The sequence below is a fragment of the Roseburia sp. AM59-24XD genome (genome assembly GCF_003478445.1).
Classification (GTDB): Bacteria; Bacillota; Clostridia; order Lachnospirales; family Lachnospiraceae; genus Jutongia.
Map to the genome: position 1 here is coordinate 57,672 of NZ_QUET01000003.1, position 57,671 is coordinate 115,342.

Genomic DNA, 57,671 nt, shown 5'->3' on the forward strand with positions numbered 1-57,671 from the left:
AAACAAGGCATTTTTATGCCGGGTGAAATAACTGAGGAGGGAAAATTATGCTGACAGCGGTAACAGGAATTAACTGGGGAGATGAAGGAAAAGGCAGGGTGATCGATCTTCTTGCCGGAGAGGCAGATGTGGTCGTGCGGTATCAGGGAGGCAACAATGCCGGACATACCGTTGTTGCTGATCAGGGCAAATTTATATTGAATCTGATCCCATCGGGAATCCTTCATGATGGTGTGACATGTGTTCTTGGCGATGGAATGGTTGTAGATCTGGAGCATCTGGAGGATGAGATTGCGAAGCTCCGTCAAAAGGGCGTGTCCGTTTCTCCGAAGAATTTGAAAATATCCCAAAGAGCGACGATCTCAATGCCGTGGCACAGAATACAGGATGAGTTGGAGGAGGATCGTCTGGCAAAAAGCGGGTCTGCGTTTGGGTCCACTCGAAGAGGAATTGCCTATGCGTACAGCGATAAGTACCGCAAAAAGACATTGCGGATGGGTGATCTGCTCCGGTTGAACGAAGAGGGCATGCAGGCGCGGCTTAAAATGATGTTGGATGCCAAAAATATGGAGCTTGCCGGATGTTATCATCAAGAGCCGATGTCATTTCCGGCACTGTTACAATGGTGCAATGAGCAGGCGGAGAAATTTGCCGATTATATTTGCGATACGGGAGCGTTTCTGGAGGAAGCACTTCAAAAGGGCAAGAAGGTGATCCTGGAGGCGCAGCTGGGAGCTATGAGAGATATTGATTACGGAATATTCCCATATACCTCCAGTTCTTCCACGATCGCGGCGTATGCTCCGATCGGTGCAGGAATACCGGGCTACACAACTGATCATGTAGTCGGGGTGTTAAAGGCATATTCCACCTGCGTGGGTGCCGGTCCGTTTGTGGCAGAGAAAGCAATGACACAGTCCTGGCAGGAGATGCTTCGCAGGCTGGGCGGCGAGTATGGAGCGGCAACCGGAAGACCGAGAAGAGTCGGTCCAATCGATATACCGGCAAGTCGTTATGGATTGAAATGCCAGAATGCAGATAAGATTGCACTGACAAAGCTGGATGTGCTGAGTGCGTTTGCAGAAATTCCGGTCATCACAGGGTATCGTTGTGGCGACAAGGTGACGGATGAGTTTGATCCGGGTTGTGATCTGGAAAAATATGAGCCGGTAGTACAGACACTGCCGGGATGGCAGCAGAGCATATCAGGATGCCGCAGCTGGGAAGAACTTCCGGATCATGCAAAAGCGTATATTGCATTTCTGGAAAAGTCTTTGAACCATGAAATTTCATTTGTTTCCGTGGGCGCTAAGAGAGACGAATATCTGTTAAAGGGAGAATGGATTTAGAGAACCTTTCGATAAAATAAAAAATATGCGGTGCCATGTCGTGCACGGCACCGCATTGAAAATATATCAAGTGCAGTAGCGGAAGGATTTGTCTGTGATGATACGGGCAAATATCAGACCAAGTGGCAGAGCCAGAATGATGAGCATCGCAGATGCAAACCAGGATGCAGAGGTGGTCAGTGACATGATGCCGAGATTATATACTGCCTTGTAAAGATACAGACCGGGAACCATTATGACAATGGCGGGAACGGTAATGGAAATTCGCGGATAGCCAAGCTTATTTTTGAGCAGAGATGCTAAAATGCCGGCAGTCAGTGCACCGATAAAAGCAGCGGCAGCAGGAGGTATTGCGACGAAATCCACAAGTTCCAGCCGAAGCGTATTTGCTATGGCGCCAATAAAAGCAGCGGCGGCAGCAATAGAACAGGGACTGTTGAACATAATGGAAAAACCGAATACACCACCAAAGCTAGTGATCAGCCGGAGCAGTAAATGTGTTCCGCTGATAGATGTAATGGAGGAAAATCCATCGGCTTCAAATGGAAGAGAAGCGCCATGATCCATGCGGTAACCGTTGCGACAAGGATGATGACGATCGCATAAGCAAGCCGTTCCAGACCGGAACGCATATCCAGCTTGGCAAGGTCGATGCCACTTGTAATAAATGGAAATCCGGGGATGATAAACAGCATGGAACAGATATAACCGGCCTCGTGCTGCAGAGAAACAGAGAAAAAGTGTTCCGCCAGATTTAATGTACCAACATAAACCAGACAGGCTGCGGCAACCGATGAGACAATGCATAAAAATAATGTAAAATGGTGCTTGGTCAATTTGCATCGCAGGAAATTACCGATTCCGGCTCCAAGGAAGGCGAGAATCATTTCGTTCAGATCGCCACCCAGAAGAAAGGTGAAGCAGCCACACGCCAGAGCGGCGGCAAAGCCGAGAGCAACCGGAGAGTAAAGTCCGTGGAGCTGCTCGATCTCGTCAAGCTGTGCATGAAGCTGTTCTCCGGACAAGTTCTCGCAGTTTTCCGGAAACTCCTGGATAAAATGCTCCAGACGATTCAGCTTGGAAGTGTTGACTCCTGTATTGGTCAGACACAGAGACTGCGAAAAACAGTGGTCTCCATCGAAACAGGTGTAGTCGATGGACATAAGACCGATATTGGCGGTGCAGGTAATGTTGAGCTGCTTGGCCAACGAATTCATTGAGCTTCGTACACGCCAGGCTCCGGTTCCGCAGGATAGCAGCATCAGACCGGTTCTTCCGATGATGGAGGCCTTTTCGGTCAGGCTGGCATTGCGTATTTTCACATCTTCCATCTGGCTTGCATAATCATGCCAGTATATTTCCATGTGGTTCTGGGGAAGTGTGTTGGTTGTCATTGGATCACATCCTTTTACATTGTGTTTTTATTAAGTATAAAACGATTCGATGAAAAGTCAAGAAATGGAAACTTCTATTGACATATTTAAAATAAATGGTAAAATAACAGTAACAATTACTGTTATTCATGAAAGGAGAATGAGATGGCTGCAATGCGATACAGTAAACAGCGGGAGGCGATCCGTACCTATCTTCTCTCGACGAAATCTCATCCGACAGCGGAAGCTGTGTATTATAATATCAAAAATGAATATCCGAAGATCAGTCTGGGTACCGTATATCGTAACCTGAATCTTTTGGTAGAGCAGGGACAGGCGCTTCGTCTGGATTGCGGAGACGGCGTGGATCATTTTGACGGAGATACAAGACCGCATTATCATTTTTCCTGTCAGAAATGTGGCTGTGTGATGGATCTGGAGATGGATCCGATCGACCATATTGATCAGATCGCGGGTGCGGGATTTGACGGAGAGATACAGGGACACCAGGTGCTCTTTTACGGCTTGTGTCCGAAGTGCAAGGCGTAGATGCGGATTGGGAGAGTGCTATTGGTAAAGAGTAGCAGCGGGTCGGCGAGTATTATTGGCGGAGCCGGTGGACGCCGGGGATGCGTTGTTGATTGAAAATGATCAAGAAGTTAGAAATTTTTTCAAAAAAGAGTTGACAAAGCGAATTAGATTTGTTATATTCTAAACAGAAACAGTAATCATTACTGTTAAGGAGAAATTGGCAATCAAAAGTAAATATTATAAAAGAAAAGGAGATTACGATTATGGCAAAGTTTGTATGTTCTGTATGTGGTTATGTTTATGAAGGAGAGCAGCCTCCTGAGAAGTGTCCTCAGTGTGGAGTTCCTGCAGATAAGTTCATTAAGCAGGGAGATGACAAGACTTGGGCTGCTGAGCATGTTGTAGGTGTTGCACAGGGTGCACCGGAGGATATCATGGCTGATCTTCGCGCGAATTTTAACGGCGAGTGCTCAGAGGTTGGTATGTATCTGGCAATGGCTCGTGTTGCTCATCGCGAGGGTTATCCTGAGATCGGTCTTTACTGGGAGAAGGCTGCTTACGAAGAGGCAGAGCACGCTGCAAAGTTCGCAGAGCTGCTTGGTGAGGTTGTAACAGACAGCACGAAGAAGAATCTGGAGATGCGTGTAGAGGCTGAGCACGGTGCTACAGCCGGTAAGTTTGACCTTGCTAAGAGAGCAAAGGCACTTGATCTTGATGCAATCCATGATACCGTTCATGAGATGGCTAGAGATGAGGCTAGACATGGTAAAGCATTCGAGGGACTTCTTAAGAGATATTTCGGTTAATTGACAAACGCTTTGTATTCGAGGGACTTTTTAAGAGATACTTCGGATAATTTGAAAGCTTGCATATGATTCTGAGGGGATGATCCGTTTGTGGTCATCCTCTTTTAAATTTTTGCACAAAAATTGAATTGTATTTCAGAAAATATTGTCAAAAATGAAATTGGACAGATTGGCGGGAAGGGACTATAATAATCTATGGTGCATAAAACGAAAAACCGATTCGATTTGGACTTCTACTACACTGGAGACCCTGTGTGGCGGAGGTTTTTTTTGTTTCAATGAGAATATTTCCGTTAACAGGAAAGGGGTTTACAGCAGTCCATTTTGAATTAAGCTTTGCTTTACGCATGTAACAATATCAGCGATAAAAGGAGGAATCATTATGATGACATTAAATGCTGAGAAAAGAGACATGAATGTAAAGGCGAAAAAGTTACGGAGAGAGGGATATGTCCCGGGAAGCTTGTGCGGAAGAGATCTGGAGGAATCTGTACCATTGAAGATATCCGAATTTGAGGCAGAGCGTTTCATGAGAAAGAACATGAAGGGCAGCAGAACGGTATTGCAGATCGGAGAGCAGAAGTACAATGCAATCGTGAAGGATGTTGATTATAATCCTTTGATGAAGAGAATCATGTTTATTGATTTCCAGATGCTGGTTGCCGGCGAGAAGATTTCTACGACAGCACAGGTTGTATTGCTGCATGAGGAGCTGGCAAAGGGCTCCGTTGACGAGGAGATTTCCGAAATCCATTATAAAGCAGATCCGGCGGATATTGTGGAGAAGGTTTATATTGATTTCGAGAAGCTGGGAGATCAGAAGTGTGTCAAGGTAAAGGATATCAAGGAACTGATGAATGACAAGATCGAGCTGATCACTTCAGAGGATGCAACAATCGTAGATATTTCAGAGGAATCTCAGTACGAGGAAGAAACTGAGGACGCCGAGGGAGAAGCGGAGGCAGTTGCTGCATCATAGTGGTGCAGTGTATAGATGTTTATGACACATAAATGCCAACTCAATAAAACAAACGGGACTGCAGAATGCGTTCTTTGCCGGAGGTTTCGGCGGGGATGCGGGGTAGTCCCGTTTTGTTTGCATGCAGATCATCTGTTGTCTGCGGAATAAAAACGTAAAATGCGCCACGGAAAATGTTATGTTGACAGGGGAGCCTGTTTGGTATAGCGTATTATTGTTGATAAAAATTATCGGTAATCGAAGAGGGCAAAAGATATGACATTAAAGGAACTAGAGACAGGTAAGAGTGCTGTGATCCGTACAGTGGGAGGAAAGGGTGCGTTGCGACAGCACTTTCTGGACATGGGAATGATTCCCGGGGCAGAGGTGACGGTAGTGAAATTGGCACCTATGGGGGATCCGATGGAACTGCAGGTGCATGGATATGAGCTGACGCTCCGGCTGGCGGAGGCAGATCAGATTGAGATTGCGCCGATCGATCAGAGAACAAGGAGCCACGCCGGCAGTGAACGGCTGCAGGCAACAGAGCATCCGGGACTTGGTGAGGAAGGAAAATATCATTCTAAGGAGGATGAGAATCCGCTGCCGGAGGGGACACTGCTCACCTATGCTCTTGTCGGCAATCAGAATTGTGGAAAAACGACATTGTTTAACCAGCTTACCGGATCGAACCAACATGTCGGTAATTTTCCGGGTGTTACGGTGGATCGTAAGGATGGAGCGATCAAAGGACATGCAGAGACAGATATTACGGATCTTCCGGGCATTTATTCCATGTCGCCATACAGCAGCGAGGAGATCGTATCAAGGAATTTTGTGCTGGATGAGAAGCCGCGGGCATTGATCAATATTGTTGATGCGACGAATATTGAGAGAAATCTTTATTTGACGATGCAGCTTCTGGAGATGGATATTCCGATGGTTGTTGCATTGAATATGATGGATGAGGTGACAGGCAATCAGGGAGCGATTGATGTGAACGGAATGGAGGCACTGCTCGGAGTGCCGGTAATTCCGATTTCTGCGGCGAAGAATGAGGGCGTGGACGAGCTTGTGCGTCATGCACTTCACATTGCAAAATATCAGGAAAAACCTCTGCGTCAGGATTTTTGCGATAAAAATGACCACGATGGAGCGGTTCATCGCTGTATCCATGCCGTTATCCATCTGATCGAGGATCATGCGGAGCATGCCGGGATTCCGGTGCGTTTTGCGGCGACAAAGGCAATCGAGGGGGATCCGTTAATTCTTGAGAAGCTGGCATTGGATCAAAATGAGACGGAGATGCTGGAGCATATTGTGCAGCAGATGGAAAGGGAGCGTGGTCTGGATCGCAGTGCCGCCATTGCGGATATGCGGTTTGATTTTATAGAGCGTCTTTGCGAGCAGACAGTGGTGAAACCCAAGGAGAGCAGAGAACGGATCCGGAGTGAGCGCATTGACCGTGTGCTGACCGGAAAGTACACGGCAATTCCCTGCTTTGTGGGGATTATGGTGCTTGTGTTTTATCTGACCTTTAATGTGATTGGGGCGTGGCTTCAGAATATTCTGCAGATGGGGATTGACGCAGTGTCCGATATTGTGGACAGAGGCTGGCGGCGATGCAGGTCAATGAAGCGGTGCATAGTCTGATCATTGATGGAATTTTTACCGGTGTGGGAAGTGTTTTAAGTTTCCTGCCGATTATCGTGACACTGTTCTTCTTCCTGTCCATGATGGAAGATAGTGGATATATTGCCCGTGTGGCATTTGTGATGGACAAGCTCCTGCGAAAGATTGGTCTGTCTGGCCGGAGTATTGTACCGATGCTGATCGGTTTTGGCTGTACCGTTCCGGCTGTTATGGCGACAAGAACGCTGACCAGTGAACGTGACCGCAAAATGACGATTCTTTTGACACCATTTATGAGCTGCACGGCAAAGCTTCCGATCTACTCTTTCTTTGTCAGCGTATTTTTCCCGGGACGCGGTGGACTTATCATGGCGGGTCTGTATTTGTTTGGTATTGTTACAGGAATATTGATCGCATTTCTGTATAAAGGAACACTTTTTCAGGGGGAGCCGGTGCCATTTGTGATGGAGCTTCCGAACTACCGTCTGCCGGGAGCAAAAAACGTGGCACAGCTTCTGTGGGAGAAGGCAAAGGATTTCTTGCAGAAGGCATTCTCGGTGATTTTAGTTGCTACAGTTGTTGTATGGTTCCTGCAAAGCTTTAACCTGCGCCTGAATATGGTAACCGATTCGGCGGACAGTATTCTGGCGGCTGTTTCTTCGCTGCTTGTGCCGGTATTTGCACCACTGGGGCTGGGTGACTGGAGGATCTGCACCGCTCTGCTCAGTGGTTTTATGGCAAAGGAAAGCGTTGTATCTACTCTGGGCGTCCTTTTTGGCGACAGCATCGGTTCCGTGTTATCACCGGTTTCTGCGGCGTCGCTTTTGGTGTTCAGCCTGTTGTATACGCCGTGTGTGGCAGCAGTGGCATCCATCAGGCGGGAGCTTGGCGGCAAATGGGCAGTGGGCGTGGTGTTCTGGCAGTGCGCTGTAGCGTGGATCGCTGCGATGCTGGTGCGGCTGGTTTTATTGTAACAAAAACGGTATGAGGTAAAACGGTTTGAATAATAGGTTTTCTTCTTTGCTGACATCCTTTTGGGATAATAAATAAATGTTGCGCACATGCTTTGAATATTTTTTATAAAACTGTTTTATGGATTCGTGTTTTCCTGTACCCGAAGACTTAATTTCGAAAGCATTGATCTTACTTCCTTCCGAAATCAGAAAATCTACTTCATAATAGTGGGTACTGCCGTGTTTTTCCCAGGTATGATAATAAAGCTCTCTCCCGGCTGCAGCAATCATCTGGGCGGCAAGGTTTTCGTACAGGAACCCCAGATTTGCAGGGAGCTTGTCGGACAGCAGCTTGGCATATATATCATTTTCGGTCACCGGACGGTCAATAAACATGAGCGTGACAAATAATCCGGTATCAGAAAGATATAATTTATAGCTGTCAAAGTCTTTTGTGTCCGGCAGACTTGCTCCCGGATCCGTGGAATTATAGCAGGGTAAGATTGTTTTTGAGTCGCCGGGCTCCTTCAAGTAAAATAGCATATTTCCCGGAATACTGCTGCTTCCATTCTAAAAACTTCTGATAGGCTTTTCTTCAAGATTATTATATAGTAAAATGTACTTTTCTTCAAAACTTTTGGATTTTATTTACTATGAGAAAGGATTGGAGTTATGCGTAAATATATGCTACAATAGTCTCATCATGTCAAAGGAGAGGAATGTATGGACGCACATCAGAAAAAGAAGATAGCACCGATTGTTATTACTGTATTGATCGTTCTGTATTATCTGCTTTATTTCTGTCTGGTCATCAGCCTTGTGCCTGCAGTGCTTAAGGTGGTGCTGGCAGTGATCCCGGCGGCGTTAGGCGGAGCGATGATATATGTCTGTATGGAGAGAATCAAAGAAATCGATGGAGGAGAAGAAGATGATCTTAGTAAATACTGATTACATTACCGGAAAGGAACTGGAGATGCTGGGGCTGGTGAAGGGAAGCACAATTCAGTCCAAGAATGTTGGAAGAGATATTACACAGAGCCTGAAGACTCTGGTGGGCGGCGAGTTGAAAGCGTACAATGAGATGATGACGGAGGCACGGGCGCTTGCTACTAAGAGAATGGTGATGGAGGCGCAGAGCATGGATGCAGATGCCGTTGTGAATGTGCGCTATGCGTCCTCGGCAGTGATGCAGGGAGCCGCTGAGGTGATCGCGTATGGAACGGCAGTAAAGTTTAAGTAGACAAGGGGAAATTATGCGCCAGATAAAAATGATCCGATTTTATATGGGAAGAATAAAGCAATAAAAAAGAGTTGCCTTGTTGAAAAGCAACGTATATACATTGCGAAAAGAAAAAGCAACGAAAAAGAGTTGCACAATTTTGGATCATAAGATAAAGTATATGGTATGAGGTGAATTACATGAAATATGCAGCGATAATGTTTGATGTAGTAGAGTCCCGGAAATATTATGATCGATATGATGTACAAAATGTATTAATGGGATGCGTGGATTATCTAAATACTATATATGAACAAGGAATCAAGAAAAAGGTAGTATCTAGTGCAGGGGATGAATTTCAAGGTTTGTTTTTAGATTTACAAGCCGCATTTTTATATATTAAAAAATTACAGCTTTTAATATATCCTATTAAGATAAGGTGTGGTATAGGATATGGCAAAATAAAATATGACGTGGAAGAATGGACGTCGTCTGCTTTTGATGGAGAAGCATATTATTTGGCAAGGGATGCGATCAATGCGGTTAAACGAAAAAAAAGTAATGTCATATGCTTTAATACAAATTCAAAATATGACAGATATTTAAATGAATTTTGTTTATCAACTCAGCAGATCAGGTTGAGACAACCGCAGGTTGCAAATATAATTGAGATTATATCAGATATTATGCTACCCCTTAAGGACAGCTGGGAGGATACTTCGTTTTATAGCTGGTTATTGGACAATAGATACAAATTGTTAGAACAAGAATATTGGAGCGTGGGGTATAGAAGACAGGAGAGTCCGGAAATGCCTGTCATAAATTATGAAATACTTTACGAAGATAGAAATTTATATTATGAAAAGAAAGCTGACAAGCTGTCATTTTATATGGATGAATTTTGGGTTCGTGGTATGTCAACAGAAATTGCTCGAATTATGAATACTTCTCGGCAAAATATCGACAGATATATAATATCAGCGAGAATAAAGGAAAGGAGAACAAGGGATAAAGCGATATTTGATTTACTAGGGGAGGATATATGGAAAACTATTTGATTTTATTGATATTCCATTTGATTGGTGATTTTTACTTGCAAACAACAAAGGTCGCAAGATGTAAAAATGCAGCAAAGGGAGAATTGTGCGGAGAATGTCAGAAGTGTAAAAATAATATATGGTTTAATGGAGAATATTTACTAATGCATTCCGTGCTGTATATTGTTCCGTTTTTGGTGTTGTATTTTGTGGCGGGATGGAAATCTGCGACTGGTGCCATAGCGATATTATTGGCAACACATATATTGATAGATGCAACGGCTTGTTATTTTAACAAGAAAATGAAACAAACAGTTGTCTTTATTATTGATCAGATGCTGCATATGGGAGTTTTGTGCATAATATTACACATTTTTGGGTTCAACTGTGATGCCGGCCGTTATTATGAAGCGTTGAAAATTGTTTTTTTGAGTCTTGCGCTGATAATGCCATGCTCAATAATGATCAATAAATTGATTCAGGATATTTATCCTAATTCAAATGAGACGGGTATGTTTGATGTTGGTTCTATGATAGGAGTTATGGAACGGATATTGACAGTTGTTTTTGCCTGTTTAGGAAATTTTTCTGCTATTGCGATAATAATTACGATAAAAACTTGGGCGAGAACAAACGATTTAAAGGAGGCAGAGTTTAGAAATAAGTATCTGCTGGGAACATTAACAAGCTTGGTTTTGGCATTGCTGATTTTTATTATTTATAACGAGTTGTAGGAAAGCATTGCAGATGGAAGAGGGAAATTATGCGCCAGATAAAAATGATCCGATTTTATATGGGAAGAATATCGAGGAATCTCGCAGTTTTTATACGCTGGGGGATTTTCTCGGCGTTTGCAGGGCTTTTCGTGGGAGCCTTCAGTACGCTTTTTGCGTTTTGTCTGCGTCAGGTGACAACGTTTCGGACACAGAATCCGTGGATAATCCTGTTGCTGCCTTTGGCAGGTGTTGTCATTGTGTTTTTGTATGGAGTATTTCGCTATAAGAATGATAAGGGAACCAATATGGTGCTTTCCTCAATTCATGCGGAGGCAGAGGTGCCGTTTCGGATGGCACCTCTGATCTTTATTTCGACGATCATTACGCATTTGTTCGGCGGAAGTGCCGGTCGTGAGGGGGCAGCACTGCAGCTTGGCGGAAGTATCGGACAGCAGCTTGGCAAGCTGTTCCGGTTTGACGAGAAGGACCAGAGGATTGTTGTTATGTGTGGCATGAGTGCGGCATTCTCGGCGATTTTCGGCACACCGATCGCAGCGTCAATATTTTCGATGGAGGTTGTCAGCGTCGGCGTTATGTATTATGCGGCGTTGGTACCGTGCGTGTTTTCCTCGCTTGTGGCATCGAAGTTTGCGACGCATATGGGAATCGGACCGAATGTGTTCAAGATTCGTCATATGCCAATGTTTCAGGTGGTGCCCAGTCTGAAGATCATCGGGCTGGCGTTGTGCTGTGCGGCACTCAGCGTTGTTTTCTGTATGGCACTTCATTCTCTGGGAGATTTCTATCGGAAGAGACTGAAGAATCCATATATACGGATTGTAGTGTCTTCGTTGGTGATCATTCTGCTGACGATTCTTTTGCAGACAGACGATTACATGGGAGCCGGTGTGCCGGTAATCCAGCGTGCGATCCGCGGTCAGGTGGATCCGCTTGCCTTTGTCTGGAAGATTGTTTTTACGGCGCTTACACTGGAAGCGGGCTTTAAGGGCGGTGAGATTGTGCCGTCGTTTTTTGTTGGTGCGACATTCGGCTGTCTGTTCGGGCAGCTTCTTGGGATTTCGCCATCGCTTTGTGCGGCGGTCGGAATGATGTCGGTATTCTGCGGTGTTACTAATTGTCCGATCACATCGATGCTCATTGCGTTTGAGCTGTTTGGGTATCATGGAGTGCCGTTTTTCCTGCTCGGAATCAGCGTCAGCTATCTCATGTCGGGCTATTACGGGCTTTATCATGACCAGACGATCGTGTACTCCAAGTATAAGACGGAATATATCAATCGAAAGGCGCGGGAATAGCCCCCAACATCATAATAATCTAAAAAATGCCGGGACAGTGTATCGCATTGCCCCGGCATTCGCTATCTGTTTGTTATTCTCTTGATGTGATGGGCTCTGTAAGCTCGTCCAGATGTCCCTCGTAAATAAAACGCAGAAGATTGTTCGTCTGACGCAGTGCCTTTGCCAGCAAAGGCGCCGGAAGTGTAAGATTCTCCGTGAAATCCGCGAATTCGTCCAGATCAACGACTTCCACATGCTTGTCCGGATAAATTAATACATCGATCAGGAGATCGTGGAAGATGTATGTATTCTCATTCGGGCGGTATTCTGTCTCGATAATATCACAGTACCAGTACACAAGCCTGTCAGCAGCATCAAAGACCTTGCTGATCTTGAAGCCTTCCTTCATATAATACACAGAAATACCGTGGTCAATATCTTTGCGCGGTTTCAGAATGTTCCATTTCGTCACAAGAATATTATCGTCCCGATAGAGGATCAGATCATCCTTCAATTCGACGGTTTCGTCTGGCATGTAACGCCTGCGGTACAAATGAATGGTATCCATGGTATTCTCCTTTGTGCGTATGTTTTTGTTCGCGGTACTGAAGTGTTACAGATAATTATAGCGGGCTTGCAGGGGATTGTAAATAATTTTTTCTGTAAAATGTATCCTGTGGACTTTTTGTACAAATTATTATATAATGTAACCGTATTTGTAGATTTTTGTGCAATTCTTTCATGGATGCGAAAGAATTGCAAAATGGTGTTATAGTCATGAACAAAAAGGAAAAAAATATATTGAGAGCCTTTGTGATGGTGTCACAGGTCAGTATCACGATTCTGGTGCCGATCGCTCTCAGCGGATGGATCGGCTGGTGGCTGAATGGGCAGTTTCACACGCAGATATGGTTTCTTATAATGATCGTACTTGGTGTAGGGGCAGCATTTCGCAATGTTTATTATCTGACAAAGTCCTTTTATTCAGAAGACATGAAAAAGGAGCATGAGCGCCTCCAATATATAGAAGCTTTGAAGAAGCAGGGACAGGCGCGCAGGGAACAGACGGAAAATGCTTCCGGAGAGCAGAAGGATGCAGACAGGAAGAATTAAAGTTTTGTCGGAATAGTCGATATAGCGATTGTTTATTGTATCGGATAATATGGAGGATTCGTATGAGACAGGCGAAACAGACTCTGAAGGAGCTGATGGCAGGTCTGGCCGTGTGGGGAGGGTTTGTGTTTGTGATCCTGATGATCGTATCCCGGCACAGACTGGCAGTGGCGTGTGGACTTCTGGTGGGTATTGGTACTGCTGTGTGGCTTATATGGCATATGTACCATCATTTGGACATCGCCCTTGATCTGGGGGAGAAGCATGCGGCGCGCCACATTCAGGTGTCCTCTGTGAAGCGTTTTCTGGTAATGGCAGTCGTACTGGCGGCAGCTATGATGGAGTATCGTTACATTCATCCGATTGGAACGGTGCTTGGAATGTTTGGAGTGAAGATATCGGCATTTATGCAGCCGAAGATTCACAGGATCATGACATCGCAGAACAGACAAAAGAAAGCGGATGAGAGCAAAGCTCATCGGCAGAATGTCTCAGGCGATGCACAGGGATGAGTATTCACCGCTACAGCCGGTGGTTTACACATAACAGAAGAAGGCAGGGTAATCCTTCTTCGTAAATAAAAGAAAAGGAAGGTGAGAATGTGGGAATCAGGGTCTTAGCCATTTCGAAGGGGCTGGGAAGTGCAATACCTGTATACGCAGACAGCAGCGCACAGGTGGATTTCTTTATCCACGGATATACGAAGCTGCGGTTTCTCGGACAGGATGTCTATTTTACGACAACGCATATATCAATGATCATCGTTATTCTGGCGATTCTTGTATTTGCGTTATTTGCAAACCGTGCTATCCGGAAAGCAGATCCAAATGAAGTACCGGGACCATTTTTGAATGCGGTCGAATTGATCGTAGAGATGTTAGACAAGATGGTGGCGGGTTCCATGGGAAGTAAGATTGCCGTGAAATTCCGTAACTATGTCAGCGCACTCTTTATATTCATTCTGGTCTGTAACCTGTCGGGGCTTTTGGGACTTAGAGCTCCAACCGCAGATTACGGAGTCACATTTCCGCTGGCGCTGATCACATGGTTTATGATTCAGTTCAATGGATTTAAGTATCAGAAGTTCGGTAAGATCAAGAGTTTGTTTGAACCAATCTTTCTGTTCTTCCCAATGAATCTGATCAGTGAGTTTTCAACGCCGATCTCAATGTCTCTCCGTCTCTTCGGTAATATCTTATCGGGAACGGTTATGATGGGATTGCTCTATGGTTTGCTGCCAAAGGTTCTGACGCTGGTATGGCCGGCGGCGCTTCATGCGTATCTGGATGTTTTCTCAGGATGTATTCAGACGTATGTATTCTGTATGCTGACGATGTGCTTTGTTGCGGATGCGATCGGCGAAACAGAGTAGTTGAAAAAGATTTTATTTTAAGGAGGATATTATAATGAATATTACAAACGAAGGTTTAGTTTTAATGGGTTCTGCTATTGGTGCGGGTCTTGCGGTTATCGCCGGTATCGGTCCTGGTGTAGGTCAGGGTATTGCAGCCGGTTATGGTGCTTCTGCGGTAGGTCGTAATCCGGGCGCAAAGGGAGATATTATGTCAACCATGCTCCTTGGTCAGGCGGTTGCCGAGACAACAGGTCTTTATGGTCTCGTTATTGCACTGATTCTGTTATTTGCCAATCCTTTATACAGCAAGCTGTAATTTTGCAGTAAATACAGTTGAAAGGAGGCAGAACACAGGTGAGTGTAATGAATGTAGCTTTAGCACAGAGTGGGCTTGGAGATTATATTTTCGGACTGGATCCACAATTGATCTTTGACAGTCTGATCACCCTTCTGGCTATGTTTGTCCTTTTTCTGTTTTTGTCGTACCTATTATTCAATCCGGCGCGAGATCTGATGCAGAAGCGTCAGGAAACGATCCGTCAGGAGATGGAGACAGCGGCAAAGGAAAAGGCAGATGCGATTCAGTTTAAGGAGCAGTATGACGAGAAGCTGAAGAACGTTGATAAGGAATCCGAAGAGATTCTTTCAGAGACAAGAAAGAAAGCTCTGAAGAAGGAGACAGTGATCGTGGACGAGGCGAAGCAGGAGGCAAACCGTATCCTGGATCGTGCCAACCGCGAGGTAGAGCTGGAGAAAAATAAAGTCAAGGACGAAGTGAAGCAGGAAATGATCTCTGTAGCGGCAGCAATGGCTGGCAAGGTCATCGAGGTTTCTCTTGACGAGGACAAGCAGTCACAGTTGATCGAAGACACTTTAAAAGAGATGGGTGATGAGACATGGCTAAGTTAGTATCAAAAACCTACGGAGAAGCTCTTTTTGAGCTGGCAGTAGAGGAAAATAAGCTGGATGCCTGATGGAAGAAGTGGAGGCGGTCATTCAGGTGCTTGATGCCAATGAAGATTTCGTCAAGCTGATGAGTCATCCGAAGATCAGTGTGGAGGAGAAATGCTCCGTGCTGGAAACTGTCTTTCATGGCAGAGTGAGTGATGAACTGACGGGATTCTTTCTGACGATCGAGGAGAAAGGAAGATTTAAGGAAATATATCAGATCTTATCCTATTTCATTGATGAGTGCAGAGAGTATAAAAAGATTGGTGTCGCACATGTGACATCTGCAGCAGCCTTGAAGGAAGAGCAGAAGGAGGCTGTTGAGAAGCGTCTGCTTGAGACAACGAAATACGAATCCTTTGTGATGAATTTTGAAGTTGATCCGTCACTGATCGGAGGGATGAAGATCCGGATCGGCGACAGGGTAGTGGACAGCAGTATTAAAACAAAGCTGAATAATATGGCGAAATCCTTGTCGGAGATTCAGTTATCGAATTAAAAAGACAGCGCAGCAGAAACTATGAATATAGTCATTGTGTGTTTGTTGTGCCAGTAAGTTGAATGGAGGAGTATCATGAATTTGAAACCGGAAGAGATCAGTTCCGTGATCAAGGAACAGATTAAACACTACAGTACCAAATTCGATGTATCTGATACCGGTACCGTCATTCAGGTAGCGGATGGAATTGCCCGTATTCATGGTCTGGAAAATGCCATGCAGGGCGAGCTCCTGGAATTTCCAAATGATGTATTTGGAATGGTACAGAACCTGGAGGAAGATAATGTCGGTGCAGTGCTCTTAGGTGATCATAAAAATATCAATGAAGGTGATGTCGTTAAGACAACGGGACGAGTGGTTGAGGTGCCGGTAGGCGATGCGCTGCTGGGACGAGTTGTCAACGCACTTGGACAGCCGATTGATGGAAAAGGACCTATCGAAACAGAGAAATACCGTCAGATTGAGCGAGTTGCCTCCGGTGTTATTTCAAGAAAGTCAGTAGATACACCGTTACAGACAGGTATCAAAGCGATTGATTCCATGGTGCCGATCGGAAGAGGACAGCGTGAGCTGATCATCGGTGACCGTCAGACAGGTAAGACGGCGATCGCCATCGACACGATCATCAATCAGAAGGGTCAGGGCGTAAAATGTATTTACGTTGCCATTGGCCAGAAGGCTTCAACAGTAGCCACTATCGTAAAGAAGTTAGAAGAGTACGGTGCGATGGATTACACAACAATCGTAGCAGCGACCGCAAGTGAGCTGGCACCGTTACAGTATATCGCTCCATATTCCGGCTGTGCGATCGGTGAGGAGTGGATGGAGTCCGGAGAGGACGTACTGATCATTTATGATGATCTGACAAAGCATGCGGCAGCATATCGTACCCTGTCCCTGCTGCTCAAGCGTCCACCGGGACGTGAGGCATTCCCTGGAGATGTATTCTATCTGCATTCCCGTTTGTTGGAGCGTGCAGCGAGACTTTCCGATAAGCTGGGCGGTGGTTCCCTGACGGCACTGCCGATCATTGAGACACAGGCGGGCGATGTATCCGCATACATTCCGACCAACGTAATTTCCATTACAGATGGTCAGATCTATCTGGAAACAGAGATGTTTAACTCCGGATTCCGTCCGGCAGTAAACGCCGGATTGTCCGTATCCCGAGTTGGTGGTGCAGCACAGATCAAAGCGATGAAGAAGATTGCCGGGCCGATCCGTATTGAGCTGGCACAGTTCCGTGAGCTGGCAGCGTTCTCGCAGTTTAGTTCCGACCTGGATCCGGAGACAAAGGCTCAGCTGGCACAGGGTGAGCGTATCCGTGAGATTTTGAAGCAGGATCAGTATAATCCAATGCCGGTAGAGAATGAAGTAATGATCATTTATGCGGCAACCAAGAAATATCTGATCGATATTGAGTTGGATCAGATCCTGGAATTCGAGAAAGAGCTCTTTGAGTATGTTGACACGAAATATCCGGAGATCCCGGAGGCGATCCGCACCAGTGGCGAGATGAGCGCAGAGATTGAGGAGAAGCTTGTGAAGGCGATCGAAGAGATCAAGGAAGAATTTACCAAGTAATGACGTATGTATAAAAGCAGAATGGAGGAATCAATCATATGGCCTCTATGAGAGATATTAAACGGAGGAAGGAGAGCGTACAGAGTACGGAGCAGATCACCAAGGCGATGAAGCTGGTGTCTTCGGTCAAGCTGACCAAGGCAAAGCAGAATGCGGAGGAGTCCAAACCGTATTTTGATACGATGTATGAGACAGTAGCCGGGATGATTGCAAAGTCCGGACAGATGTCTCATCCGTTCCTGCAGAAAGGAAAATCGGACAAGAAAGCCGTGATCGTCGTGTCTTCCAATCGAGGACTGGCAGGCGGTTACAATTCCAATATCGTGAAGCTGATCTCGAAGGACGAGCGGTTCACACCGGAGAATACAAAGATATTTTCCGTAGGGACCAAAGGCAGGGATGCACTCGAGCATCTGGGCTATGAGATCGTAAGTGATTATTCGGAAGCCATGAACGGTCCGATGTATGACGATGCCATTGCTGTGGGAAAGGATGTGCTCAGCCAGTTTACGATGGGTAACATTGGTGAGATTTATCTGGTGTACACGATATTCAAGAATACCGTTGTACAGATCCCGACGATGGTAAAGCTTCTGCCGATCGATGCAGACGATATTACCTCGGAGAGCGAGGAAGCAGCAGATCCGCTGGAACGCATTACGCTGATGAACTATGAGCCGGCAGCAGAGGAGGCTCTGGATGCCATTGTGCCAAAGTATATCAACAGTCTGATCTTTGGCGGTCTGACAGAGGCGTATGCCAGTGAGAATGGTGCACGTATGCAGGCGATGGATTCTGCAACGAGCAATGCAGAGGATATGATCAGCGATCTGTCTCTTCGGTATAACCGGGCTCGTCAGGCGTCTATTACGCAGGAACTTACAGAGATCATTGCCGGTGCATCGGCGATCCAGTAGTGGACAGAAGTGACAGAGCATGATCAATGAGAGAAGACTTCCGGTTTAGTCCGGAAGTAAAATGTAACGATAATAATAGTATCTTGCCGGAGATGTGGCAGGATACAGCAGAATATAGGAAAAAGGAGTGAGATAAGAAAGATGGCAGATTTAAAGACAGGTAAGCTGACGCAGATCATCGGTGCCGTTCTTGATATCAAATTCCCGGAGGGCGGACTGCCTGAGATCAACGATGCAGTTAATGTGCCATTGGAAGATGGCAAAAAGCTGGTAGTTGAGGTGGCGCAGCATCTGGGAGATGATACGGTGCGCTGTATTGCCATGGGTCCGACAGATGGACTGAAGCGTGGCATGACCGCAGAAGCTACCGGCGGTCCGATCAGTGTTCCGGTTGGTGAGGCAACATTGGGACGTATGTTTAACGTACTGGGTGAGCCGATTGATGAGAAGCCGGCACCGACAGGAGTGCAGTATGATCCCATTCACAGAAAAGCGCCATCCTTTGAGGAGCAGTCGACAGCGACAGAGATCCTGGAGACAGGTATTAAGGTCGTTGATCTTCTCTGCCCGTATCAGAAGGGTGGTAAGATCGGTCTCTTCGGAGGAGCAGGTGTAGGTAAGACCGTGCTGATCCAGGAGCTGATCACCAATATCGCACAGGAACATGGTGGATATTCCGTATTTACAGGTGTAGGTGAGCGTACCCGTGAGGGTAATGACCTGTACTATGAGATGATCGAATCCGGTGTAATTGACAAGACAACCATGGTATTCGGACAGATGAATGAGCCGCCCGGAGCACGTATGCGTGTTGGTCTGACAGGACTGACGATGGCAGAGAACTTCCGTGATCGTTCCGGTAAGGATGTGCTTTTGTTCATTGATAATATTTTCCGTTTTACACAGGCAGGTTCCGAGGTGTCTGCGCTGCTTGGCCGTATGCCAAGTGCCGTAGGATACCAGCCGACACTGCAGACGGAGATGGGTGCGCTGCAGGAGCGTATCACTTCTACCAAGAAGGGTTCCATTACATCGGTTCAGGCTGTTTATGTGCCGGCCGATGACTTAACTGACCCGGCACCGGCCAATACCTTTGCGCATCTGGATGCAACGACCGTACTGGCGCGTTCCATTGCAGAGCTTGGTATTTATCCGGCGGTAGACCCGCTGGAGTCAACCTCGCGTATTCTTGATCCGCATATTGTGGGTGAGGAGCATTACAGAGTAGCAAGAAGCGTACAGGAGCTTCTTCAGAGATATAAGGAGCTGCAGGATATTATCGCAATCCTTGGTATGGATGAGCTTTCCGAGGAGGATAAGCTTGTGGTAAACCGTGCAAGAAAGGTACAGAGATTCCTGTCACAGCCGTTCCATGTAGCGGAGCAGTTTACAGGACTTCCGGGTAAGTATGTACCGGTATCTGAGACGATCCGCGGTTTCCAGGAGATTCTGGACGGCAAGCATGATTCCATCCCTGAGAATTACTTCCTGAATGCCGGCAGTATTGACGATGTTGTAGAGCGCGCCGCTTCCGCATCCAAATAAGGAGGGCTTTGATGGCTGATAAAACATTTAATTTGCAGATCATCTCTCCGACCCGTGTGTTTTTTGATGAAGCTGTGGATATGGTAGAGATGAAGACCACAGAGGGTGAAATTGGTGTTCTGGCGGGACATATTCCGCTTACCACGATTCTCGAACCGGGTGTGCTGCGGATCAAAACCGACGGAAATGTCCGGGAAGCAGCTCTGCATGATGGCTTCGTTCAGATCCAGAAGGATAAAGTTACGGTGCTTGCAGAGTCCTGTGAGTGGCCGGATGAGATCGATGCCAATCGTGCCGAAAAGGCGAAGGAGCGTGCAGAACGCAGACTCACAAGCGGTTCGAAGGAAGTTGATATGGTGCGTGCGGAGCTGGCACTGAAGAAAGCGCTGATCCGTATCGACCTTGCCGGAAAGCACTAGCACATTTGACAGAAGTGGCTGTGTAGCTTGTGATATCATAGCGCAGGAGACCTTAAGAAGCTTCTTAAGAAATTTGTAAGAATTTCACCGGCATAATCGCTTAGAAATAACGAATATTTCATGTAATTATAGTTAAATAATTCATGCAACTAAAAAAATCACTGTAAATTCTATGAAATTTGCGGTGATTTTTTTTGTATTTTCTTGTGGTACGATTGAACCAGTGAAATTGACGAAAGGGGATCGGAATATGGCAGAGACAATATTACGGCTGCAGAATATCAGCAAGTATTATTATTCGGATACATCGGTAACGCAGGCACTGCGTAAGATCAATCTGGAATTTTCCATGAGTGAATTTGTGGCGATCACAGGAGAAAGCGGTGGCGGAAAGTCCACCCTGTTGAATATGATCAGCGGTATGGATACCTTTGATGAGGGAGAGATGTACTACCGTGGACAGCCAACGTTTCAGTACGATGATCAGGATTGGGAGGAGTATCGGCGTAATCAGATCGGATTTGTATTTCAGGATTACAGTCTGATCAATCATTATACCGCACTTGATAATGTTCTGGCGGCACTTGTGATTCAGGGAAAGGATCCGGCAGAATGCAAGGATGAAGCGATGGATTACCTCGAGCAGGTAGGTCTGACCGGGCAGGCAGCGCAGCGTGCTTCACAGCTTTCCAGTGGGCAGAAGCAGCGTCTTTCTATTGCAAGAGCACTTGCCAAGAATACGGACATTATCGTGGCAGACGAGCCGACCGGTAATCTGGACAGTGAGACCGGACAGCAGATCATGGAGATCCTGGAACGCCTGTCGCATCAGAAGCTTGTGATCATGGTGACGCATAACTATGATCAGGCGGCACCGTATGTGACACGCCGCATCCGTCTTCACGATGGAGAGGTAGTGACGGATGTTCCCGTGAATAAAAGGGATGAAAATGTGGATTCAGACCACCAAAATCCCCCCAAAAGTGAAAATAAAACCGGAAACAACGGAAAAGCCAAAAAGAAAAAGCAGAATATGGCACGTTTTTTCGCATTAAAAAATATTAAGATGCAGAAAGGAAGAGCGGGATTTTTCTTTGCCTTTTTCCTGATCACGGCAGTCGTATCCTTTCTGTTTATCGGAGAGCTGTTAGTCTATGCCGATGACCGCATCACAAAAGAGTACGACACCAGCGCATATCTCCAGAAGAATGATAAGCGTCTCTCTGTGCGGCATCCCGACAACAGTGTGCTGACAGAGAAGGACCGGGCGGCGATCGCCAGCGTCAAATATGTTGATCAGGTTGATCTTTGTGATTATGCCAATGATGTCAATTATTACATTGAGAAGGATAAGGATTATGAGGTGGCATATGGCAGCAAGGAAAGACTCATCAGTAATGTACAGGATGACTCCGATGAGGAGAACGACCAGGGAGTGCGGCTGTTAGACAAGTCGCATTTCATGAAATCCTCCACGGCGATCACCGGGGAGGATCTGTCAGCGGGACGTCTGCCAAAGGAGCGGAATGAGATCGTGCTTTATACTTCCGATTCCAGGAAGCTTAACAGTGAGATCACCTGTTATTTTTCTTCCGATAATCTTTGGAAGGAAGGCACCAGCTGTTACCAGAAGCTTAAAATTGTCGGTATTCTGAAGGACAATACTAAGCAGGTATATTTTCATCCGGAGCTTTGTGAGATGCTGACATACGGACTGGACCGGTTCGTTGTGTGGACGCAGTTTTGCTGGGATGCCCTGTATAATCAGTATAACGGAACTTTTAAGCCGGCGTATGTCGTGGTTGGCGATGGTCTGAAGAAGAATCAGGTGCGCGTCTCCGAAAATTATAAGATTCCATCGACCGGTTATGGACTCATTCCAAATGATTTAAAAAAGGCATTTGTGGGACAGGGATGTATTCATATTGAGCAGACAAAGAGCGGCATCGATGCGGAATTGAAGGATGCCATTGAGCAGAATATGAGTGCCGCTGGCTACGAAGAGGATTCGGAAGAGGAGTCTTCCGAAGATTCTGAAGATGGGGATAACGAAGATGGCATTAAGTTTGACATTGAGTATGTGGAGGATTTCAGCAAGCAGGGAGCAGACTTTATCGAGGTAAGTCCTGCTATTTACCGGAAGCTGAGAGACTATTACAATATTGGAACAACACAGGCGAGTGTGTACATTGCCAATTACAGCAAGACAGATAAAGTCATCAGTGCCTTGAAGGAGAAGGGATATGATGCCGTCAGCACACTCCGCGTCTGCAGCACAAGGTATATGCAGGATAAGGTTTACAAGCGTCTGGAGGTTATCGGAATTTCCTGCATGATCCTGATCATTCTGGCAATTCTTCAGATCCTGATCGTGCGCTCGATCCTCAAGATCAAGAAAAAGGATTACAGCGTACTCCGCTTTATGGGAATGCGCAGAAAGCAGTTATGCCGTATTACATATCAGGAAATGGGGGTTCATGGTATCGCGGCAGTTATCGTGACGTTGATCGTGATGCTGATCCTGCGTCTGGCAGGCGTCGCATTTATCAGGAATATGTTGTTCTATTACAGCATCATCGGCATCGTGGGATTCCTGGCATACAACATCATATTAATGCTTTTGACGGTATTTTTCTTTAATCGTACATTGCGGACCACGTAGTTTCCGGGCTTTGCCGGATCAGACGGCAGAGAGGAAGCAGCGGGGGTGTGTATTAAAGGGGGGACGATATGGAGAAGGATAACAGAAAAAGAAAATGTTCCGATCTGCGGGAAGCGATGTTTTTCGCATTGCGCGATCTGAAATATCAAAAGAAACGAACATTTTTTATCGTGGTATTGTTTTTGACAATGGCAGGACTTTCTGCATTGTTTATCGGAGAACTGTTTGTTTATAAAGACGACCGTATTACAAGGAAATATGACACCTCGGCATTTCTGCAGAAAAACGACAGAAGGCTGTCGGTGCGCCGGTTGGATGGCTCCGGGCTTACAGAGAAGGATCGCAAACAGATTGAAAAGGTAAAATATGTGGAGGACGTGGATCTGTACGACTATGTCAATGATATTCAGTATGACGTATCGAAACGGATGAAGAATCCGTCCTACATGCGGTCTACTACCGGAATCACAGAGGATGATCTGGTCAAGGGAAGGATGCCCCAAAACAGGCTGGAGATTCTCGTATCCGCTGAGGATGCGAAGTTACTTGGAAAGAAGAAAACCTACTATTTTGCCTGTGAAAATATATGGCCAAAGGGAGAGAAGTGCTGGTTTAAGATGAAGGTGGTCGGTGTGTGTGACCGCGAGGGAAGCCGGCTGTATTTCGATCCTGAGTTCTGCCATATGCTATGTCCGGCACTGGATGGCTATAGCTACAAGATGGATTATGATCAGGATGTGATGTCAAGAAAATATACCAAGAGCTTCTCCTTTTATCCGATCGTTTCCGATGATCTGAAGGGGCGTCATGTGAGAGTATCCAAGAATTATGTCATGGATGCATTTACCGGCTCCAATGGCGATCAGCTCAATGTCTATAGTGCATTTTCGGGTATGCGGCTTCCGTTTCATATTACGAAGACGGAGGGCGGAAGCGTGGTTTCTGTGGGTGAGACCGAGGATACAACGGAGGCACAGGTATACACCTTTAATAACGGTTATCTGGATGTCGATCTGGAGCTGATCGACCAGGGCGGTGAGTTTGTCGAGGTAAGTCAGGATCTGTTTGATGAGATATATCCGGAGCAGACGACGCAGGCAAGTGCTTATATTTCGCATTACACGAAGACAGCGAAGGTGATCAAAAAGCTTCAGGAGATGGGATATGATGCAATTAGTACATATCAGGTCAGCGCGACCACATACATTGCGGGCAAGGTCATGAAGCGGTTATATATTATCTCGTTTTCCGCTGCAATCCTGATCATTCTGTCGTGCATGATGTACTTCCTGCTGCGTCAGATCATCCGCATGCAACAGGGACAGCTTCAGACACTCCGGTTTATGGGAATGCGGCAGCGCCCGCTGGAGCTGAATGTATACATACAGTTGATCCTTGTGGATGTGTCGGCATCGGTTGTGATGTTTGCGGCATCAGCTTTCCTGAGGCTGCGGAGTGCGACAGTTTACCGGATCTGGCAATATCAGAGTGTATGGAGTCTTTTATGGTTCTTTGTATATAATCTGGCGGTAGCCGTTGTGGCGACTGCCCTGACACTGATGCATTTTCGGTCATCGGAGGGATGGCAGAATGGAGGAAAGAGAAATGGTAAAAATAGATAAACTCGATAAATACTTTAATAAAGGAAGGTCCAACGAGAACCATGTGCTGAAGGAAGTCAGTCTGGAAATGGAAGAAAAGGGGCTCGTATGTATCCTTGGTGAAAGTGGATCGGGCAAGACCACACTGTTAAATACGATCGGTGGTCTGGACACATTTCGCAGCGGAACCATTACGGTAGACGATGTCGTCCTTAAGAAATATGAGCAGAAAAAGGTCGAGCGTCTCCGAAATCAGAAGTTCGGTTATATTTTCCAGAACTACTATCTGCTGCAGGATTACACGGTGGCATATAATGTCAAGCTGGCGTTAAACGTGTTTGATCTGACCGAGGAGCAGAAGGATGAACGTGTGGATTACGTGCTGGAAGCCCTTGGAATGGCGCGCTACAAAAAGAAACGCGTGTCGCAGCTTTCCGGTGGACAGCAGCAGCGCGTGTCGATCGCCAGAGCACTTGTGAAATCACCGGATATCATTCTTGCCGATGAGCCGACCGGTAACCTCGATGAGGAAAATACCCTCAACACCATGAGCATCCTCAAGAGCATTTCCAAGGAATGTCTTGTAATTTTAGTTTCTCATGAAAAAGCCATTGCAAAGTTTTTCGCCGATCGTATCATTGAGATCCGCGATGGTGAGATCGTAAAGGATTATGCCAATGATGCGAAGGGCGCATACCAGAAGATGGACGATGCCAACATTTATCTGAAAGATATGGAGCGGCAGGAGATCGACGATGAGTTTATCAATCTGTCCCTGTATCGCGAAATGCCGGATCCGGAGGAGATGCCGGAGCAGGAAAAGGGCAAGCTGCATATCAATCTGGCGTGGAAGGATGGAAAGCTTTATATCCAGACAGAGGACGATGTTGAGCTGATGCTGACCGGCGAGGAATCCGGCTGCGTGATGCTGGATGCGAACCGCCCGAAGCTGGATCAGAGCCAGGCAGAGGAGATAACCTATGATCTGCCGAAGATGAAGGCTGGGCGCAGTATGGGACTTCCGGCAAAGGAAATCTGGAAGCTTGCCTGCGAGAATATACGCATGCTCGGCAAAAAGCACAGGTTCATTGTAGGAATCCTTTTGGCGACCTCGGTGCTTCTGGTTATTGCACTGGCGGATTATATGATGCAGCACAATTTCGATCAGGAGGACGTTGTTACACAGGATTCCCATTATGTGACAGTTCAGCTAGAAGCGATCGAGGGAGATCAGGATATGCTGAATCAGCAGTTGAAGAAGTATTATCAGGAAACGCTCACCTCGAAGATACAATACAATGCATTACAGCAGGGAACACTGAACATCGGATACAACGGTTTCCGTCAGCTCAAGCGTGTCAATGCAAAGATCAATGATTTTTCTGCGGTAGATTACAGTGTGTTAAAGGAGGAGGATCTTGTATGCGGACGTCTTCCGAAGAATCGCAAGGAGATGGTCATTGACAAATGGCTGCTGTCAACATTCCAGAAGTCCGGAAATGTTGTCGCATCCCTTTATAACAATGAGGAATCCCTGCTTGGCCTGAAAGTTATGACGACAATCTCCAATCTTCAGATCGAGATCGTAGGAGTGTCCGATACGAAGGAGCCGACCGTTTACGTCAGCCCGTATGTGGCATTCTGCATGAACTACGGTGACAAAAAGATCATGACGGATGAGGAGCTTCGCGAGACTTATCCGGATGAGTACGGCGATGTCAAGCTTACGGGCAATCAGATTCTTGTCGATGAGGATAAATATAAGGACTATGAGTTTCAGGCACGGTGGTCGAGCGGTGAGATGATCACGGATCAGGCGGAGGAGACGCTGAACTTAGACAAGTGTAAGATCGTCGGTAAATGTCCGCTCGACAGCGGCGCGGAGTATGTTCTTCCGAAGGAGCGCTGTGAGGAGATCCGTATGCGGTATGTGCTTGATGCAAAGCAGTTCCAGGTATACACAGACGATGTGGAGGGAACGATCAAGTATTTCAAGAAGCACGGAGAGGATTACCGAAAATATTTTAAGGTCAAAGCGCAGAGTAATGCACAGCTGCAGATTGACAAGTATCTGGAAGAGCAGAAGGAAAGCGGTCTCAATGCAGGTTATATTGTGACAATTGCAGTTGCAGTATTGTCATTGATTATGATATATTTTACTATAAAGTCAAATGCAATGGCACGAAGCGAGGAACTGACGGTTTACCGGTTGATCGGAATTGCTCCGGGAAGCATTCTGAAGGCGTATATGCTGGAAATGATGATGATGACGGCATACACCTGTATCCCGGCGATCCTGATCACAAGCGGCGTGATCAAGTTTATCAGTTCGATCCCGTCTCTGCAGATCTATCTGCTGTTCCCGTGGTGGATGGCAGCGCTGCTGATCGTGGCAATGTTTGTTGTCAATATGATCGTCAGTGTACTTCCGGTCCGCAAGATTCTTCACACTCCACCGGCTCAGCTGGTACAGTAGAGGTAAGGGAGAGCATTGCATTTCAGATCATACAGACAGTGTGTGAATCGGCTTGATAGATACAGAACAGACACAGGCGGTGCATACTGTTTAGAAGAGGAGAATGACAATGCAGGTGTACTTTGCACCCTTAGAGAGCATTACCGGATATGTGTTCCGGAATGTGTATGAAACATATTACGGAGGGATTGACCGTTATTTTACGCCATTCATCACAGCGACGGACAGCAGACGGCTGCGCAACAAGGAGATGAGAGACATCCTGCCGGACAATAATTCGGTGGGATGTCTGATTCCTCAGATCATGAGCAACCGTGCGGAAGAGTTTCTGCGGGTTGCAGATCAGATGGCAGAGCTTGGCTATGACACGGTCAACTTAAATCTTGGCTGCCCGGCAAGAACCGTGGTGTCCAAGGGGAAAGGCTCCGGTTTTCTGGCAAGGACGGTGGCGCTGGACCGTTTTCTGCGGGAAATCTATGAGAAGTGTCCGCTTAAGATATCGATCAAGACAAGGCTTGGCGTTGATGATCCCGAGGAGTTTTTGGAGATCATCGATATTTATAATCAGTATCCGGTGGAGGAGCTGATCATTCATCCGCGAGTGCAGAAGGATTATTATAAGAATACGCCGAATCTTGATATGTTTGCAGAGGCAGTGAAGCGCTGTCGTATGCCGTTGTGCTATAATGGTGATATCTGTTCGGTGGAGGATTACGAGCGGATCCACACCCGTTTTCCGGAGGTCTCCCGCATTATGATCGGCAGGGGACTTTTGACGCATCCGGGGCTGGCACTTGCGATTAAGGGAGAGCCGGTGACGGGGGATATTACCCGGATCGGGAAGTATGCCGATGCCGTATGCCGGGCGTACTGTGAGGCATATGACCGGGGCAGCCGGTGCTTTTCAAGATGAAGGAGCTGTGGGGCTTTCTTGCGGACAGTATGCCGGATGGCAGAAAGCTTCGTAAAAGGATCCACAAAACACAGCGGTTAGATGGATATCAGCGGTTGATGCAGGAGGTTTTTCCGGAGGTATTCCGGGAGAGGTAAGCGGGATGCGTATGTATATAATACGCATCAATACAAACGAAGTTTGTAAAATGAAAGTCGTCTGCAGTTGTCAGGGCAGTAAACGGCGGGATGACTACGACCAAGAGAAAGGTATGGGAAGGGATATGAAGAAAATAAAGCGATGGATGTGGGGATTACTTGCAGTTATATTGGTGGCAGCTGGAGTGGCAGGCTATAAGAGCATTGGCATGAACCGGACCCGCAGCGCGGTGCAGTCGGCAAGGAAGGCATCACTGACTACAACGGCAAGGGCGGCTGATGCAACACCGGTTGAGCAGCATGGGGCACTCCATGTATCGGGAACCGATCTGATGGACAGCCGGAATGTGAAGTTTCGTCTGAAGGGCGTCAGCACACACGGTATTGCGTGGTTCCCACAGTATGTGAACAAGGAGGCATTCCGAACGCTTCGGGATAAGTTTGGCATCAATACGATCCGTCTTGCCATGTACACCAACAAGTCAGAGGGCTATGGTACAGAGGCTGTCAAGAAAGTGCAGGAGGGTGTGCGGTATGCCACAGAGCTTGGTATGTATGTGATCATTGACTGGCATGTGCTCAGCGAGGGCAACCCGAACAAGCATAAGGCGGAGGCTAAGAAGTTCTTTGCAAAGATGGCGAAGCAGTACGCCGGTCAGGACAATGTGATCTACGAGATCTGCAACGAGCCGAACGGCGCCGTCACCTGGAAGAAGCATATCAAGCCATACGCTAAGACCATTATCGGTACGATCCGAAAGTACAGCAAGAACGCCGTGATCGTTGTCGGAACACCGACCTGGTCGCAGGATGTGGACGTTGTGGCACAGAGTCCGCTCAGGAGTAAGAATGTGATGTATGCGCTTCATTTCTATGCAGCAACGCATAAGGAATGGATTCAGGATAAGCTTAAGAAAGCGCACAAAAAGGGACTCCCTGTAATGGTAACGGAGTTCAGCATCTGCGATGCATCCGGTAACGGCGCATTGGATAAGGCGTCTGCGCGCAAGTGGATGAAGCTTCTGGATAAGTACAATATCAGTTATACCGCATGGAGTCTGTGCAATAAGAATGAGTCATCTGCTCTGATCGAAAGCTCCTGCAATAAGACAAGCGGCTGGACGAGAAGCGATCTCTCGCCGGCAGGCAAGTGGTATTTTGATCAGACGAAATAAAGACAAAAAATGGAGGTCACCCGGGGGAAGTGGGTGACCTCTTTATAAAGGGGAAACAAATAAAAGATAATATGTAAAGTTAACTCTTCTATTACAAATTATAACAAATTACCGAAAAATGCAATACCTTTTTTGGAAATATTTTGTGAAATTAAATGGTAAATTTTAATAATTTGTGACTTAATTGTAAAAATGAGTTGTGCAAATCTGATAGGGTATTATATAATATAAGAAACAGATGCTGAAAAACAGACATTTCAGTGGTTTCGACTGCATTGAAAATGTGAACAAAACAAATGCGCAAAGGAGCGCGGAAAGAGGTAACACAGGATGAGTTGGACGAGAGCGGAATTAAAGATCAGAGCGAAAGCGGCAGTGAAGATGTACTATTGGAAAATGGTACTGGTAGCATTTATTTTATCAATGATAGGCGGAGGGGCTTCCAGTGTCGGCAGCAGGTCTGCAAGCGATAACTCTGCAGGAAGCGGTGCAAGCTCCATGTTTGAAGGGATCAATATGCAGGTGGCAATGATCGCTGTGATCATTGTGCTTGTCGTTGTTGTGATCGCATTAGCTCTTAGTGTCTTTGTATTTAATGTTCTGGAGGTAGGCTGCAGGGGCTTTTTCAGCCGTAGTATGACAGAGGATCCGGAGCTTGGGCTGATCGCAGACGGATTTACGCAGAATTACTGGAACTGTGTGAAAACACAATTTCTGAAATCTCTGTTTATTGGATTATGGAGTCTTCTCTTTGTAATCCCGGGTGTGATCAAGGCATATGAGTACCGCATGGTGCCGTACCTTCTGGCGGAGTATCCGGAAATGAGCAGCGGAGAAATATTTGCAAGAAGCAAGGAAATGATGCAAGGCAATAAGTGGGATACCTTTGTGCTGGATATCTCCTTTGTCGGCTGGGTTCTGTTAAGCGGAATCACACTTGGTATTCTCTATATTTTCTGGGTGGGACCATATATCGCAGCTACGGATGCGGCGCTTTATCACAGAATCAGCGGCAAGGATACCTACGGCAACGGAGGTTATGGCAATTACGCCGGTTATGATCAGAACGGTTATACACAGAACGGTCAGGCACAGAACGGTTATGGGCAGAACGGCCAGGCACAGAATGATTATAACCGGAATAGTTATGGGCAGAACGGTCAGGCACAGAATGATTATAACCGGAATAGTTATGGGCAGAACGGTCAGACACAGAATGATTATAACGAGAATGGTTATGAACAGAATAGTTATACCCGGAATAACCAGACGCAGGGAGGTTACGATCAGAACGGTTATGACCAGAATGGTCAGAATCCGACGAACGGCACATCAAACAGCGGTTATGACCAGAAGTATTTCTCGGATAATTAATTTGGGTGCGGCAGCTTTGAGCTGACCGATCAAACGAAGTATTTGGCATGGGGGTTTACGAAACGCTGTCCGGCAGAGAAGCTGTCGGTGACAGATGAAGGGGGGAGGCTATGAGCGGAGAACGAAAAAGTATTCGGAGAAGCCTGCTTTTGATGGTGACATTACCGACCGTGATCCTGACTGTATTTGTGTTGAGCATCGGAGTGCTGTTGTTTTATCATTTTTACAGTCAGAGCATCCGGGACGAGCTTGCTTCCACGACCACGATGATGGTCGATTGCCTGGATCTTACCGTGCGGGGGGATTATCAGTACGAGAATGGGATTTTGCTGAAGGGCAATATGAACATCACTGACTCCACGATGCTGTATAAGGTCAAGGAAAAGTCGGGCATTGATACCACTATATTCTGGGGAGGTACCCGTATCCTTACCACGATTGAGGATCAATACGGTGTTTCTGCGGCAGGCACCAGCGCGGAGAAGAAAGTGACGGATGTGGTTCTCGGAGAAGGAAAGGATTATTATGCTGATCATGTCGATGTTGATGGGACGGAATACATCGGTTATTACAAGGCACTGGAGAATGATGGAAACAAACCGGTTGGAATGGTATTTGCCGGCAAGAAGCTGACACTTGTGTATCAGAAGATCCTGAGAACGCTGCTGGGATTTGTCCTGTTTTCTTTGGTCGCAGTGCTGGTGGCGATGCTTTGCACCAGACAATATTCCTCCGGGGTGATCCGGGATATCAACACGATCAATCATTTTCTGCAGACGATATCGGAGGGTACGCTCGGGGAGACGCTTGACGAGAGGATCCGCAACCGCAAGGATGAGCTTGGAGATATCGGAATATACGCCGATAAAATGCGGACGAATCTGCAGAAGCTGGTGGAAATGGATGCGCTGACAGCGTTATACAACCGCCGGAGCGGCAATCAAATGCTTGAGGTGCTGGTGGGACAGCGTGCAGAATACACAGCAGTGATGTGTGACATCGACTTTTTCAAGAAAGTCAACGATACTTACGGTCACGCAGCAGGAGACAGGGTGCTGACAGCGATCTCTGCGCAGATCCGGGAAAATGTCGGTGAGGATGGCTTTGCAAGCCGCTGGGGCGGCGAGGAATTTCTTGTAATTTATTGTATGAATCTGGAGGAGACAAGAAAACGAATCGACAAATTGCAGCAGACAATCAGGGATCTGCAGGTACGCTATGGAGATCAGACCATCCGGGTGACAATGACATTTGGCATGGGACAGAGTGATCCGGGAGAGTCCTATGAAAAGGTGATCAAGAGGGCAGACGAAAAGCTGTATGTTGGTAAAAACGGAGGACGCGATCAGATTGTGATGTAAGGCAGGATGGGAAAGGCAGGGATGAAAATGAAGCGATCATGGATATTGCTGCTTGCGGTTTGTATGCTGTTTACGGGCTGCGGCAGAAAGGCGGATAAGATCTGCTCGCTGGACGATCTGGAAGGAAAGACGATCGGTGTTCAGATGAAAACAACCGGAGATATTTATGCCAGTGATATCAAGAATGCCAAAACGAAGCAGTTTAACAAGGGCATTGATGCGGTCAAGGCTCTGCGCAAGGGTGTAGTTGATGCTGTGATGATCGATGATGCTCCGGCGAAGGTGTTTGCGGCGCAGTATAGTGATGTGAAGATCCTTGAGGAACCGTATGCGAAGGAAGAGTACGGCATCACTGTCAATAAAGAAGAGACCGGTCTGCGTGACAAGATCAATGAGGCGCTGGAAAAGCTCGAGCAGAACGGAACACTTGCATCGATCCGGCAAGCATGGCTGCAGGAGGGTGAGCAGAAGACGGCGTATCAATGGCAAAAGAAAAAGCATTCCGGTGGCAAGCTGGTCATGGTGACAAATGCGGAGTTTCCTCCTTATGAAAGCAAAGATAACAAAGGAAATGTTGTCGGCATTGATGTGGATATTATGAAAGCTATCTGCGATATGCTTGATATGGATCTTGAGATAAATGATACAGCTTTCGATTCCATTCTGGCAAACGTAGAGCGTAAGATGGCAGATGTCGGCGTGGCAGGGATGACGATCACGGAGGAGCGCCGGAAACAGGTTGATTTTACGGATCCGTACACCACAGCGAAACAGGTTGTCATTGTACGTAAATAGTGCAGAGCTGCCGGAAGTTACCGAAATATTTCGGAAGTGACCACACAAGTAGAACACAATATACTGGAAATATATAACAATATATCTACATGGGTAGAAAGTCCTGCTTCGATTGGAAGTAGGACTTTTCGCATGTTATTCGTGAAATATGCACAGAAAACGGTAATATTTTCTTAAAAAATTCACAAAATGCAGGTTGACAAATTAGAGCGATGTTACTATAATTGTTAATAACGTGTAACAATTATGTAATATTTTGATGGACATAGAACTTTATACAGAATAAGGAAGACATAGAATTAAGAAGTACGATTTACAGAAAGGATTTTGGATATGTTAAAGTCGAGAAGATTTAAAAGGAAAGCAGTTTGTCTGGGACTTACAGCAACACTGATTGCAGGGTTTGCCGTAACGTTTGTCGTTCCTACAGCAGCGAATATCTGTCGTGAACTGAATATGGCAGGAATCTCTCTTTCTCTGGACAAGTTTTCATCTAATAATAAGGATTCTATTATAAATTCATCGGTTTCACAGCCGGCACAGACAGCGACGGAGGCTTCCGTATCTGCAACACCGGAGGCAACCACAGAGGCAACGGCGGAGCCGGTCAAGAAGAAAGCACCGAAGAAGAATGATCAGCCAAAGCGTGTGGACAAGGGTCTTGTGACAGATATGGATGTTAAGGCAATCTCTACAGCAAGTGACTATGTACATGTGCGTAGAAAGCCAAACACCCACAGTAAGATCGTCGGCAGACTTTACAAGGGCTGTTCCGCAGATGTATTAAAGACCAAGAACGGCTGGGCAAAGATCCGTTCCGGCAATGTAACCGGTTATATTAAGAAGAGTTATCTTGCGATCGGTGATGATGCGAAGAAGATGATCGGTAAGTATGGACAGAAATATGTTCGTGTTAAGACATCTGTTGTCACATTGAATGTTCGTAAGAAAGCAGATATCAAGTCAAAGATTTTAACACAGATTCCAATTGAAGAAAATTATGATGTGATCAAGTCAACCGATCACTGGTACAAGATCGAGATTGATGGAGATACCAAGGGTTATGTTCGTAAAGAGTATGTTACTCTTCATGTAAGATTCAAGCATGCAAAGTCCATGGCTGAGATCAAAGCAGAGCATCGCAGAAAGCTGGCTGCGAAGAGAGCACAGAGACAGAGACTTGCCGCTCTTGCCGCTTCCCGTTCTACCAGAAGCACAAGCAGCAGTTCATCATCAAGAAGCAGCTCAAGCAGACGTTCTACTTCATCAAGAAGCAGCTACAGCTCACGGAGGAGCTCAAGCAGCTCATCATCAAGCAGTAGTTCAAGCTCATCAAGTACGGCATCAGCAAGTGGATCAACAGGATCAGATATCGCAAGCTATGCACAGAAGTTTGTCGGCAACCCATACAGATGGGGTGGTACAAGCTTGACAAACGGTGCTGACTGCTCCGGATTTACCATGACGATCTATGGTCAGTATGGTTACTCCCTTCCACATTCCTCAGCAGCACAGGCTGGATGCGGAAGAAGCGTAAGCCTTTCCAACGTACAGCCGGGCGACCTGATCTTCTACAAGCACGGCGGACGTGTTGGTCATGTGGCAATGTATATCGGTGGTGGACGTGTTGTTCATGCACAGTCAGCCCGTACCGGCATCACAACCTCCAGCATGTATTACAACCAGCCGGCATGTGCAAGACGAATTGTAGGCTAAATTGACAAAATGAAATAGATATGCTATATTTTATTTATACAACGGCGTAGTTTTCTAGGAAACTATGCCGTTTTGCTCGTTTATACACAAATAAATTAAGCAAAGTACCAAAAACAGGACAGAGAAGGACGGGGAGGTACCGGAATATGAAAAAGAACGAACTAGACCATATTGATTTTGAAATCTTAAAGATGCTTCAGGCAAATGCCAGGATTCCGCTCAAGGAGATCGCCGCAAAGGTATATTTGTCTTCACCGGCAGTATCTGCCCGGATCGAGACTCTGGTAAATAAAGGATATATTGAAGGGTTTCATGCGCAGATCAATCCGGAGGTGATGGGATATCACATCAAAGCGTTTATCAATCTTGAGGTGATACCGCAGGATAAGAAGAAGTTTTATCCATATATTAAGGAGTGTAAGAATGTTGTGGAGTGCAATTGTGTGACCGGAGATTATTCGATGCTTCTGGAGGTATTGTTTCAGAGCACCTCGGAGCTTGATCAGTTTATTGGCGAGCTCCAGGAGTACGGCAGGACGAATACACTGATCGTCTTCTCGACATCGGTAGAGCATCGTGGTGTGATCATAGAATAAATAACAGGATTTTCAATGCATTGTCCGGAGATACCGGGAGAAGCAGAAGCCGGAGATAAGCGTTGATTTTTCCAGATAATCATATATAATATGATGTAGGATTACGAGATTGCTTTGCAATGAAGCAATCCACAGTATCAGTTGGATTCAAAAGGATTCAGGGAGGTAATGAATATGGCATTTTTTGATAGTATGAAGGAAACTCTGACTACCGCAGGCAGAGATGTAAGTCAGAAGGCGAAGGAAGTATCCGGTGTAGCGAAGCTCAAGCTCGATATCAAATCCAAAGAGGATGCACTGAATAAAGAGTACATTGCACTCGGAAAGCGTTACTACGATATGCAGAAGGAAGGCGAGATCGCTGATGAGCAGATCGCCAATGTCAGCTCACTTTTAAGTGAGATCGCTGATCTGAAGGACGAGGTTGTCCGGATGCAGGGCGGAGCATGCTGTCCACAGTGTGGTGCAGTAATCCCGGAGGGAGCCGCATTCTGCAGCAAATGCGGGGCAAAGATGTAAGTGCGCGAAGGCAAAAGTGAACATAGTGATCAGCCAGATATCGGTGCTTGCACTAGGGAACTGGCTGGTCGCTATGTGAACACGCCCGCGAGTGAGGAAAAGCGAAGCTTTTTCGAACCTTTTGCTGGAGCGCTGTAAATAAGCTTGTGAAACAAGCGGAGGAGCTCTGAAAGAGCGGATTTGCGAGTTTATAAGTGAAGCCTCAGAGAAAATCAGACGCCCGCGAGTGAGGAAAAGCGAAGCTTTTTCGAACCTTTTGCCGGAGCGCTGTAATAATTTTATAATGTAGATGAAAACCATCTGTGGATCTGTTTCAAGATTCCCGGATGGTTTTTGTTATTTTATTTCCCATAAACAGCAGTCATAAAATGTCTGTTTATGGGAATACTAACCATGCGAAATAATTCGAAATGATTAAAGTGCTTTTGCACAGAGCGTAGAAAGGTATGGTTAGAGACATGAATAATAGAAAAATAGCAATTATCGGTTGTGGGTATGTAGGAGCAGCAACAGCATTTACGATCATGCAGAGCGGACTGTTTTCGGAGATGGTCCTCTTGGATGTGGACCGCAAGAAGGCGGAGGGCGAGGCAATGGATATCATGCACGGTATGCCGTTTGCCATGCCGATCAAAATTCATGCCGGAGATTATGATGATATTGCAGACAGTGCGATCATCGTTGTGACAGCGGGCTGCAATCAGCGTCCGGAGGAGTCGAGACTCGATCTTGTACACAAAAATATCGAGATATTCCGTCAGATCATGGGTGAGATTGCGGCAAGAGACGTCGAGGGAATCCTTTTGATCGTATCTAATCCGGTCGATATTCTTACCTATGCCGCATGGAAATTCTCGGGATTGCCGAGACATCGTGTGATCGGTTCGGGAACCGTGCTGGACACGGCGCGCCTGAAATGTATGCTGGGTGGCGAGCTTGGTGTAGATGCGCGAAGTGTGCATGCGTTTATCATTGGAGAGCATGGGGACAGCGAGCTTGCGGTGTTCAGTAGTGCCAATGTGTCCGGAATTGATCTGAGGGACTTCTATGACATGTGTCAGCCGGACGAGTATCAGAATGATACGGAGAGGATCTACGATCAGGTAAAGGACAGTGCATATAAGATCATTGAGAGTAAGAAAGCCACATACTTTGGCGTGGCAATGGCGGTTTGCCGTATCTGTGAATGCATCATGAGAAATGAGCATTCGATCCTGACCGTGTCCGGCGTGGTGGAGGGACAGTATGGAGCCAGTGATATGGCGTTAAGCCTGCCATGTATTGTCGGAGCCGGGGGTCTGGAGCAGATCATTCAGATTGAGCTTGATGAAAAAGAGGACGAGCAGCTTGAGGAGTCGATCCGCGTGCTGAGCCAGGTGTTGGATGAGTGTATGTAAAGCATTATGATGCCGGGGCAGGAGTGAAAGGGGATCTATCCCGAACGGATGCTGCGGCTTGTCCCGTTGCTGTGCGATTGCTGTAATACTGCAAATACCGGCGGTGTCCCTTGAATCCGATTACTTATGGTGCGTCCGGCTGTCCCGGAGACTGTAGTAATAATACATGCGCAACGGCATCTCATGCAGATACAGGGAAATGCTGAAGCGTCTCCGGGGATCTCTGGTGAAAAGTCCGCAGAAAAACACTTTCTGAATACGGCGGCGACAGCGCCTGAGGTACCGGGGCGGCAGGCGATCACGCATTGCGCGGCAGGAATGACATCCTTCTTTAAAACATTTGAAGAAAAAGATGTAGTCATCAATTGTTCTTACAAATGAAGAGACAGAGATACGGAGACAGATGCGCCGGATATACCATAAGATCAGATGGATCCCATACAAAATCCAGTCAAGAATATCCAATGTGGTGTTGTAAATCTTCTGTGAGAGGATGAATATAAAACGTGCGGCAAACATGAGAAATTCTTCAAATTCATTCATATATTTCCTCCGTTTCTGTGCATTTTCGTGTAAAGTTCATCAATTATATATCTATTTTATCGGATTTGCAACAGAAATTTTTGAGAGAGGGTTGACATAATTCTCCCAAAGAGTATAATCATATTCAAACAATATAATTCTCAAATTGAGAATTATATTTTAAGAAGGAGGAATGATCGGTGGAAGTACGGGATCAAAATGGATTAACAGAAGCGGAGTTTATTCGGCAGTATGATCCGAACCGCTATGAGAAGCCGGCTGTTACGGTGGATATGCTGATCTTTACCGTGAATCCGGAGAAGGACGATTCGCTGGAGCTTTTGATGATCGAGAGGGGAGGTCATCCGTTTCTTGGTAAGTGGGCGATCCCCGGCGGCTTTGTGGAGATGGAGGAGTCTCTGGAGGAAGCGGCGGCAAGAGAGCTGAAGGAAGAGACGGATCTCTCGGATATTTATATGGAGCAGCTTTATACGTTTGGCGATGTCGGGAGAGATCCGCGGATGCGCGTGATCTCTGTGGCATATATGGCGCTGGTGCCGAAGGCGAAGCTTCATCCGGTGGCGGGCGATGACGCTGCGAAGGTGAAGTGGTTTACCGTGAAGCTGGGTGCGGATGATCGTCTTACACTTCTTTCGGAGGATGTGTGCCTGTCGGAGGAGGACATTGCGTTTGATCATGAGAAGGTGATCAAGACGGCGCTGCAGAGACTGAAGAATAAGGTGGAGTATACCGACATTGCATTTGAGTTGGCGGGCGAGGAGTTTACGCTGACGCATCTGCAGTCCATTTATGAATCGGTCCTGGGGAGACAGCTTCACAAGCCGAACTTCCGCCGGTGGATCGTTGACCGCGTGGAAAAGACCGGGGGAATGGACACGAAAAGCTCAGGGCGCCCGTCCTGTCTGTACCGCAAAAAGAGCGGGGAATGGGAGCATCGATTCTGATGGAACCTGACAAATCGGTGAATCGAAGCATTGGCTCTGATAGAGCGTGATCAACCGGTGAATCGAAGCATCGGCTCTGATAGAGCGTGATCAACCGGAATAGGAGTCGGGTATGGCATTGTCTGTGGCAGCAGGCTTGCAGACAGGGAAAGGATGGTTGGATTAATATGGCGAAAGTATTAGTAGTTGTGGATATGCAGAATGATTTTATTTCCGGAAGTCTCGGCACGAAGGAGGCGCAGGCAATCGTGCCGGCCGTAGTGGAGAAGATCCGGAAATATCAGGACAACGGAGATGTGGTCTTGTATACATACGATACGCATGGCGAGGATTATCCGGAGACGCAGGAGGGACGTAATCTTCCGGTGAAGCATTGTATCCGTGGAACCTGGGGCTGGCAGCTTGCAGACGAGATCGCGGAGCTTGCAGAAGGTGCGGATACTTATGAAAAGCCGACCTTTGGCAGCAGAGAGCTGATGCAGGATCTGGCAGAGTTGAACCCGGAAGCGATTGAATTTATCGGACTTTGTACGGATATCTGTGTGGTATCCAATGTGCTTGGAACAAAGGCGTGGCTGCCGGAAACACCTTTGACGGTCGACAGCAGATGCTGTGCAGGCGTGACGCCGGAGAGTCATGAGACGGCACTGGCAACAATGCGGTCCTGTCAGGTAAATGTTATTTAAGAGGATGATACAAGGGTCAGATATTTTTGCCCCCAATATCATAGGATAAGAACATAATATAATAATGTTTTAGTTTGGTGCTGGAGAGAGAAAGGTCGTGATGACAATGAAGCAGTTTGATAAACGTAATTTAACGATGGTCATGGATTTTTATGAGCTGACCATGAGTAATGGATATTTCAGAGAGCAGGACAGAGATGCAAGAGTGGCATTCGATGTATTTTACCGGAAGAATCCGGACGGCGGCGGATATTCTATTTTCGCCGGACTTGAGCAGATCATCGAGTATATTCAGGATCTTCATTTTGATGACGATGACATTGCATATCTGCGTGAGCAGAAGATCTTCGAGGAGGATTTTCTTGAATATTTACGGAATTTCAAATTTGAGGGAGATCTGTATGCATTTCCGGAGGGGACGATCATGTACCCGAATGAACCGGTTCTGACGATCGTTGCGCCGCTCATTGATGCACAGCTTGTGGAGACGGCAGTGCTTTTACAGGTCAATCACCAGTCTCTTGTCGCAACAAAGGCAAGCCGTATCGTACGGGCGGCACAGGGAAGAGTCGTGTCTGATTTCGGTGCGAGACGTGCGCACAACATGGACGCAGCCGTGTATGGCGCAAGAGCAGCTTACATTGGCGGTGTAAACGGAACGGCAACCGTGCTTTCCGGCGAGATGTTCGGCATCCCGGTAGGCGGCACGATGGCGCACAGCTGGGTTATGTATTATGAGGATGAATATACCGCTTTTAAAAAGTATGCAGAGACTTATCCGGACGGCACCGTACTTCTCATTGATACATACGATGTCTTAAAGAGCGGTGTACCGAATGCGATCCGAATCGCCAAAGAAGTGTTAGAGCCGATGGGCAAACGTCTGAAGGGAGTCCGCATCGACAGCGGTGACCTTGCGTATCTTTCCAAGAAAACAAGAAAGATGTTAGATGACGCCGGACTTACGGACTGCCAGATCGTGGCATCCAACAGTCTCGATGAGTACACGATCTCTTCCCTGATCGATCAGGGCGGCTGCATTGACAGCTTTGGTGTGGGCGAGCGTCTGATCACCTCCAAGAGTGAGCCGGTTTTTGGTGCTGTTTACAAGATCTCTGCCGTGAAGCGTGACGGCGAGTACCAGCCGAGGATCAAGGTGTCCGAGAATGTGGAAAAGATTACGAATCCGGGACTTAAGAAGGTGTACCGAATCTATGATGAGACGGGGAAGGCTGTGGCAGATCTGATCGGTAAATACGACGAAGAAATCGATCTTTCAAAGCCATTCCGCTATGTGGATCCGGTTGCTCCGTGGCGCCAGCGAACCTTTGACAACTGCACCGGAAAGGAGCTTCAGGTGCCGATCTTTAAGGACGGAAAGCTGGTTTATGAACAGCCGTCTCTGGAGGAGATCCGTTCCTATGTGAATCAGCAGATGAAGGAAGAAATGTGGCTTGAGGAGCAGCGTTTCGAGAATCCGCATGTGCATTATCTGGATATGACACCGAACTATTATGATATGAAGATGGAGCTTCTCTATAAGATGCAGAAATAGAAAATTGCATATTGGTGACGCCGGCACATGACCGGAACGGAACGAGTGGCAAATTAACACAGTCAAATTCGATCATGGCAGATAGTGGAAGAATACTGCGGATTGGACAAGCAGCAAATTAACACAGTCAAATTCCCCGGAACGGTTGACAAATCGGGGGAGGAATACTAAAGTAAATAAGATAGGGTAATTAGAATTTTAGGAAAAGAGGGACAGTAGATGGCAGAGAAAAAGAGATTTTATCTGACAACCGCGATTGCGTATACGTCAGGAAAACCGCATATCGGTAACACATACGAAGCCGTTCTGGCAGACAGTATCGTGCGCTTCAAGAGACAGCAGGGATACGATGTACGCTTCCAGACAGGAACGGACGAGCACGGTCAGAAGATCGAGCTTAAGGCAGAGGAAGCAGGAGTTACACCGAAGAAGTTCGTAGATGATGTCTCAGGACAGATCAAATCAATCTGGGATCTGATGAATACGTCTTATGACCGTTTTATCCGTACCACGGATGAGGATCATGAGAAGCAGGTACAGAAGATCTTCAAGAAGCTTTATGATCAGGGCGATATTTACAAGGGATTTTACGAAGGCATGTACTGTACACCTTGCGAGTCCTTCTTTACACAGTCTCAGCTGGTAGATGGCAAGTGTCCGGATTGCGGACGTCCGTGCCAGCCGGCAAAGGAGGAGGCATACTTCCTGAAGCTCAGCAAGTACGCTGACCGCCTGATCGAGCATATTAATACACATCCGGAGTTTATCCAGCCGGAGTCACGTAAGAACGAGATGATGAACAACTTCCTTCTTCCGGGACTGCAGGATCTCTGTGTATCCAGAACCTCTTTTAAGTGGGGAATTCCGGTAGATTTTGATCCGGATCATGTCGTATATGTATGGCTGGATGCACTCAGCAACTATATCACAGGACTTGGCTATGACGTAGACGGTGACAACCGCCTTGATGAGAACGGCGAAGATCTTTATAAGAAGTTCTGGCCGGCAGACCTTCACCTGATCGGAAAAGATATCATCCGTTTCCATACGATTTACTGGCCGATCATCCTCATGGCACTTGGTGAGCCGCTTCCGAAGCAGGTATTTGGTCATCCATGGCTGCTGCAGGGCGAAGGCAAGATGAGTAAGTCCAAAGGAAACGTAATCTATGCGGACGATCTTGTAGATATGTTTGGCGTAGATGCTGTCCGTTATTTCGTACTTCATGAGATGCCATTCGAGAACGATGGTGTTATCACATGGGAACTCATGGTAGAGCGTATGAATTCCGACCTTGCCAATACACTTGGTAACCTTGTAAACCGTACGATCTCCATGACCAATAAATACCTTGGCGGTGTTGCTGAGGACAAGGGTGTTGCCGAGCCGGTTGACGACGATCTTAAGGCTGTCATTCTTGCAGCACCGAAGAAGGTTGAGGAGAAGATGGATAAGCTTCGTGTGGCTGATGCGATCACAGAAGTATTTACAATCTTCAAGAGATGTAACAAATATATCGACGAGACAGAGCCTTGGATCCTTGGAAAGGACGAGGCAAAGAAGGATCGTCTCTCTACCGTACTCTACAATCTGTTAGAGAGCATTACTATCGGCGCAAGCTGTTGGAAGCATTTATGCCGGATACCACAGACCGTATCCTTGCACAGATCGGTGCCACAAAGCGTCCACTGGAGGAGATGGATCATTTCGGTGGTTATGTCAATGGCACAAAGGTAACCGACAAGCCGGAGATTTTGTTTGCCCGTCTTGACATGGACGAGGTAAAGGCAAAGGCTGAGGAGATCCAGAAGGCTCAGGCTGTTGCAAACGGCAGTGCTGCAGAGACCGAGGAAAACGTCATCGACATCGAGGCAAAGCCGGAGATCACATTCGACGATTTCACAAAGATGCAGTTTCAGGTTGGTGAGATCATCGCCTGTGAGGAAGTCAAGAAGTCCAAGAAGCTTCTGTGCTCCCAGGTGCGTATCGGCAGTGAGGTAAAGCAGATCGTATCCGGAATCAAACAGCACTATTCCGCAGAGGAAATGGTTGGCAAGAAGGTTATGGTTCTCGTCAACTTAAAGCCGGCGAAGCTCGCAGGCGTTCTGTCTGAGGGAATGCTGCTTTGCGCAGAGGATGCCGACGGCAATCTCGCACTGGTAACACCGGAGAAGAATATGCCGGCAGGCGCAGAGATCTGCTAGAGATTTAGAACGAATAGTTTCGTTTGTTGGAATACAGGTGAAATCAGGAGCCCCTTACCGGATGGTGAGGGGCTTTTGTGCGCCGTTGAGGGGCTTTTCAAACCGATCTTTACGAAATATTTTCCGAAAATGTCGCGATATATATCATAAAAATTGGATCAATGCCTTGCATTATACAAAAAATTTCTAAGCAATAACAAATATAATCAAAAAAGTCTTGCGTTATAAGATATGTTGGAAGATAATTATCATAAAGATAATAATTCAGGCGGAAAGGATAGCTACAAAAATGAAAATAAAGCAAAATACAAACATATTTAGATGATTTATGGAATCATATGAAACAAAAATATAAAAAGGAAATTGTGGGAAAAATCCGTAAAGAAAGCATGCAATGATATCGGAATCAGTTCTGATTCCTTTGCTTATAAAATTCTTAAACTAAACTCGATAGAGAGATGTTATCTGCTTCTAGATGATTGTATTATAGATACGTTTTACTATGATTTTATGATTGTATTTTTTGTGGAATTATTTGATTTTTTTGATATTGAATTTATTTTTCGATTGGCTAATAGCATTTTAGAAAATTGGTTTAATTATGCTCAAAATATACATTTAAATATTAATGAGCAATTTGTATGGGAAAAGTTAAAAGAAATTTTGGGTGATCGAGAAAAATTGTATCGGGAATACTTTAAAAGGTATAATAATCTAAGAGGTAAAGACACTGTGCGGGTTCGTTATCCTCAAAATGGTCAAAATTGGGTTGAATGGGTTGGAAATAACTATATTGACATAAAGGTTGATTTGGAAAAAGGCGTTGATTTAGGATTTTGTAGAATGGGATGTTTCTATACTTTAGTAAGGGATGATAAGAAAAAAATATTAAAAGTTGCATACAAAAAACATTACAAAGAAGTACTTGTATTCGACCCTGAATATCTTGATGAGATTCAGAAAAATAACATTCTATGGCTGTATTAGGGGTTGCGGATTGTGTGAAGTTTAAAGATATGCTTTTTGATTGAAATCCAGTTTTAAACTGATGGTAGAGTACGTGGAAGATATGATTGATGATAGCTGGAAACCATTAGAAGAGGAATAGCAGGAGCAGAATATAATCAAATTAGCTTAAGGAAGAAAGGAAATAGCATGATATATACAGATCAGCAATTGGTAAAAAAGATTCGAAAAATGATAGTTGACTTTGAAGATGAGGTTGTTGAATTCAAGGAAGCACGTACAAATTATTCGTTTAAAGATATTGGAAAATATTTTTCGGCGTTAGGTAATGAAGCAAATATACGTGGCTTGAAAGAAGCCTGGCTAATTTTTGGAGTGACAAATAATAAAGAAATAGTGGGTTCTGCTTATCGTCAGGATGGAAATCTTCAGCATCTAAAAAAAGAGATTGTTGGAGGGACAAATGAAAGAGCTACTTTTATGGAAATATATGAATTAATTATGGATGGACATCGTATAGTAGCTTTTCAGATACCTCCTGCAACAAGAGGAATTCCAACTACTTGGAATGGGGCTGCTTATGCAAGAGAGGACGAGAGTACATGTCCTCTTCCTATGGATAAGGTTGATTTAATAAGGAGCCAGGTAGGGATAGATTGGTCTAAAGAGATAGTGGAAGGTGCTACATTTGAAGATTTAGATCCGGAAGCTGTTTCTTATGCGAGAAAACTTTTTATAAGAAAGCAGAATGCATCTAAAAAGTCAACAGATATGCTGTTAAAGATGAGTGATATTGAGATGTTGAATAAGGCAGGAATTCTGATTAAGGGAAGGATAACTAATACTGCTTTGATTTTATTGGGCAAGGAAGAATCGTCATACCTTTTTGATGGATTTATACCTAGAATCACATGGACTTTATATAATGGAAATGGAACAGTGAAAGCATATGAGCATTTTGATATGCCATTACTACTAGCAGTTGATAAGGTTTATTCGAAGATTCGAAACGAAAAGTATAGATATATTGCTGGACAGCAAACATTGTTTCCGGATGAAACTTATCAATATGAAGCGGATGTTGTAAAAGAGGTTTTGAACAATTGTATTGCTCATTCCAATTATCAGTTACGTGGGAAAATTAATTTAGAAGAATTTGAAGATCGACTAGTTTTTATTAATGAAGGAAATTTTATTCCAGAAACTGTAGAAAAAACTTTGGAAGAGGGTTATAAACCACCATATTATAGAAATACTTTTTTGTGCAAGGCGATGGTAAACTTATATATGATTGATACAAATTCCATGGGAATTCCTATGATGTATCAGATTCAAAAAGAAAAATGTTTTCCATTACCAACCTATGACTTGAGTGATCCTAACCGGGTGAAAGTTTCACTTTATGGAAAGATATTAGATAAAAATTATACTCAACTGTTACATGCAAACGCCGACTTGGATTTATCGACTGTGTTTTTGCTTGATAAAGTACAGAAGAAAGAGGTTATTTCAAAAGAAAGTTTTGCACAGTTAAAGAAACGAAAATTGGTAGAAGGAAGATATCCTAATATTTATGTTTCGTATAAGGTTGCTAATATTGTAGGACAACAGACGGAGTATGTTAGAAACAAAGGATTAAAAAATGATGTGTACAAACAATTAATAATTAATGCATTAGATACAATGGGGAGAGCTAGTGCTGGCGAGCTGAAGGAGGTTCTGTCAGGATCATTGTCGGCAGTTTTGAGCGATAAGCAACAGTCCAAGAAAGTATCTAATATTCTTCAGGCTATGAAGCGAGAAGGTATTGCGGATGTTGACGGCGTTGGACATGCTGCAAGATGGTATTTGAAAAAATAAATGTTTGAACTAATTTAGCTAAAGAAAAACGATTTAGTTTAAGTGCTTAACGAAGAATGCCGAAAAATAAGGACTTTTCTAAGGACTAATAAACGTAATTAGCTCAAAATTAGTCTAAGATAGTTCAAAATTAGTCCAAGATGGAATATTTAGTTTCCATTGCTGGACAAATTGCAGAAAGTGGAGAAGAAATTATAAAGAGTTGTTGGCAAAAAAATGCGACAAACTCAAAAAATTATTAGAATAAGTAGGGGGAAGTACCATATATTAACTACATCATAAGTTCAAATAAAAATTTATTCAAATCGCTTTTTGGCATCACAGTGTGTGATATTATTGACGACTTAAACTCGCTTCGGCGAGTTTTTAGTTTTAGTACATACATGATAGAAACCCCTCAGGCAGAGAGGGGCTTTATATGAATCGTAATATGATGCCATAGCAGCGTCATTGCTATCTGCATCTGACTCTTGCCCTTGCATCATATGGTTGTTATTTGTTTTTCGAAACAAATACAATCTTATCCTGCGACCAGAAATTCGTTTCAAATTCCAGTGTGATCTTTTTGGAGTTCTTGGGAATTTCGTAGTAAACAGCGCCGGTCGCCTTATTGCCCGGGGAGATTGTGGCGTCAATTTCATCGTCCGCAACGGCGTATGCAGCATCGGCAGCATATCCATCGGCGTAGCAGTTCCACGATGTCATGCTGGAGATGGTCTGATCGGTGTCCCCCTTGTTTTCAAATTCAAACTCCATGCGGTAATAGATGTGTCCCTTTTTCGGCTGCATGAATTGATTCTTGCATTTGTACTTTTTTGCCGAAATAAAGGTGATCTTTAAATCCGTTGTCTCGACGATATCGCCGACGTGAAATTTGTTTTTCTTTTTGGATTTTTTTCTGCTTGTGCCGGTTGATTTTGTTGTGCCGGAGGAAGAAACTTCTCCGGTTTTCTTTGGTTCATCCGAGTCGTTTCCGCCGGCGAGACTGCCGATGACAACGATTGCGATCAGAACGATAACAACCCATTTCCATTTTCCCTTCATTGTATGTACCTCCTTATTTTGAGCTTTCGGAAATCCAACTGATGCCACGGATTGCTTCCGGTGAATTGATCCTAAGCAAAACAGTTGTCTCCACTCTAGTTTAAAGAGGTAGGTTATAAAAGGCGTCCGCCCGTGAGCGGAATATCGGTGCTGCTATTCGCCGCCGAGAAAAAAGACAAGCGAGAACATGAGGATACAATAAATGAAAAGATATACCACGGTTAAGATCCAGTGCAGCGCGCGGCTTCGCTGCATGAATGGAAGCTGATCGCGGACATGACAGTAATTGCCGAGGAAGTAAACAATTCCGATCAGCATCAGAAATGCGCCTGCGCGGTTTACGAACAGCGGATAGCCCGTCATACTGGAGCCGTCCGATGCCGTTGTGGTCATGGAGCGGCAAAGCCAGAAAATAAACAGGTATCCCCAAACAGCAGTGAGCATTTTCCAGATAACGCCGGAACGGAAACCAACCGGAAGCTTTTCGCGATAGGAATAAAAATGTTTTGTGAAAATATTGCCGGAGGAATCAGAATCATTGTCAACGGATTTTGCAGTTTCCGTGGTTGTCTGTACCATATTTGGGTCAGTGTATTTCAAAAGTTCTGCACGCAGAGCGGCAGCATCCGGATAACGCTCGGAACGGTCCAAGGCAATGCATTTCCGGATGACCGGTTCCAGAGGACCGTGATACAGACCGCTGTCCGGGTAATCTTTCGTCAGAAGATAATACATGGTGACACCAAGGGCATAAAGGTCGGTGCGCGGATCGGACTGCCCGAAGCCATATTGCTCCGGTGCCGCAAATTTCCTGGTACCCATCAGCGTGTGTCCTCAATCTGGGACTGATCAAATTCCTTGGCGGCGTTAAAGTCGATCAGTTTTACAATGCCGTCATTACTGATCATAATATTGGATGGCTTGATGTCGCGGTGGACGATAGGCGGCAGCCGGGGGCTGATATCAAAGTCGTATGTTTACGATATTCTGGGTGGCGTCAAGACAAATCCATCCCGGGATATTGTGTTGATCCTGTGCATTGCTGCCGGGATGGATCGAAAGCTGGTCAGACGCGTGCTGGAAAATTACGGACATCGCGATCTATATGTGAAGGATACCAGAGATATCATTATTGCGACCTATATCAATAATCAGATCTATGATCTGGACCGGCTCAACGATGAGTTGTTCCGGTATGGACTTGCGACATTAAATGGGCAAAGCTGATCACAGTGCTTTCTTATCGTTCAGATATTTTAATACAATGCTGCGGATGTCTTCTGCAGCGGCATTTGCCAGTGCATTTTTCTTCTCAGACATCGTTTTTTCAAAGAAAATCGAAATAATCTCACTGACGATTTCTGTATCCGATTTATAGGCGATTTTCTTGGAAATAGGGTCTTCTTCCAGTAAGGTGGATCGGAAAACACTGCCATTGGGAGTGTGTCCAACCAAAAGTTTCTTCATGTATTCGTTCGCGGTTACGCGGCGCGTCAGCGTGGAAAGTGAGCGGTTCGGCAGAACCTCGTTTCGGCTGGTCAGAGTCATATACAGCGTATATTCGTCCTTACGTCCGATAATGGAATATGTTCTTTTCTCGCGGCGGGCCACTACCGTGTTGCTTGCCTGCTTGCAGCATTCGCAAAGCTCATCGCGCATTCTTTCAGTGATAGGCAGCTTCTTGTCTGCCATGGAAAGCTCTAAATAATAATTTATCATAATTAGGTATATCCTTTCTCGTAAATATTCTGAATCATATTTGCTCTGTCGGGAGAGCTCAGGGAAGGGCATTTTTATAAATCAAGCGAATGATCATTCAGCAAAAACTCGTATAAACCCAGGTGAAGGATTCCGTCTTCATCCGTCCAGGGTTTCATGGATGTTTTTGAAACAATTATTTTCTTGAAAAAATCGTTTGTATTCTTTAATGGTCTAAGTTCTGTATTCATTTTTTCGTCATCGGAAAGATTTAATGCAGACTGAATATAATATTTTTTGGAGCCGGCGTTCACAACAAAATCTATTTCAACCTGTGTTTTTGATTTTTTGCCATTTTTTGTGTTGACAAATTCTACAACACCGACATCAACGAAATATCCCCGGCATAACAATTCATTGTACATAATGTTTTCCATTATATGTGTTTCTTCCTGCTGACGGAAATTTAATTTGGCGTTCCGTAATCCGATATCGGTACAATAATATTTGGATGGATATTCAAAATATTTTTTGCCCTTAACATCATATCTTTTGGCCACTTGAAACAGAAATGACTCAACAAGATAATCTAAATACTTTGAAATTGTATTTGATGAAACCTTAATTTGTTTTACCGATTGCAGTGTTCTTGCGATTTTAGAAGAATTTGTCAATGAACCGATTGAAGAACATAAATCATCCGTCAATTCCTCAAGCACGTCCTTTAGTTCGATATCGTATCTCTCGCTGATATCCTTAAAGTAAACTTCATCAAAAAGACTCCGGAGATATTGCATTTTTTCCATGTCATTTTTCTTTGATAAAGTCAGTGGCATCCCTCCATACATTGCATACTCCTCATAAGCCTCTGATTTATCACCGCCAACAAAATTGTAATACTCTTTAAAGGAAAGTGGATATACCCTTACTTCATCTCCTCGACCTCGAAATGCGGTCAGAACATCTTTTGTGAGAAGCTTCGAGTTACTGCCGGTGACATAAATATCAACATTCCGAAGCCTTAAAAGTCCATTAAGTACATTGTACAATTTGACTTCATCCAGATTTTTCAATTCTTTATTTGAGATGGCATATTGGACTTCATCAATGAAAATATAGTTCATTTTATGCTCAACGATTTTTGAACGTATATATTTCGACAGCTCTGCCGGGTCGCGGTATTGCGTAAACATATCATCATCAAGAGGAATTTGAAGAATCTGATTTTCTTCGATTCCCTGTGAAATTAGATAATCATGATAGAGATAGAACAGCAAATAGCTTTTGCCGCACCTTCTGATACCGGTTATCACTTTGATAAGACCGTTCTCTTTTTTGTCGATCAACCGTTGTAAATAGGTGTCTCTTTTTATTTCTTGCATTATTCAACCACCTTTCATTTAAAATTTAGGTGTATTATCCCCTAACTTTTAATTCATTATACCAACTATGGTCTGCAAAATCAATTGTATATTTAAAAGTTGGGTGCATTTCCCCCTAACTTTTAAATGGAAAATGTCTGGTTCTTATCTGCGGAAACATTTTGTCTTGTACAGAAGGTATAAATAATAAATGAACAATGATGTAAGTATAAATTCACTAAAAATGATAATAAGAATACAAAGAATACATTTTATGGTTGACATTGCTTGAAAATTATGGTAGGCTCAGAGTGTAAACATTATAGGACGAGCATCACAATATCATTATAACTTAGCGGTTGAGGAGGGATTTTATTTATGAAGGACATTGAAGAAATCAAAAAAAGCATCCAGATATTAATCAAATATCCGCACGCATTTGGCTTCTCGGAGTATGGCGATCGAGGAAATGGCTGCAGTGGCAGGCTTGATAGAATGGATTCGGAGGAGAACAGCGATTATGCCAAGACTTATGCTTCTGTACTCCAGGCGATGCCAAAATATTCAGAATTACATAAGCAGTTCGCACCTGTTCTCATGCAGGAATTAAAATTGAAACAGTGGCCTCGATACGATTATTCTATTAAAATACTGACCAGAATTTTAATGGATGATACGCAGATGACGGGCAGCGAGACAGTTGAGGAGCTGTGCAGAGTGGCGGTGTGTGCTCAAGAGTATATGAAGGAAACGGGAAAGACAATACTGGAAAGTATGGATTTGGCAAATATTATGTAGATGGAGGTAATATATATGGAAAATTTAAGCATATTCAAAGACAAACTGATTGTAACATTTAACTTAAACGGCTGGCTCCCGATACGGAAAGACATCTCGTTTGGACAGAAACTTGCAAAAGTATCGCAGGAAATCGCATTTTCGGATCAGCAGCCAATCATTATCATGCTGCAAGAGATGATAGGGGGCAGGGATCGAAAGTACATAGATTTGCTTGAAGAGTATTTCAAAGACTATACAGTTGTTTTACCTGCTGGGTTCGATTATCACAGACATTCCCGATCTATTCTTTCGGTAACGCTCATCCGGAAGGATGTTCTTGGCAGCTATAAGCTATTCCAGGTGGATGAGCAGCTTCCGAGCCGCACATGCTGCGTAGTGGCAGAAATCGATGGGGTTCGAACATATATCATTAATGCTCACGTAGTACAGATTCAGAACTTCCGGAATCAAGCCAGCTGGTACATTCAGGAGAGAAAGCGTTTGCACGCAAGACAGTGGCGGTTATTACATGAATTTTTACACGAACACAGGGAATCGAATGTAATACTGGGGGGAGACCTCAGGAAGGACGGGACGGGGAGAATATATCGATGATCAGAAAAGATGGTTACATTATGGATGACTGGGGTTTCCCGACCGTGAAGAACGCTTTTTTTAAAGAAGAGCCCATTGACCATCTGGCGTTCTCTATTAGTGCAAAGGAAATTTATGGGGCAACGGATCTAGAGATAATGTTCAGCGTTTGTGATTATAATAGTGAGCTTGGAGCATATAGTGATCATTTCCCACTGTATAATCTCCCCATGAATTAACTAATTTTAGTACACCGGAGTGGATGCGGATGCATCAGGAAGAGCTGGGCTGTGATCGTTCCGGCATTGATGAAAAGAATGTGAACAGCGTGAACCAATATCTCAAGGGTTGCAATGACTATGTAGCATCTATCACAGACTTTGATATTGCGACCATGGAAATGGACATATATGTAGCCGGTTCCGTGCGCAACATGCATAAGTTCAAACTGGAAGAGGTTGTGCATCCGGAGTCTGATAAATGCAAATGGGAGCTTAGTCATCAAGAGGAGATTACCATTGAAGCGTATAAATATGCCGTGGACAACACCTGCTACATGACAAGATACAGTGTGCTTTTCGAAAAATTTGGAATTGAATTCAGAGAACCGCTCTACGATCCTTTCCCGTTTCGTGTTGAAGAGAAAATTCTAGAGGAGCAAACGCTGACTTTGGAGGAGTGCAGACAGAGAGCCCATGAGATATTGGGCTCTTCGAGTCTGTACGAAGAATTGGACAGGATCTATTCACCGGAAAATCAGCAAATTTATAAGGGGCATCCGGTACATTATCTGATCAGCGCAGGGGCGTGGGGAGCGGCTGAAGATATTTATGAACTTTTGATCAAAGCGTTGTACAATAATAAAAGACTTATATCAAACCGCATTACTCTGTTTCGGGAAGTACAGCGAAAAGGTTATAAAGACAGTCGCTATCAGAAGGTGATAAAAGCGGGAGAAGGCGGGACGGTGATCATTGAATCGAAAAGCAATGAGGGAATGGGGTGTTTCGCAACGGATTTTCATGAGTTTACAAAGCGTACCGGTGAGATTCTGGAGAAGCAGAAAAAGGATACCCTTTTCATATTCGTAGAGATCACCGGCAAATCGCTAAATGACGATGATGCGATCGATAACATTTTGAAAAAGGCTGATATTATACAGATTACAGAGGGAACAGGAACCTTGCAGGATGCCCGAAATTACCTGACAGAGCTTGTGGAGCAGGTGGATTTTGGGACAGAAGATAAAAGTGATGTGTATGATTATCTTGCAGAGGCAGAAACTTATTCCGTGACAGACATATTTAATGCGTACAATGCATGGTATGGAAGTGGGCTCAAGACCCATGTGTATAGGGCGTATCGGGAGAAGAAAAGTTTTCAGGTGGAAGTGACAAGGGTTCCCAACAAACCATACGACACCTTGCAGGAAATGATCGGATTAACAGAGGTAAAAACAGTGATTGATGAGATCATTGCGGCATCAAAAGTTGTCCGGGCGAGAGAGCGAATGGGCTTAAATACGCAGGGAGCCTCTTTTCATATGATGTTTTCCGGTAATCCCGGGACTGCCAAGACCTCCGTGGCGAGACTTCTGTGCAAGATTTTAAAAGAGGAGTCTGCGATCAGCAGCGGGCGGTTTGTGGAGTGTGGAAGACAGGATCTTGTTGCCAAGTATGTTGGGTGGACAGCCCGCATGGTAGAGGACAAGTTTAAGGAGGCGCAGGGAGGCATACTGTTTATTGATGAGGCGTATGCACTGGTCGATAGCAGTAATACCTATGGTGCGGAAGCAATCAACACGGTTGTGCAGATGATGGAAAATTACCGGGATAGCGTCATCGTTATCTTTGCCGGGTATTCGGAGAAGATGCAGACATTTCTCGAACAGAACGAGGGGTTGAAAAGCCGTATTGCGTTTCATTTGTCATTTCCGGATTATTCACCGGAGGAATTGACAGATATTTTAACGTTGATGTCCCAAAAACGGGACTATCAGATCGACGAAGAAGCAAAAGAATATTGCAAAGAACTTTTCTGCAATGCCGTAAAAGAAGACAACTTCGGAAATGGCAGATATGTAAGAAATATTCTGGACCAGGCGATCATAAAACAGTCTGCGCGTATTCTGAAAATGGAGACCAGAGAAGACATTTCCAGAGAAGAGATCTGCCGGTTGAAACGGGAGGATTTCAGGATTCACGAAATTGTAAAAAATAACGAAAAGCGGATAGGGTTTGCGGGATGAAGAATAAGGAGGACAAATTGAAAAAAGATGAATTAGAGCAGAAATATTATAATGAGCATATTCCGGTTCAAGACGATTCCGGCATTTGGAGGGTGCAGACGGGTCATGGACTTGAAAGCGGAGATATTAATTATATTGCAGGAGAGTTTTCCGGAATGTGTTTGATCTATCATTTTATGCATAATGGTGAGATGGATCATGTTCATAGGTTTGAGGATGTTTTGGCAGAGCTTTTGCAAGACCCGGAACATGTAGATATTGTGACGGATCATGTAGAATATTCAGAACAGCAGATCCAGATGGTTAAAGCAATAAAGAGGGCAGTGTCATTTGTAGATTCACATCACAGACCGATGACCATGGAAGAACTGCGTAGAAACAGAACGGGAGAGGATTATGAGAATTGATTGTGTGTTAAAAGACGGAGACAATTGTCTGGCTGTCAATGAAATACACAAGACCGGGAGGTGATAGTTTGTCTAAGCTTGTTAATGGATATAATGCGGTGCTGATTTCAGCGGATGTCACTGTTGGGCAAAATATAGATGGCTGTAAAAATGACATTGGCAAAAACGGTCAATTAACGATATGGGAATCTGAGAATTTACACCCGGGCCGGAAATACATAAGGTTCCAAACGGCAGATCATTCCGTCGAAATACAGACTGCCTGCGGCGATATCAGCATCTCAAATGATATATTTGAAATATCGACACAGTCAGGTGCGAACACGTATAGATTTAAGCTTCTGGAGCACATTCAAACAATTGATTTTAGAATGAAATTACCGGAGCGGTATTGGCATATCTGTAATGGTTGCGGAAAAAGAGAGTTTTTATCCAGCAAAGAAGCATTTGAGCAGGGCTGGGATTATCCGGGACCGGACGGAATATATAAGACAATGCCTAATTATGGCTTTGGAACGATAGCGCCACGGACTTGCGGCGATTGTTGTATCGCCATGGACAAGTTATATCTGGCGTTGGCAACGAAGAGTGAGTCAGTGGAAGAAGTGATGAGGGAAGAGAAGGAAACGCTGGAAAGAATACAAAATGAGCCGTGGTCTTTGATGGAATCAGAGGAGGATATGGGTGGTGAGCATGGATAGGGGTGACATAGAATGGACATCATTGCCGGATAGCTTTTTGTATTCTCCCGGCCAGCCGGAAGCCTGCTTCAAACACAACGATCCCTCCAAATACATCGGCGATCACATGCTGCTTGATAAACAGCGTAGACGCGAACACGCCCAGGGACATGATGAGCGTGGCGGTCTGATAGGTGCGGTTTGACTTCTTGAGCAGAAAGGAAGCACGGATGCAGCACCAGCTCTCGAGGCAGTGGATCGACGGGAACAGATTCACCGGTGGGTCGAAGGTGTAGATCAGGCGGACCAGACGGTTGCACAGATCAGTTCCGGTCACCTCAGGACGTGCGAGCGTGGTTGGAAGGAACACGAAGAAGAACAGACAGATGAGCTTTGCGATGATGTTGCCGAAGGCGAAGCGGTAGCAGAGCTCTTTGCTGTCTCTGGCGATCAGAAGATAGTTCAGCCCCCACTGTACGAAGGCGAGGACATAGAACAGAACGAAGGGTGCAAGAAACGGCAGCGCCGTATCAAGCGGCGTTTCCAGCGAAGAGAATGTCAGGAAATGCCGTAGCTGTGCGATTCCCATGTAGACGCAGGAGTTTACAAGCAGTGCAAGTGCAAGGGGTTTAATTGCATATTTCGGTATCAACGGGTTCGTTTGCTTTAGCATGTCCAATTACCTCTCCCAGCTTCACCGGGGTTTCGTTGCCGGTTGACGAGTTCTTTAAAATGGCAGGATCGATCTGAACCTTTCCGGGCTCCGTCAGCAGTATGATCGTGGAGCCGCCGTACTGGAAGAAGCCCTTTTCGCTGCCGCGGACAGCCGTTCCTTTTCCTTCGTGGTTTACGATACGACCGACCAGCATTGCGCCGACCTCCATCTGCACAATGGTTCCAAGCTGATCCGTGCGGATCAGCGTATATTCGCGGCTGTTCTCGGTAAATACAGGACGGCTCGCGAGGGCCACCGGACGAACGGTGTGAAGAACGCCGGGGATACGGCGGTTGCGGCTTTTGGCACCGGAATCAACATAGCAGTAGCGGTGGTAATGATTGACGCACAACCGGAATACCAGACAATAACCGCCCTCGTAATGGCGGGCAAGCTTGTGGCTGCGGAGAAGCGAGGTGAGCGTGTAGCTGCTCTGCTTCACCGGAAGCACGGTGTCTTTTTCAATCTTCCACACGGACAGAAGTCCATCGCAGGGTGCAATTAGGTGTTTCGGATCCGGATCGACCGGGCGAAGCCCCTCGCGGATCTTGCGGGAGAAGAAATCGTTAAAGCTTCGGATATGATCTGTCTCGTAATCCTCAATCCGGATATTGTTTGTCTGAATAAACGGTCTGACTAGAAAATGGGACAGAGAAGAATCCAGAAAACGACCACACAGTTTGGACAGAGCCGGTGCCGTCAGGGGCTTCAAAAGCATTCTGCCCGGAATGGTGTGATACAGAAAATCAAGCATGTCCATGTCGAAAGACTCCTATCGTTTGATGTGCAGCAGAGCAAGGATCAAAATAATAAATTCAATGGCGCCAAAAATGATCAGGATTGCAATGCCACGGTTCTGCGGTTTCTTAATGTGGAAACGGAACAGGAACAAGAATCCGGTCACGATCATTACTCCGAAATAGAGAAGCGTCAGATCAGCCCGCAGCAGAAGATGCAGGAGCAGCACGGCAGGGAAGATCAGAGCTGCCGATGTGACAGGAAGTCCGGTATAAATCTTTGCACCGCTTTCATCGCGATTCTGATCCTCTTCCTCCATCACGTTAAAATATGCCAGACGGATCATCGCTGCCAGAACATAAAGAACAGCGACGAAGGTCAGTATATATGTAGCAGGCTTCTGGTAGTTACTTAAAATATAACAGGTGAAGCCGGAAAGTCCGGGAATGTGGATCGCATAGCGAAGCAGAGAAATGCCGATGCATGCCGGCAGCACACCAAAGGCAACCAGATCCGAAAGAGAATCGATCTGAATACCGAACTTTTTCATTTGTTCTGTGCGGTTCTTTTTGCTTCTTGCAACCTTGCCGTCAAATGTGTCGCACAAGCCCGAGAACAGCAGAAAAAACATCCCAAGATAAGGATGTCCGACGCCGTTTAAGCAGAGCATAATGCCGGTTGTACCCGACAGCAGTGAAAGGTAAGTAAGTATCACAGTATAATCATAGAATCCAATCATTTTATTTCTCCATTTTTAATTTTTTCTGACGTATTATGTAGCCGGCGATCACTGCGATCAGGCTGACAATAATACAGATGTAGAACGATAGACCGCGACTTAAGATCTCCAGACGGAAAGCCTCATCGCGGGTCATCAGCCGGCAGTATCCATTGAGCATCAGATAATCGGTGACGCCCATACCGCCGGGGATCGGCACGCAATTGGAACCAAGTACCACATAGATCTGTGTTGCTAGCAGATGTGGCAGCCTGCGCAGATCCCCATGAATCGCACGAAAGGAAAAAAGCGTGACGATAATCTGGGATAATCGCTGGCAAAGATTCAGAAGATACACCTTCCGGAGCATCTTCTTTCCATTAAATACAACAGACACACATTGGCTGTATTTGGTAATGGAGGATGCGAGCTTGCGTTCGATCCGGTCGGCGAGCCGGCTGCAGTGAAGCCTGCGCAGCAGTCCGGTAATACCACGTCCGGCAGCCAGTATCAGCGACTGACGCTTTAACAGCAGATAAAATAAAATACCAAGACCCGTAAGGATCAATCCGCCAGCAATGATCAGGATGCGGCAGAAGAGATTGAAGTTTAAAAATATCCCCGGGAAAAGTAAAATATCGGCAATGCCGATCGTGATGATCGCCAGAGTGTACATAATGAGATTCAGCAAAAGTGCTGTCATTACAGCAGTTCCCGGAATCTTATCCTGCATCATGAAAAAGGCGCTGGCGGGCTGTCCGCCGGAAGCCGACGGTGTAATAGCAGAAAAATACACATCTGCAGCGGCATAGACAAAGCCCTGTGTTCGTTTTGTGGGATATCCCATATGTCGGACAATGACACGAAGAGCCTCTCCCTCAAACCAGATAAATCCCAGTGCGCCGATCGAAGCAGGAATCAGACCCCATAGAGAGGCATCGCGCAGATCTGCGATAA

General features: G+C 45.5%; 55 protein-coding genes and 4 pseudogenes (1 of these 59 only partly in view). 46 read left to right on the plus strand and 13 right to left on the minus strand.

Annotated features, from left to right (window positions below; translation table 11 throughout):
* The first annotated feature begins 47 nt into the window (after nt 1-47).
* A complete protein-coding gene (locus tag DXA20_RS01940) occupies nt 48-1,349 on the plus strand; it encodes an adenylosuccinate synthase (protein WP_022305489.1) in 1,302 nt (433 codons plus the stop codon).
* Between the two features lie 66 nt (nt 1,350-1,415).
* Here DXA20_RS01940 and DXA20_RS01945 read toward each other — a convergent pair.
* Nucleotides 1,416-2,743 (minus strand): annotated as a pseudogene (locus DXA20_RS01945) (threonine/serine ThrE exporter family protein).
* 144 nt (nt 2,744-2,887) lie between these two features.
* On the opposite strand from DXA20_RS01945, the gene DXA20_RS01950 reads away from it, so the two are divergent.
* The 4 genes and pseudogenes from DXA20_RS01950 (at nt 2,888) to feoB (ending at nt 7,623) form a co-directional block, all read left to right on the plus strand.
* Nucleotides 2,888-3,271 carry a Fur family transcriptional regulator gene (locus tag DXA20_RS01950; RefSeq protein ID WP_118559085.1) on the plus strand — a complete coding sequence of 128 codons (384 nt, stop codon included), beginning with the start codon at nt 2,888-2,890 and terminating at the stop codon, nt 3,269-3,271.
* A 245-nt stretch (nt 3,272-3,516) separates the two neighbouring features.
* A complete protein-coding gene (locus DXA20_RS01955) occupies nt 3,517-4,059 on the plus strand; it encodes a rubredoxin-like domain-containing protein (protein WP_022305486.1) in 543 nt (180 codons plus the stop codon).
* A gap of 382 nt (nt 4,060-4,441) precedes the next feature.
* Entirely contained in the window at nt 4,442-5,038 is a 597-nt protein-coding gene (locus tag DXA20_RS01960; RefSeq protein WP_118559086.1) for a 50S ribosomal protein L25, read from the plus strand.
* A 255-nt stretch (nt 5,039-5,293) separates the two neighbouring features.
* Nucleotides 5,294-7,623 (plus strand): annotated as a pseudogene (gene feoB, locus DXA20_RS18255) (ferrous iron transport protein B).
* On the opposite strand, the gene DXA20_RS01970 reads toward feoB, so the two are convergent.
* Nucleotides 7,615-8,145, minus strand: a complete 531-nt coding sequence (locus DXA20_RS01970; protein ID WP_118559087.1) for a DUF4143 domain-containing protein — start codon at nt 8,143-8,145, stop codon at nt 7,615-7,617. The pseudogene feoB and the gene DXA20_RS01970 sit on opposite strands and share 9 nt — an antisense overlap.
* A 180-nt stretch (nt 8,146-8,325) precedes the next feature.
* On the opposite strand from DXA20_RS01970, the gene DXA20_RS01975 reads away from it, so the two are divergent.
* The 5 genes from DXA20_RS01975 to DXA20_RS01995 all read left to right on the plus strand — a co-directional run bounded on the left by DXA20_RS01975 (nt 8,326) and on the right by DXA20_RS01995 (nt 11,890).
* Entirely contained in the window at nt 8,326-8,550 is a 225-nt protein-coding gene (locus tag DXA20_RS01975) for a hypothetical protein (RefSeq protein WP_118559088.1), read from the plus strand.
* On the plus strand, nt 8,531-8,842 hold the full coding sequence (locus DXA20_RS01980; RefSeq protein WP_118559089.1) for a YbjQ family protein: 312 nt from the start codon (nt 8,531-8,533) through the stop codon (nt 8,840-8,842). Before DXA20_RS01975 ends, DXA20_RS01980 begins: the two co-directional genes overlap by 20 nt.
* 179 nt (nt 8,843-9,021) lie before the next feature.
* Nucleotides 9,022-9,879, plus strand: a complete 858-nt coding sequence (locus DXA20_RS01985) for a SatD family protein (RefSeq protein ID WP_118559090.1) — start codon at nt 9,022-9,024, stop codon at nt 9,877-9,879.
* Nucleotides 9,864-10,592 (plus strand): DUF3307 domain-containing protein, encoded by a 729-nt coding sequence (locus tag DXA20_RS01990; protein WP_118559091.1) that lies wholly within the window; start codon nt 9,864-9,866, stop codon nt 10,590-10,592. Before DXA20_RS01985 ends, DXA20_RS01990 begins: the two co-directional genes overlap by 16 nt.
* 29 nt (nt 10,593-10,621) lie before the next feature.
* Nucleotides 10,622-11,890, plus strand: a complete 1,269-nt coding sequence (locus tag DXA20_RS01995; protein ID WP_118559092.1) for a chloride channel protein — start codon at nt 10,622-10,624, stop codon at nt 11,888-11,890.
* A gap of 73 nt (nt 11,891-11,963) precedes the next feature.
* Here DXA20_RS01995 and DXA20_RS02000 read toward each other — a convergent pair whose 3' ends face one another.
* Complete coding sequence (locus DXA20_RS02000) at nt 11,964-12,407, minus strand: DUF402 domain-containing protein (RefSeq protein ID WP_022305478.1); 444 nt, start codon at nt 12,405-12,407, stop codon at nt 11,964-11,966.
* Between the two features lie 242 nt (nt 12,408-12,649).
* Between DXA20_RS02000 and DXA20_RS02005 the strand changes: the two genes are divergently transcribed.
* The 23 genes and pseudogenes from DXA20_RS02005 (at nt 12,650) to DXA20_RS02110 (ending at nt 36,973) form a co-directional block, all read left to right on the plus strand.
* Nucleotides 12,650-12,985 (plus strand): AtpZ/AtpI family protein, encoded by a 336-nt coding sequence (locus tag DXA20_RS02005; protein WP_158577094.1) that lies wholly within the window; start codon nt 12,650-12,652, stop codon nt 12,983-12,985.
* Nucleotides 12,986-13,047: 62 nt separating this feature from the next.
* The gene (locus DXA20_RS02010) at nt 13,048-13,497 is read left to right on the plus strand and encodes an ATP synthase subunit I (RefSeq protein ID WP_118559095.1); all 450 of its coding nucleotides are present in this window, start codon (nt 13,048-13,050) and stop codon (nt 13,495-13,497) included.
* A gap of 89 nt (nt 13,498-13,586) precedes the next feature.
* Entirely contained in the window at nt 13,587-14,357 is a 771-nt protein-coding gene (gene atpB / locus DXA20_RS02015; RefSeq protein WP_022305475.1) for a F0F1 ATP synthase subunit A, read from the plus strand.
* A gap of 34 nt (nt 14,358-14,391) precedes the next feature.
* Complete coding sequence (gene atpE, locus DXA20_RS02020) at nt 14,392-14,655, plus strand: ATP synthase F0 subunit C (RefSeq protein WP_022305474.1); 264 nt, start codon at nt 14,392-14,394, stop codon at nt 14,653-14,655.
* 47 nt (nt 14,656-14,702) lie between these two features.
* A complete protein-coding gene (gene atpF / locus DXA20_RS02025) occupies nt 14,703-15,248 on the plus strand; it encodes a F0F1 ATP synthase subunit B (protein ID WP_118559096.1) in 546 nt (181 codons plus the stop codon).
* Nucleotides 15,236-15,786, plus strand: a pseudogene (gene atpH, locus DXA20_RS02030) (ATP synthase F1 subunit delta). The gene atpF and the pseudogene atpH overlap by 13 nt, the downstream one beginning before the upstream one ends.
* A gap of 75 nt (nt 15,787-15,861) precedes the next feature.
* Nucleotides 15,862-17,370, plus strand: a complete 1,509-nt coding sequence (gene atpA, locus DXA20_RS02035; RefSeq protein ID WP_118559097.1) for a F0F1 ATP synthase subunit alpha — start codon at nt 15,862-15,864, stop codon at nt 17,368-17,370.
* A gap of 38 nt (nt 17,371-17,408) precedes the next feature.
* Nucleotides 17,409-18,287 carry an ATP synthase F1 subunit gamma gene (gene atpG, locus DXA20_RS02040; protein WP_022305470.1) on the plus strand — a complete coding sequence of 293 codons (879 nt, stop codon included), beginning with the start codon at nt 17,409-17,411 and terminating at the stop codon, nt 18,285-18,287.
* A 141-nt stretch (nt 18,288-18,428) separates the two neighbouring features.
* Nucleotides 18,429-19,832 (plus strand): F0F1 ATP synthase subunit beta, encoded by a 1,404-nt coding sequence (gene atpD, locus DXA20_RS02045; protein WP_022305469.1) that lies wholly within the window; start codon nt 18,429-18,431, stop codon nt 19,830-19,832.
* Nucleotides 19,833-19,843: 11 nt separating this feature from the next.
* Nucleotides 19,844-20,251, plus strand: a complete 408-nt coding sequence (locus DXA20_RS02050; protein ID WP_022305468.1) for a F0F1 ATP synthase subunit epsilon — start codon at nt 19,844-19,846, stop codon at nt 20,249-20,251.
* Nucleotides 20,252-20,501: 250 nt separating this feature from the next.
* Nucleotides 20,502-22,913: an ABC transporter ATP-binding protein/permease gene (locus tag DXA20_RS02055; RefSeq protein ID WP_158577095.1), complete on the plus strand. Its 2,412-nt coding sequence runs from the start codon at nt 20,502-20,504 to the stop codon at nt 22,911-22,913.
* A 68-nt stretch (nt 22,914-22,981) separates the two neighbouring features.
* Entirely contained in the window at nt 22,982-24,535 is a 1,554-nt protein-coding gene (locus DXA20_RS02060; protein ID WP_118559099.1) for an ABC transporter permease, read from the plus strand.
* On the plus strand, nt 24,504-26,990 hold the full coding sequence (locus DXA20_RS02065; RefSeq protein WP_118559100.1) for an ABC transporter ATP-binding protein/permease: 2,487 nt from the start codon (nt 24,504-24,506) through the stop codon (nt 26,988-26,990). The genes DXA20_RS02060 and DXA20_RS02065 overlap by 32 nt, the downstream gene beginning before the upstream one ends.
* Before the next feature lie 103 nt (nt 26,991-27,093).
* Entirely contained in the window at nt 27,094-27,903 is an 810-nt protein-coding gene (locus tag DXA20_RS02070; protein ID WP_118559101.1) for a tRNA dihydrouridine synthase, read from the plus strand.
* Nucleotides 27,900-28,040, plus strand: coding sequence for a hypothetical protein (locus tag DXA20_RS16065; protein ID WP_158577096.1), 141 nt, complete (start codon nt 27,900-27,902; stop codon nt 28,038-28,040). The genes DXA20_RS02070 and DXA20_RS16065 overlap by 4 nt, the downstream gene beginning before the upstream one ends.
* Nucleotides 28,041-28,165: 125 nt before the next feature.
* Complete coding sequence (locus DXA20_RS02075; RefSeq protein WP_243100494.1) at nt 28,166-29,215, plus strand: glycoside hydrolase family 5 protein; 1,050 nt, start codon at nt 28,166-28,168, stop codon at nt 29,213-29,215.
* Between the two features lie 330 nt (nt 29,216-29,545).
* On the plus strand, nt 29,546-30,589 hold the full coding sequence (locus DXA20_RS02080) for a DUF975 family protein (protein ID WP_118559103.1): 1,044 nt from the start codon (nt 29,546-29,548) through the stop codon (nt 30,587-30,589).
* 110 nt (nt 30,590-30,699) lie between these two features.
* A complete protein-coding gene (locus DXA20_RS02085; RefSeq protein WP_118559104.1) occupies nt 30,700-31,950 on the plus strand; it encodes a sensor domain-containing diguanylate cyclase in 1,251 nt (416 codons plus the stop codon).
* Between the two features lie 27 nt (nt 31,951-31,977).
* On the plus strand, nt 31,978-32,745 hold the full coding sequence (locus tag DXA20_RS02090) for a transporter substrate-binding domain-containing protein (RefSeq protein ID WP_158577097.1): 768 nt from the start codon (nt 31,978-31,980) through the stop codon (nt 32,743-32,745).
* 333 nt (nt 32,746-33,078) lie between these two features.
* Complete coding sequence (locus DXA20_RS02095) at nt 33,079-34,461, plus strand: C40 family peptidase (RefSeq protein ID WP_118559106.1); 1,383 nt, start codon at nt 33,079-33,081, stop codon at nt 34,459-34,461.
* 146 nt (nt 34,462-34,607) lie between these two features.
* Nucleotides 34,608-35,057, plus strand: coding sequence for an Lrp/AsnC family transcriptional regulator (locus DXA20_RS02100; RefSeq protein WP_022306696.1), 450 nt, complete (start codon nt 34,608-34,610; stop codon nt 35,055-35,057).
* Between the two features lie 174 nt (nt 35,058-35,231).
* Nucleotides 35,232-35,576, plus strand: coding sequence for a zinc ribbon domain-containing protein (locus DXA20_RS02105; RefSeq protein ID WP_118559107.1), 345 nt, complete (start codon nt 35,232-35,234; stop codon nt 35,574-35,576).
* A gap of 458 nt (nt 35,577-36,034) precedes the next feature.
* Nucleotides 36,035-36,973 carry an L-lactate dehydrogenase gene (locus DXA20_RS02110; RefSeq protein ID WP_243100495.1) on the plus strand — a complete coding sequence of 313 codons (939 nt, stop codon included), beginning with the start codon at nt 36,035-36,037 and terminating at the stop codon, nt 36,971-36,973.
* A 120-nt stretch (nt 36,974-37,093) separates the two neighbouring features.
* Here DXA20_RS02110 and DXA20_RS02115 read toward each other — a convergent pair whose 3' ends face one another.
* Nucleotides 37,094-37,516, minus strand: coding sequence for a hypothetical protein (locus DXA20_RS02115; RefSeq protein ID WP_118559109.1), 423 nt, complete (start codon nt 37,514-37,516; stop codon nt 37,094-37,096).
* 179 nt (nt 37,517-37,695) lie between these two features.
* Between DXA20_RS02115 and DXA20_RS02120 the strand changes: the two genes are divergently transcribed.
* The 6 genes and pseudogenes from DXA20_RS02120 to DXA20_RS02145 all read left to right on the plus strand — a co-directional run bounded on the left by DXA20_RS02120 (nt 37,696) and on the right by DXA20_RS02145 (nt 45,731).
* Complete coding sequence (locus DXA20_RS02120) at nt 37,696-38,460, plus strand: NUDIX hydrolase (protein ID WP_022306878.1); 765 nt, start codon at nt 37,696-37,698, stop codon at nt 38,458-38,460.
* Between the two features lie 167 nt (nt 38,461-38,627).
* Nucleotides 38,628-39,146, plus strand: a complete 519-nt coding sequence (locus DXA20_RS02125) for a cysteine hydrolase family protein (protein WP_022306877.1) — start codon at nt 38,628-38,630, stop codon at nt 39,144-39,146.
* Nucleotides 39,147-39,252: 106 nt separating this feature from the next.
* Nucleotides 39,253-40,701, plus strand: coding sequence for a nicotinate phosphoribosyltransferase (locus DXA20_RS02130; protein WP_118559110.1), 1,449 nt, complete (start codon nt 39,253-39,255; stop codon nt 40,699-40,701).
* 219 nt (nt 40,702-40,920) lie between these two features.
* Nucleotides 40,921-42,905: pseudogene (metG, locus tag DXA20_RS02135) on the plus strand (methionine--tRNA ligase).
* Between the two features lie 525 nt (nt 42,906-43,430).
* Complete coding sequence (locus DXA20_RS02140) at nt 43,431-43,892, plus strand: hypothetical protein (protein ID WP_147403667.1); 462 nt, start codon at nt 43,431-43,433, stop codon at nt 43,890-43,892.
* Nucleotides 43,893-44,060: 168 nt separating this feature from the next.
* The gene (locus DXA20_RS02145; RefSeq protein ID WP_118559112.1) at nt 44,061-45,731 is read left to right on the plus strand and encodes an RNA-binding domain-containing protein; all 1,671 of its coding nucleotides are present in this window, start codon (nt 44,061-44,063) and stop codon (nt 45,729-45,731) included.
* A 492-nt stretch (nt 45,732-46,223) separates the two neighbouring features.
* On the opposite strand, the gene DXA20_RS02150 is transcribed toward DXA20_RS02145, so the two are convergent.
* The 3 genes from DXA20_RS02150 to DXA20_RS18575 form a co-directional block, all read right to left on the minus strand.
* The gene (locus DXA20_RS02150; RefSeq protein ID WP_118559113.1) at nt 46,224-46,775 is read right to left on the minus strand and encodes a DUF4352 domain-containing protein; all 552 of its coding nucleotides are present in this window, start codon (nt 46,773-46,775) and stop codon (nt 46,224-46,226) included.
* Between the two features lie 153 nt (nt 46,776-46,928).
* Nucleotides 46,929-47,597: a hypothetical protein gene (locus tag DXA20_RS02155; RefSeq protein WP_118559114.1), complete on the minus strand. Its 669-nt coding sequence runs from the start codon at nt 47,595-47,597 to the stop codon at nt 46,929-46,931.
* Nucleotides 47,597-47,683: a hypothetical protein gene (locus tag DXA20_RS18575; RefSeq protein ID WP_118559115.1), complete on the minus strand. Its 87-nt coding sequence runs from the start codon at nt 47,681-47,683 to the stop codon at nt 47,597-47,599. The genes DXA20_RS02155 and DXA20_RS18575 overlap by 1 nt, the downstream gene beginning before the upstream one ends.
* Here DXA20_RS18575 and DXA20_RS16485 point away from each other — a divergent pair.
* The gene (locus tag DXA20_RS16485) at nt 47,664-48,002 is read left to right on the plus strand and encodes a hypothetical protein (protein ID WP_147403668.1); all 339 of its coding nucleotides are present in this window, start codon (nt 47,664-47,666) and stop codon (nt 48,000-48,002) included. The two genes, DXA20_RS18575 and DXA20_RS16485, sit on opposite strands and share 20 nt — an antisense overlap.
* Here DXA20_RS16485 and DXA20_RS02170 read toward each other — a convergent pair whose 3' ends face one another.
* Both DXA20_RS02170 and DXA20_RS02175 read right to left on the minus strand, forming a co-directional pair.
* Nucleotides 48,003-48,494 (minus strand): hypothetical protein, encoded by a 492-nt coding sequence (locus DXA20_RS02170; RefSeq protein ID WP_022304961.1) that lies wholly within the window; start codon nt 48,492-48,494, stop codon nt 48,003-48,005.
* A 74-nt stretch (nt 48,495-48,568) separates the two neighbouring features.
* On the minus strand, nt 48,569-49,855 hold the full coding sequence (locus tag DXA20_RS02175) for an ATP-binding protein (protein WP_118559117.1): 1,287 nt from the start codon (nt 49,853-49,855) through the stop codon (nt 48,569-48,571).
* Nucleotides 49,856-50,212: 357 nt separating this feature from the next.
* On the opposite strand from DXA20_RS02175, the gene DXA20_RS02180 reads away from it, so the two are divergent.
* The 6 genes from DXA20_RS02180 (at nt 50,213) to DXA20_RS02205 (ending at nt 54,564) form a co-directional block, all read left to right on the plus strand.
* Nucleotides 50,213-50,632 (plus strand): hypothetical protein, encoded by a 420-nt coding sequence (locus DXA20_RS02180; RefSeq protein ID WP_118559118.1) that lies wholly within the window; start codon nt 50,213-50,215, stop codon nt 50,630-50,632.
* A gap of 15 nt (nt 50,633-50,647) precedes the next feature.
* On the plus strand, nt 50,648-51,229 hold the full coding sequence (locus DXA20_RS02185; protein WP_118559119.1) for a hypothetical protein: 582 nt from the start codon (nt 50,648-50,650) through the stop codon (nt 51,227-51,229).
* Nucleotides 51,226-51,447: a hypothetical protein gene (locus DXA20_RS02190; RefSeq protein WP_118559120.1), complete on the plus strand. Its 222-nt coding sequence runs from the start codon at nt 51,226-51,228 to the stop codon at nt 51,445-51,447. Before DXA20_RS02185 ends, DXA20_RS02190 begins: the two co-directional genes overlap by 4 nt.
* 29 nt (nt 51,448-51,476) lie before the next feature.
* Nucleotides 51,477-53,456 carry an AAA family ATPase gene (locus DXA20_RS02195; protein ID WP_158577098.1) on the plus strand — a complete coding sequence of 660 codons (1,980 nt, stop codon included), beginning with the start codon at nt 51,477-51,479 and terminating at the stop codon, nt 53,454-53,456.
* Between the two features lie 17 nt (nt 53,457-53,473).
* Nucleotides 53,474-53,863, plus strand: coding sequence for a hypothetical protein (locus tag DXA20_RS02200; protein ID WP_199877040.1), 390 nt, complete (start codon nt 53,474-53,476; stop codon nt 53,861-53,863).
* Nucleotides 53,864-53,931: 68 nt separating this feature from the next.
* Nucleotides 53,932-54,564 (plus strand): hypothetical protein, encoded by a 633-nt coding sequence (locus DXA20_RS02205; protein ID WP_118559122.1) that lies wholly within the window; start codon nt 53,932-53,934, stop codon nt 54,562-54,564.
* 19 nt (nt 54,565-54,583) lie between these two features.
* Here the strand turns inward: DXA20_RS02205 and DXA20_RS02210 are convergent, their stop codons facing one another.
* The 4 genes in view from DXA20_RS02210 to DXA20_RS02225 are tightly spaced (at most 12 nt apart) and all read right to left on the minus strand, a layout consistent with a single transcriptional unit that may run on beyond the window.
* The gene (locus DXA20_RS02210) at nt 54,584-55,216 is read right to left on the minus strand and encodes a phosphatidic acid phosphatase (RefSeq protein WP_147403669.1); all 633 of its coding nucleotides are present in this window, start codon (nt 55,214-55,216) and stop codon (nt 54,584-54,586) included.
* Nucleotides 55,173-56,018, minus strand: a complete 846-nt coding sequence (locus tag DXA20_RS02215; RefSeq protein ID WP_118559124.1) for a phosphatidylserine decarboxylase — start codon at nt 56,016-56,018, stop codon at nt 55,173-55,175. The genes DXA20_RS02210 and DXA20_RS02215 overlap by 44 nt, the downstream gene beginning before the upstream one ends.
* 12 nt (nt 56,019-56,030) lie before the next feature.
* Nucleotides 56,031-56,735, minus strand: a complete 705-nt coding sequence (locus DXA20_RS02220) for a CDP-alcohol phosphatidyltransferase family protein (protein ID WP_118559125.1) — start codon at nt 56,733-56,735, stop codon at nt 56,031-56,033.
* Nucleotide 56,736: 1 nt separating this feature from the next.
* A protein-coding gene (locus DXA20_RS02225; RefSeq protein ID WP_118559126.1) for a lysylphosphatidylglycerol synthase transmembrane domain-containing protein crosses the window boundary here: on the minus strand, nt 56,737-57,671 show its 3' portion. Its footprint extends 118 nt past the window's final position; the window shows 935 of its 1,053 coding nt (coding positions 119-1,053); its start codon lies beyond the right edge, outside the window; it ends in the stop codon at nt 56,737-56,739.

Excerpts from the sequence above, each read along its gene's own strand:
- DXA20_RS02010 (WP_118559095.1), top strand. The coding sequence starts at position 13,048 with ATGAGACAGGCGAAACAGACTCTGAAGGAGCTGATGGCAGGTCTGGCC.
- DXA20_RS02100 (WP_022306696.1), top strand. The coding sequence starts at position 34,608 with ATGAAAAAGAACGAACTAGACCATATTGATTTTGAAATCTTAAAGATG.
- atpA (WP_118559097.1), top strand. The coding sequence starts at position 15,862 with ATGAATTTGAAACCGGAAGAGATCAGTTCCGTGATCAAGGAACAGATT.
- atpG (WP_022305470.1), top strand. The coding sequence starts at position 17,409 with ATGGCCTCTATGAGAGATATTAAACGGAGGAAGGAGAGCGTACAGAGT.
- DXA20_RS18575 (WP_118559115.1), bottom strand. The coding sequence starts at position 47,683 with ATGATCAGTAATGACGGCATTGTAAAACTGATCGACTTTAACGCCGCC.
- DXA20_RS16065 (WP_158577096.1), top strand. The coding sequence starts at position 27,900 with ATGAAGGAGCTGTGGGGCTTTCTTGCGGACAGTATGCCGGATGGCAGA.
- DXA20_RS02215 (WP_118559124.1), bottom strand. The coding sequence starts at position 56,018 with ATGGACATGCTTGATTTTCTGTATCACACCATTCCGGGCAGAATGCTT.
- DXA20_RS01940 (WP_022305489.1), top strand. The coding sequence starts at position 48 with ATGCTGACAGCGGTAACAGGAATTAACTGGGGAGATGAAGGAAAAGGC.
- DXA20_RS01985 (WP_118559090.1), top strand. The coding sequence starts at position 9,022 with ATGAAATATGCAGCGATAATGTTTGATGTAGTAGAGTCCCGGAAATAT.
- DXA20_RS02190 (WP_118559120.1), top strand. The coding sequence starts at position 51,226 with ATGATCAGAAAAGATGGTTACATTATGGATGACTGGGGTTTCCCGACC.
- DXA20_RS02175 (WP_118559117.1), bottom strand. The coding sequence starts at position 49,855 with ATGCAAGAAATAAAAAGAGACACCTATTTACAACGGTTGATCGACAAA.
- DXA20_RS01970 (WP_118559087.1), bottom strand. The coding sequence starts at position 8,145 with ATGCTATTTTACTTGAAGGAGCCCGGCGACTCAAAAACAATCTTACCC.
- DXA20_RS02005 (WP_158577094.1), top strand. The coding sequence starts at position 12,650 with ATGAACAAAAAGGAAAAAAATATATTGAGAGCCTTTGTGATGGTGTCA.
- DXA20_RS02060 (WP_118559099.1), top strand. The coding sequence starts at position 22,982 with ATGGAGAAGGATAACAGAAAAAGAAAATGTTCCGATCTGCGGGAAGCG.
- DXA20_RS01975 (WP_118559088.1), top strand. The coding sequence starts at position 8,326 with ATGGACGCACATCAGAAAAAGAAGATAGCACCGATTGTTATTACTGTA.
- DXA20_RS02195 (WP_158577098.1), top strand. The coding sequence starts at position 51,477 with ATGCATCAGGAAGAGCTGGGCTGTGATCGTTCCGGCATTGATGAAAAG.
- DXA20_RS02105 (WP_118559107.1), top strand. The coding sequence starts at position 35,232 with ATGGCATTTTTTGATAGTATGAAGGAAACTCTGACTACCGCAGGCAGA.
- DXA20_RS02115 (WP_118559109.1), bottom strand. The coding sequence starts at position 37,516 with ATGAATGAATTTGAAGAATTTCTCATGTTTGCCGCACGTTTTATATTC.
- DXA20_RS01960 (WP_118559086.1), top strand. The coding sequence starts at position 4,442 with ATGATGACATTAAATGCTGAGAAAAGAGACATGAATGTAAAGGCGAAA.
- DXA20_RS02090 (WP_158577097.1), top strand. The coding sequence starts at position 31,978 with ATGAAGCGATCATGGATATTGCTGCTTGCGGTTTGTATGCTGTTTACG.
- DXA20_RS02075 (WP_243100494.1), top strand. The coding sequence starts at position 28,166 with ATGAAGAAAATAAAGCGATGGATGTGGGGATTACTTGCAGTTATATTG.
- DXA20_RS02110 (WP_243100495.1), top strand. The coding sequence starts at position 36,035 with ATGAATAATAGAAAAATAGCAATTATCGGTTGTGGGTATGTAGGAGCA.
- DXA20_RS02155 (WP_118559114.1), bottom strand. The coding sequence starts at position 47,597 with ATGGGTACCAGGAAATTTGCGGCACCGGAGCAATATGGCTTCGGGCAG.
- DXA20_RS02050 (WP_022305468.1), top strand. The coding sequence starts at position 19,844 with ATGGCTGATAAAACATTTAATTTGCAGATCATCTCTCCGACCCGTGTG.
- atpF (WP_118559096.1), top strand. The coding sequence starts at position 14,703 with ATGAATGTAGCTTTAGCACAGAGTGGGCTTGGAGATTATATTTTCGGA.
- DXA20_RS01995 (WP_118559092.1), top strand. The coding sequence starts at position 10,622 with ATGCGCCAGATAAAAATGATCCGATTTTATATGGGAAGAATATCGAGG.
- DXA20_RS02125 (WP_022306877.1), top strand. The coding sequence starts at position 38,628 with ATGGCGAAAGTATTAGTAGTTGTGGATATGCAGAATGATTTTATTTCC.
- DXA20_RS02220 (WP_118559125.1), bottom strand. The coding sequence starts at position 56,735 with ATGATTGGATTCTATGATTATACTGTGATACTTACTTACCTTTCACTG.
- DXA20_RS02000 (WP_022305478.1), bottom strand. The coding sequence starts at position 12,407 with ATGCCAGACGAAACCGTCGAATTGAAGGATGATCTGATCCTCTATCGG.
- DXA20_RS01990 (WP_118559091.1), top strand. The coding sequence starts at position 9,864 with ATGGAAAACTATTTGATTTTATTGATATTCCATTTGATTGGTGATTTT.
- DXA20_RS01980 (WP_118559089.1), top strand. The coding sequence starts at position 8,531 with ATGATCTTAGTAAATACTGATTACATTACCGGAAAGGAACTGGAGATG.
- DXA20_RS02180 (WP_118559118.1), top strand. The coding sequence starts at position 50,213 with ATGAAGGACATTGAAGAAATCAAAAAAAGCATCCAGATATTAATCAAA.
- atpE (WP_022305474.1), top strand. The coding sequence starts at position 14,392 with ATGAATATTACAAACGAAGGTTTAGTTTTAATGGGTTCTGCTATTGGT.
- DXA20_RS02210 (WP_147403669.1), bottom strand. The coding sequence starts at position 55,216 with ATGCTAAAGCAAACGAACCCGTTGATACCGAAATATGCAATTAAACCC.
- DXA20_RS02145 (WP_118559112.1), top strand. The coding sequence starts at position 44,061 with ATGATATATACAGATCAGCAATTGGTAAAAAAGATTCGAAAAATGATA.
- DXA20_RS02080 (WP_118559103.1), top strand. The coding sequence starts at position 29,546 with ATGAGTTGGACGAGAGCGGAATTAAAGATCAGAGCGAAAGCGGCAGTG.
- DXA20_RS16485 (WP_147403668.1), top strand. The coding sequence starts at position 47,664 with ATGCCGTCATTACTGATCATAATATTGGATGGCTTGATGTCGCGGTGG.
- DXA20_RS02095 (WP_118559106.1), top strand. The coding sequence starts at position 33,079 with ATGTTAAAGTCGAGAAGATTTAAAAGGAAAGCAGTTTGTCTGGGACTT.
- DXA20_RS02085 (WP_118559104.1), top strand. The coding sequence starts at position 30,700 with ATGAGCGGAGAACGAAAAAGTATTCGGAGAAGCCTGCTTTTGATGGTG.
- DXA20_RS02065 (WP_118559100.1), top strand. The coding sequence starts at position 24,504 with ATGGAGGAAAGAGAAATGGTAAAAATAGATAAACTCGATAAATACTTT.
- DXA20_RS02170 (WP_022304961.1), bottom strand. The coding sequence starts at position 48,494 with ATGATAAATTATTATTTAGAGCTTTCCATGGCAGACAAGAAGCTGCCT.
- DXA20_RS02070 (WP_118559101.1), top strand. The coding sequence starts at position 27,094 with ATGACAATGCAGGTGTACTTTGCACCCTTAGAGAGCATTACCGGATAT.
- DXA20_RS01955 (WP_022305486.1), top strand. The coding sequence starts at position 3,517 with ATGGCAAAGTTTGTATGTTCTGTATGTGGTTATGTTTATGAAGGAGAG.
- DXA20_RS02150 (WP_118559113.1), bottom strand. The coding sequence starts at position 46,775 with ATGAAGGGAAAATGGAAATGGGTTGTTATCGTTCTGATCGCAATCGTT.
- DXA20_RS02130 (WP_118559110.1), top strand. The coding sequence starts at position 39,253 with ATGAAGCAGTTTGATAAACGTAATTTAACGATGGTCATGGATTTTTAT.
- atpD (WP_022305469.1), top strand. The coding sequence starts at position 18,429 with ATGGCAGATTTAAAGACAGGTAAGCTGACGCAGATCATCGGTGCCGTT.
- DXA20_RS02185 (WP_118559119.1), top strand. The coding sequence starts at position 50,648 with ATGGAAAATTTAAGCATATTCAAAGACAAACTGATTGTAACATTTAAC.
- DXA20_RS01950 (WP_118559085.1), top strand. The coding sequence starts at position 2,888 with ATGGCTGCAATGCGATACAGTAAACAGCGGGAGGCGATCCGTACCTAT.
- DXA20_RS02055 (WP_158577095.1), top strand. The coding sequence starts at position 20,502 with ATGGCAGAGACAATATTACGGCTGCAGAATATCAGCAAGTATTATTAT.